The 51,795-nt window shown below is 54.8% G+C and carries 42 protein-coding genes and 4 pseudogenes; 26 read left to right on the top strand and 20 right to left on the bottom strand.

Annotation, left to right across the window (positions count from 1 at the left end; all coding sequences use genetic code 11):
* Positions 1-97: 97 nt before the first annotated feature.
* The 4 genes and pseudogenes from ACR0KS_RS19995 to ACR0KS_RS19980 all read left to right on the top strand — a co-directional run.
* Positions 98-376: pseudogene (locus ACR0KS_RS19995) on the top strand (c-type cytochrome); the annotation flags it as partial.
* Positions 377-386: 10 nt separating this feature from the next.
* On the top strand, positions 387-728 hold the full coding sequence (locus ACR0KS_RS19990; RefSeq protein WP_170568106.1) for a copper resistance CopC family protein: 342 nt from the start codon (positions 387-389) through the stop codon (positions 726-728).
* A gap of 2 nt (positions 729-730) precedes the next feature.
* A complete protein-coding gene (locus ACR0KS_RS19985; RefSeq protein ID WP_170568107.1) occupies positions 731-1,597 on the top strand; it encodes a CopD family protein in 867 nt (288 codons plus the stop codon).
* 77 nt (positions 1,598-1,674) lie between these two features.
* Positions 1,675-2,043 (top strand): c-type cytochrome, encoded by a 369-nt coding sequence (locus ACR0KS_RS19980; RefSeq protein WP_480693322.1) that lies wholly within the window; start codon positions 1,675-1,677, stop codon positions 2,041-2,043.
* Positions 2,044-2,359: 316 nt separating this feature from the next.
* Here the strand turns inward: ACR0KS_RS19980 and ACR0KS_RS19975 are convergent, their stop codons facing one another.
* From ACR0KS_RS19975 to ACR0KS_RS19945, 7 genes are all read right to left on the bottom strand, one after another.
* On the bottom strand, positions 2,360-3,856 hold the full coding sequence (locus ACR0KS_RS19975) for a mannitol dehydrogenase family protein (RefSeq protein ID WP_170568109.1): 1,497 nt from the start codon (positions 3,854-3,856) through the stop codon (positions 2,360-2,362).
* Complete coding sequence (locus ACR0KS_RS19970) at positions 3,856-4,629, bottom strand: L-iditol 2-dehydrogenase (protein WP_170568110.1); 774 nt, start codon at positions 4,627-4,629, stop codon at positions 3,856-3,858. The genes ACR0KS_RS19975 and ACR0KS_RS19970 overlap by 1 nt, the downstream gene beginning before the upstream one ends.
* Positions 4,626-5,630, bottom strand: coding sequence for an ABC transporter ATP-binding protein (locus ACR0KS_RS19965; protein WP_170418472.1), 1,005 nt, complete (start codon positions 5,628-5,630; stop codon positions 4,626-4,628). Before ACR0KS_RS19965 ends, ACR0KS_RS19970 begins: the two co-directional genes overlap by 4 nt.
* Positions 5,631-5,642: 12 nt before the next feature.
* On the bottom strand, positions 5,643-6,473 hold the full coding sequence (locus ACR0KS_RS19960; RefSeq protein WP_170388048.1) for a carbohydrate ABC transporter permease: 831 nt from the start codon (positions 6,471-6,473) through the stop codon (positions 5,643-5,645).
* Positions 6,474-6,486: 13 nt separating this feature from the next.
* Positions 6,487-7,353 (bottom strand): carbohydrate ABC transporter permease, encoded by an 867-nt coding sequence (locus tag ACR0KS_RS19955; RefSeq protein ID WP_170388045.1) that lies wholly within the window; start codon positions 7,351-7,353, stop codon positions 6,487-6,489.
* A gap of 106 nt (positions 7,354-7,459) precedes the next feature.
* Complete coding sequence (locus ACR0KS_RS19950) at positions 7,460-8,764, bottom strand: ABC transporter substrate-binding protein (RefSeq protein ID WP_170388043.1); 1,305 nt, start codon at positions 8,762-8,764, stop codon at positions 7,460-7,462.
* 95 nt (positions 8,765-8,859) lie between these two features.
* Positions 8,860-9,885 (bottom strand): LacI family DNA-binding transcriptional regulator, encoded by a 1,026-nt coding sequence (locus ACR0KS_RS19945; RefSeq protein WP_170568111.1) that lies wholly within the window; start codon positions 9,883-9,885, stop codon positions 8,860-8,862.
* Between the two features lie 122 nt (positions 9,886-10,007).
* On the opposite strand from ACR0KS_RS19945, the gene xylB reads away from it, so the two are divergent.
* Positions 10,008-11,453: a xylulokinase gene (gene xylB / locus ACR0KS_RS19940; RefSeq protein WP_170568112.1), complete on the top strand. Its 1,446-nt coding sequence runs from the start codon at positions 10,008-10,010 to the stop codon at positions 11,451-11,453.
* Positions 11,454-11,596: 143 nt separating this feature from the next.
* On the opposite strand, the pseudogene ACR0KS_RS19935 reads toward xylB, so the two are convergent.
* Positions 11,597-11,887, bottom strand: a pseudogene (locus ACR0KS_RS19935) (integrase core domain-containing protein); the annotation flags it as partial.
* Between the two features lie 141 nt (positions 11,888-12,028).
* Positions 12,029-12,769: an FAA hydrolase family protein gene (locus ACR0KS_RS19930; RefSeq protein WP_170568113.1), complete on the bottom strand. Its 741-nt coding sequence runs from the start codon at positions 12,767-12,769 to the stop codon at positions 12,029-12,031.
* 219 nt (positions 12,770-12,988) lie between these two features.
* Between ACR0KS_RS19930 and ACR0KS_RS19925 the strand changes: the two genes are divergently transcribed.
* From ACR0KS_RS19925 to ACR0KS_RS19885, 9 genes and pseudogenes are all read left to right on the top strand, one after another.
* Positions 12,989-14,035 (top strand): Gfo/Idh/MocA family protein, encoded by a 1,047-nt coding sequence (locus tag ACR0KS_RS19925; RefSeq protein ID WP_170568114.1) that lies wholly within the window; start codon positions 12,989-12,991, stop codon positions 14,033-14,035.
* Positions 14,036-14,037: 2 nt separating this feature from the next.
* On the top strand, positions 14,038-15,015 hold the full coding sequence (locus tag ACR0KS_RS19920; protein WP_170568115.1) for a hypothetical protein: 978 nt from the start codon (positions 14,038-14,040) through the stop codon (positions 15,013-15,015).
* Between the two features lie 30 nt (positions 15,016-15,045).
* Positions 15,046-15,672: an SIS domain-containing protein gene (locus ACR0KS_RS19915; protein ID WP_170568116.1), complete on the top strand. Its 627-nt coding sequence runs from the start codon at positions 15,046-15,048 to the stop codon at positions 15,670-15,672.
* A gap of 2 nt (positions 15,673-15,674) precedes the next feature.
* The gene (locus tag ACR0KS_RS19910; RefSeq protein WP_170568117.1) at positions 15,675-16,463 is read left to right on the top strand and encodes an inositol monophosphatase family protein; all 789 of its coding nucleotides are present in this window, start codon (positions 15,675-15,677) and stop codon (positions 16,461-16,463) included.
* Positions 16,464-16,488: 25 nt separating this feature from the next.
* Positions 16,489-17,166, top strand: a complete 678-nt coding sequence (locus tag ACR0KS_RS19905; protein ID WP_170568143.1) for a cytidylyltransferase domain-containing protein — start codon at positions 16,489-16,491, stop codon at positions 17,164-17,166.
* Positions 17,167-17,176: 10 nt separating this feature from the next.
* Positions 17,177-18,097 carry a phosphoglycerate dehydrogenase gene (locus ACR0KS_RS19900; protein ID WP_170568118.1) on the top strand — a complete coding sequence of 307 codons (921 nt, stop codon included), beginning with the start codon at positions 17,177-17,179 and terminating at the stop codon, positions 18,095-18,097.
* Positions 18,098-18,217: 120 nt separating this feature from the next.
* Positions 18,218-19,117: an SMP-30/gluconolactonase/LRE family protein gene (locus ACR0KS_RS19895; protein ID WP_170568119.1), complete on the top strand. Its 900-nt coding sequence runs from the start codon at positions 18,218-18,220 to the stop codon at positions 19,115-19,117.
* A gap of 84 nt (positions 19,118-19,201) precedes the next feature.
* Positions 19,202-19,958: pseudogene (locus tag ACR0KS_RS19890) on the top strand (IS5 family transposase).
* Between the two features lie 455 nt (positions 19,959-20,413).
* Positions 20,414-21,469, top strand: coding sequence for a class I SAM-dependent methyltransferase (locus tag ACR0KS_RS19885; protein WP_170568120.1), 1,056 nt, complete (start codon positions 20,414-20,416; stop codon positions 21,467-21,469).
* Positions 21,470-21,508: 39 nt separating this feature from the next.
* Here ACR0KS_RS19885 and ACR0KS_RS19880 read toward each other — a convergent pair whose 3' ends face one another.
* From ACR0KS_RS19880 to ACR0KS_RS19865, 4 genes are all read right to left on the bottom strand, one after another.
* Positions 21,509-25,186 (bottom strand): glycosyltransferase, encoded by a 3,678-nt coding sequence (locus ACR0KS_RS19880; RefSeq protein WP_170568121.1) that lies wholly within the window; start codon positions 25,184-25,186, stop codon positions 21,509-21,511.
* Positions 25,187-25,638: 452 nt separating this feature from the next.
* Positions 25,639-25,986 (bottom strand): hypothetical protein, encoded by a 348-nt coding sequence (locus ACR0KS_RS19875; protein WP_480693321.1) that lies wholly within the window; start codon positions 25,984-25,986, stop codon positions 25,639-25,641.
* Positions 25,987-26,495: 509 nt separating this feature from the next.
* Positions 26,496-30,047, bottom strand: coding sequence for a glycosyltransferase (locus tag ACR0KS_RS19870; protein WP_170568122.1), 3,552 nt, complete (start codon positions 30,045-30,047; stop codon positions 26,496-26,498).
* A 96-nt stretch (positions 30,048-30,143) separates the two neighbouring features.
* Positions 30,144-31,295 carry a UDP-galactopyranose/dTDP-fucopyranose mutase family protein gene (locus ACR0KS_RS19865; RefSeq protein ID WP_480693323.1) on the bottom strand — a complete coding sequence of 384 codons (1,152 nt, stop codon included), beginning with the start codon at positions 31,293-31,295 and terminating at the stop codon, positions 30,144-30,146.
* Between the two features lie 518 nt (positions 31,296-31,813).
* On the opposite strand from ACR0KS_RS19865, the gene ACR0KS_RS19860 reads away from it, so the two are divergent.
* Positions 31,814-32,668 (top strand): 6-hydroxymethylpterin diphosphokinase MptE-like protein, encoded by an 855-nt coding sequence (locus tag ACR0KS_RS19860; protein ID WP_170568123.1) that lies wholly within the window; start codon positions 31,814-31,816, stop codon positions 32,666-32,668.
* Positions 32,669-32,671: 3 nt separating this feature from the next.
* Here ACR0KS_RS19860 and ACR0KS_RS19855 read toward each other — a convergent pair.
* The 3 genes and pseudogenes from ACR0KS_RS19855 to ACR0KS_RS19845 all read right to left on the bottom strand — a co-directional run.
* Positions 32,672-33,050, bottom strand: a pseudogene (locus ACR0KS_RS19855) (integrase core domain-containing protein); the annotation flags it as partial.
* 1,083 nt (positions 33,051-34,133) lie between these two features.
* Positions 34,134-35,858: a phosphoenolpyruvate hydrolase family protein gene (locus ACR0KS_RS19850; RefSeq protein ID WP_170568125.1), complete on the bottom strand. Its 1,725-nt coding sequence runs from the start codon at positions 35,856-35,858 to the stop codon at positions 34,134-34,136.
* Positions 35,855-36,496 carry a phosphoenolpyruvate hydrolase family protein gene (locus ACR0KS_RS19845; protein ID WP_170568126.1) on the bottom strand — a complete coding sequence of 214 codons (642 nt, stop codon included), beginning with the start codon at positions 36,494-36,496 and terminating at the stop codon, positions 35,855-35,857. The genes ACR0KS_RS19850 and ACR0KS_RS19845 overlap by 4 nt, the downstream gene beginning before the upstream one ends.
* A gap of 188 nt (positions 36,497-36,684) precedes the next feature.
* Between ACR0KS_RS19845 and ACR0KS_RS19840 the strand changes: the two genes are divergently transcribed.
* From ACR0KS_RS19840 to ACR0KS_RS19795, 10 genes are all read left to right on the top strand, one after another.
* Positions 36,685-37,551: a branched-chain amino acid ABC transporter permease gene (locus tag ACR0KS_RS19840; protein ID WP_170568127.1), complete on the top strand. Its 867-nt coding sequence runs from the start codon at positions 36,685-36,687 to the stop codon at positions 37,549-37,551.
* Complete coding sequence (locus tag ACR0KS_RS19835; RefSeq protein WP_170568128.1) at positions 37,548-38,516, top strand: branched-chain amino acid ABC transporter permease; 969 nt, start codon at positions 37,548-37,550, stop codon at positions 38,514-38,516. Before ACR0KS_RS19840 ends, ACR0KS_RS19835 begins: the two co-directional genes overlap by 4 nt.
* A gap of 27 nt (positions 38,517-38,543) precedes the next feature.
* On the top strand, positions 38,544-39,782 hold the full coding sequence (locus ACR0KS_RS19830; protein WP_170568129.1) for an ABC transporter substrate-binding protein: 1,239 nt from the start codon (positions 38,544-38,546) through the stop codon (positions 39,780-39,782).
* Positions 39,773-40,546, top strand: coding sequence for an ABC transporter ATP-binding protein (locus ACR0KS_RS19825; RefSeq protein ID WP_170568130.1), 774 nt, complete (start codon positions 39,773-39,775; stop codon positions 40,544-40,546). Before ACR0KS_RS19830 ends, ACR0KS_RS19825 begins: the two co-directional genes overlap by 10 nt.
* Positions 40,536-41,255, top strand: a complete 720-nt coding sequence (locus ACR0KS_RS19820) for a branched-chain amino acid ABC transporter ATP-binding protein (RefSeq protein WP_170568131.1) — start codon at positions 40,536-40,538, stop codon at positions 41,253-41,255. The genes ACR0KS_RS19825 and ACR0KS_RS19820 overlap by 11 nt, the downstream gene beginning before the upstream one ends.
* A gap of 14 nt (positions 41,256-41,269) precedes the next feature.
* Complete coding sequence (locus ACR0KS_RS19815) at positions 41,270-42,478, top strand: Tm-1-like ATP-binding domain-containing protein (RefSeq protein WP_170568132.1); 1,209 nt, start codon at positions 41,270-41,272, stop codon at positions 42,476-42,478.
* Between the two features lies 1 nt (position 42,479).
* Entirely contained in the window at positions 42,480-43,343 is an 864-nt protein-coding gene (locus ACR0KS_RS19810) for a phosphoenolpyruvate hydrolase family protein (RefSeq protein ID WP_170568133.1), read from the top strand.
* Positions 43,340-43,783, top strand: a complete 444-nt coding sequence (locus ACR0KS_RS19805) for an SRPBCC family protein (protein WP_170568134.1) — start codon at positions 43,340-43,342, stop codon at positions 43,781-43,783. The genes ACR0KS_RS19810 and ACR0KS_RS19805 overlap by 4 nt, the downstream gene beginning before the upstream one ends.
* Positions 43,784-43,905: 122 nt before the next feature.
* Positions 43,906-44,247 (top strand): copper resistance CopC family protein, encoded by a 342-nt coding sequence (locus ACR0KS_RS19800; RefSeq protein ID WP_170568135.1) that lies wholly within the window; start codon positions 43,906-43,908, stop codon positions 44,245-44,247.
* A gap of 2 nt (positions 44,248-44,249) precedes the next feature.
* Positions 44,250-45,116, top strand: a complete 867-nt coding sequence (locus tag ACR0KS_RS19795; RefSeq protein ID WP_170568136.1) for a CopD family protein — start codon at positions 44,250-44,252, stop codon at positions 45,114-45,116.
* 163 nt (positions 45,117-45,279) lie between these two features.
* On the opposite strand, the gene ACR0KS_RS19790 is transcribed toward ACR0KS_RS19795, so the two are convergent.
* Positions 45,280-46,113: a methyltransferase domain-containing protein gene (locus ACR0KS_RS19790; protein ID WP_170568137.1), complete on the bottom strand. Its 834-nt coding sequence runs from the start codon at positions 46,111-46,113 to the stop codon at positions 45,280-45,282.
* A gap of 359 nt (positions 46,114-46,472) precedes the next feature.
* Here ACR0KS_RS19790 and ACR0KS_RS19785 point away from each other — a divergent pair, with 359 nt between their 5' ends.
* Positions 46,473-47,771 carry an adenylate/guanylate cyclase domain-containing protein gene (locus ACR0KS_RS19785; protein ID WP_170568138.1) on the top strand — a complete coding sequence of 433 codons (1,299 nt, stop codon included), beginning with the start codon at positions 46,473-46,475 and terminating at the stop codon, positions 47,769-47,771.
* Positions 47,772-47,878: 107 nt separating this feature from the next.
* On the opposite strand, the gene ACR0KS_RS19780 is transcribed toward ACR0KS_RS19785, so the two are convergent.
* From ACR0KS_RS19780 to gntH, 3 genes are all read right to left on the bottom strand, one after another.
* Entirely contained in the window at positions 47,879-49,123 is a 1,245-nt protein-coding gene (locus ACR0KS_RS19780) for an adenylate/guanylate cyclase domain-containing protein (protein ID WP_170568139.1), read from the bottom strand.
* A 368-nt stretch (positions 49,124-49,491) separates the two neighbouring features.
* On the bottom strand, positions 49,492-50,109 hold the full coding sequence (locus tag ACR0KS_RS19775; RefSeq protein WP_480693320.1) for a DUF3299 domain-containing protein: 618 nt from the start codon (positions 50,107-50,109) through the stop codon (positions 49,492-49,494).
* A 40-nt stretch (positions 50,110-50,149) separates the two neighbouring features.
* On the bottom strand, positions 50,150-51,496 hold the full coding sequence (gene gntH, locus ACR0KS_RS19770) for a guanitoxin biosynthesis MBL fold metallo-hydrolase GntH (protein WP_170568141.1): 1,347 nt from the start codon (positions 51,494-51,496) through the stop codon (positions 50,150-50,152).
* Positions 51,497-51,795: the final 299 nt, after the last annotated feature.

The following is a 51,795-nucleotide window of genomic DNA, read 5'->3' as shown; positions in this document are numbered from 1 at the left end:
AGATCTGGGACGTCATCCAGCCGCCCCAAGTGACCAAGTGCGGATACCAGCGTCGTAATATCGGCCACAATGTCAGAATTGCGTTTGAGTAGACGGTAATGCCGCAATCGGCCAGCGTATCTTTGAGGTCTCCTGCGCCTCCTGCCACGGCGTCAATGCGGTCGGTGTAGAAGGCGCAGGACCACCTCTGATCCACAAAATATACGAACCCAGCCACCATGCCGATGAAGCCTTTCAGCGGGCGGTTTCACAAGGTGTAAGAAGCCACCATTGGCAGTTTGGAGACATGCCGCCAGTAGAAGGTCTGACGCGAGGTGACGTTGCTATGGTGATCGCGTACATTCGTGAAATTCAACGTGCCAACGGGATAAATTGAGGACAGGACCATGAAAAAGATCATAACGCTCGCACTCATGGTTGCTCTTCCCAGCGGCGTGCTGGCGCATTCCAAAGTCGAAGAAACGACCCCTGCCGACGGAGCCACAATGACCACTGTGCCCGCTGAAATTGGTCTCAACTTCTCTAAGGACATCCGGCTGACACGGATAGAGATGGCCCATGAAGAACACTCGGCAGTAAGCCTAGATTTGGGCGAGCAGACAAGTTTTGGTCAGGAGTTCACGATCCCACTGCCGAGCAATGGAACGGGCACCTATATCATTGAATGGCGAGGCTTAGGTGAAGACGGCCATGCGATGCAGGGCGAGTTTTCCTTTACCGTGGAATGAGCATGCCAGACATTTGGGGTATTGCCACGATCCTCGCAAAGCTAGGGCTCTACATCGGCTTTGCGGGCTCCACCGGGCTTATGATTGTTAGCTGCATCTATTCCCGCTTTGTCTCACCGATACACCGAGCGATGAAGCGCCAAGCTAGGGCCTTAGCGTGCCTTGCTCTCGCCGCAACGGTGGTTGGCTTCATGCTTCGTGGAGCCGCCTTAACAGGCGGATTTGACGGCATGGTCGATCCAGAGATGCTTGGTCTACTTTGGCAGACATCCGTAGGCGACGTACTTGTTTACCGCGTTATTAGCGCAGTGATGATCCTTGTAGGACTGTCTATTCCTCACTTTGGTCTATGGATCGCATTGTTGGGTGGCACGGTGGCTTTGTGGTCCTTTGCACAGATCGGGCACGTGCCTGAACTAGAAAGTGTTGGCGTCAAACTCTTGCTCCTGTTGCACCTGCTATGTGTAGCCTTCTGGGTGGGCATCTTTAGCCCGCTTCGGAGTATGGCTCTCATGCCTGAACACCTGACAGATGCTGCTGAACTAGGTCATAGGTTTGGGCAAACTGCCGCATTGGTTGTACCGGCCTTGATCGGTGTTGGCCTATGGATGGCTTGGTTACTTGTCGGCAGTCTACAAGGGCTCTTGTTCACTGGCTACGGGCAGGCACTGTTGTTCAAAGTGTTCCTTGTGGGGCTGCTGTTGGTCCTCGCCGCCGCGAATAAGCTCCGATTTGTTCCCGCCATGCAAAGTGGAGAGGCGAAGGCAGCACAACACCTCGCTCGGTCTATCGAGGTCGAGGCAATAGTCGTATTAGTGGTTTTGGCGACAACGGCGACACTCACCAGCGTACTAACACTTCCGAGTTAAGGTAGGTAGAGATGAACAAACACCTTTCCGCACTTGCTATATGCTGCATTGGTACCAGCATCGCTGCAGACCATGAGTTGTTAGATAGAGACCTCGCGAATGGGCAGGAACTCTATGCAGAGCACTGTGCCTCATGCCATGGAGGTAATCTGGAAGGCCAACCCAACTGGCAGACACCCGACGACGACGGAGTGTTGCCTGCTCCACCACATGACGTGACAGGGCACACATGGCACCATGATAACCAGCTACTGTTCGAGTACACCAAGCTAGGTGGGGCGGGCGCATTGGCAGCACGTGGCATTAAAGACTTCAACAGTGGCATGCCCGGTTTTGAGGGCATCCTGACTGACGAAGGTATATGGGACGTGCTGGCCTACATACGCTCCACTTGGCCTGACGATGTTCAACAGATGCAGGCCAGCCGCAACCTGCCGCACCAGTAGAAGGCAGTAGTCCGGTGTAGGTTTGGGCATGCACAGTTCGACGTAGCAGGTTGCGCACTTCAAAGTGTGACACTAGGGTGAGACACACTACAAACCAACACACCACAATAGTGTTTACTATCAGCGCATTAGGCGTTCGGCGGCGTTTCCCCTAGGCTCCACCAAAATCCCTACAAATTGCATTAGCCGCGAATTCAGTCCGGTTGGCGTTTGCCTGTCCGTTCTGAACACCGCGAGCAACCGTACCCCTTCTATTGCCATAAGGGGTTTTGCTGGCGGTGTAGAGATGGCCGCCGCTGGACCTGACCGCAGATGGCTATTCCGCGTCGCCCAGATAAGTCCTGAGTGCGCGGCGGCTGCCGTCACTCCAGATACGGGTGAGCCAATTTGAGAACGCATCTGAAAAACGGGCGACCGTCGCCGCATCGCCGTACAGCTTGCGATTTTCGATCCAAACGCGCGGATTTTCCTTTGCAGCAAGCGCTCGCGATTGCAACTGCCCCCAAATCGGGTCGTTCGCCTCGATTTCCGTCCCATCTTCGCGCGTTCCTGCACACATCCGGCACCAGAACGCCTCGGCCAGGGCGAGCCCACCCAACGATGAGCCCGCCTCTATCGCATCGCGCAACGTTGGCAATAGAAATCCAGGGTGACGGGACGAGCCGTCAAAGGCCACGCGGCGCGTTGTGTCGTGGATGGCCTGGTTCGCGAAACGCCGCTCGATCAGGTCCAGGTATCCCAATGGGCTCAGGCCGGGGACAGGTTTTACATGCTCGACAATGTCATCGACCTGAACCTTTCTGAAAAAGGCGGAAATGTCCTTGTCCTGCATACATTCAGCTATGGTCGGGACGTGTAGAACCTCACCCACATTGGCAAGGATCTGATGGCCGCCGTTCAGGATGCGCAGTTTCATCGCTTCGTATGAATGAACGTCAGCTGTCATTGTAACCCCAACGTCCTCAAGTTGAGGACGGCCAGCGCAGAAATTGTCCTCGATCACCCATTGGCGAAAGTTCTCGTGTGTCACAGGCGCGCGGTCATCCAGACCCAAGGCGCGGCATTGGGAAATAACCTGCTCGGTCGTTGCCGGAACGATGCAGTCAACCATCGAGTTCGGAAACGCCCCGTTCTCGTCAATCCAGTCGGCCAGAACGGGGTCGGACAAGCGAGCGAGATCGACGACGCATCCTCGAAGAATCGTGCCGTTGCCTTGAAGGTTGTCACAGCTCAGGGCTGTGAACGGCCGCAACCCGGCGATCATACGCTGTTTCAACGCTGCGACGATTGCTCCGAATACCGTGACAGGGCTGTCCGGATGCCGCGCGTCGTGGCGGATGTCATCGTGCGACGTGTCAAAATCGCCCGTATTGGCGTCAAGGTAGTACCCGCCTTCGGTCACCGTAAGCGAGACGATACGTATGGCAGGGTCCGCCATTTTCCGGATCAACGGGGCGTTCCCCTCCTCGATCGGCAGATAATCCACCATCGGCCCGATCACCTCGGCGGACACGCCTGAAGGGTCCAATTCGATCAGCGTTGTCAGACAGTCCTGCTCCATCAGCTTGCGGCGCATGTCCGCGTCATAGGCGCGAACCCCGGCTCCGATAATTGCCCAGTCCAGCGCGGCTCCTGTCTGCATCAACTGATGAATGTACCACGCCTGATGTGCACGATGAAAATTTCCCAACCCGATGTGAACAATGCCGGGCGTCAGGTCGTCCCTTTGGTAACGTGGCCGACCTATGTCGGAGCGCAGATCAGCGAGTGCGCCGCGCCCAAGCCGTACCGGTGGAGTGGTCAGAGGGTTCATCAGCTCATCCAGTTTCCGCCATCGACATTGTATGTCTGGGCCACGATGTATTCGGCGTCGTCCGAGGCCAGAAAAACCGCCATGCCTGTCAGATCCTCGGCCGACCCCATGCGTCCGAATGGTACCGCAGCCGCGACTTCCCGCTTTTTTTGACCCGGCTCCTTTCCTTCGTATTTGGCAAAGAACGTGTCTACACCGTCCCAATGTTCGCCATCGACAACACCGGGTGCGATGGCATTCACGTTGATCCCCTGCGAGATCAGGTTCAGACCCGCTGATTGGGTCAGAGAGATAACGGCCGCTTTGCTGGCGCAGTAGACCGCGACCAGTGGCTCACCGCGCCGCCCGGCCTGAGACGCCATGTTTATGATGCGGCCCTTCACTTTGTTCTGAATCATGTGCCGCGCCACGGCCTGCAACGTGAACAGTGTTCCGGCAACATTGATGTCGAAGACGCGCTGATAATCGGCGCGGTCGATTTCGGTGATCGGCGCTGCGGTAAAGATCGCGGCGTTGTTGATCAGGATGTCGATGGGTCCGAACTGCGCAGCGGTTTCGGCAACGGCGGCGTCGATGCTGTTTTGATCGCAAACGTCCATCTCGACTGCGACCGCAGCAGAGCCAATTTCATCCGCTGCAAGCCGCGCCCGGCCTATGTCGATATCGGCAATGGAAACGCGCGCGCCTTCCGTTACATACGCCTTGGCGAATGCCAGACCGATCCCCCGCGCGGCACCTGTAATGAGTGCAGTTTTCCCTTCCAGCCGTCTCATTCAATCCTGAGCCCCTGCGCATCAAAACGATGAATGACATCCGCACGCGGAGTCAGGTGGATGCGATCCCCGTGGCGGAATCCGACCTCGCCATCGGCACGGACAGTGATTGTTTCGGCCAATCCGGTCTCATGCACATGGAAGAACGTGTCCGAGCCGAGATGCTCGGATACGCTAACAACGCCCGACCACTCTCCGCTGCTGTCAGACACAGCGATATGTTCGGGGCGAATTCCGATCGTGTGCGCGTCATGTTTCGCGGCCTCTTCGCCAGAGATGAAGTTCATCTTGGGCGAGCCGATGAACCCGGCCACAAACAAGTTTCGCGGTGTTCGGTACAGCTCGAGCGGGCTGCCAACCTGTTCGATAATCCCGGCTTGAAGGACAACAATCTTGTCGGCCATCGTCATCGCTTCTACCTGATCGTGGGTGACGTAGATCATGGTGGTTTCAAGCCGCTCATGAAGCTCACTGATTTCAAGCCTCATGCCGACCCGCAACGCGGCGTCGAGGTTGGAGAGAGGCTCGTCAAAAAGAAAAGCTGCGGGTTCGCGAACGATGGCACGCCCGATGGCCACGCGCTGGCGCTGACCGCCCGACAATTGTCCAGGACGGCGGTCGAGGTAGTCGGTCAGGTTCAAAACCTGTGCGGCCCCCTCTACGCGACGGTCAATTTCAGCCTGATCCAGCTTGGCCATGCGCAATGGGAAGGCAATGTTTTTGCGAACGGACATGTGCGGATAAAGCGCGTAGGACTGGAAAACCATCGCCAATCCGCGTTTGGCGGGCGGCACATCCGTGGCATCTGCCCCATCGATATCAATGGATCCCGACGTTATATCCTCCAGACCCGCAATCAGGCGCAAAAGGGTGGACTTTCCGCACCCCGATGGGCCGACGAAAACGGTGAACTCGCCATCCTCGATGGTCAGATCCAGCGGTGGGATAACCTGCACGTCGCCGAAGCTCTTGGTCACGGACTTGAGTTGTATGCGTCCCATAAATCGTCTTCCTTATTTCACAGCGCCGAAGGTCAGGCCGCGGACAAGTTGTTTCTGGCTGAACCAGCCAAGGATCAGGATTGGTGCGATCGCCATCGTCGAAGCCGCGCTGAGTTTGGCAAAGAACAAACCCTCGGGGCTGGAATAGCTGGCGATAAACGCCGTGAGCGGGGCCGCATCGACAGCGGTTAGGTTGAGCGTCCAGAACGCCTCGTTCCAGGCAAGGATGAAGTTCAAAAGCACGGTCGACGCAATGCCGGGAATGGCCATCGGAGTCAGAACGTAGAGGATTTCCTCTTTCAGCGAAGCGCCGTCCATTCGCGCGGCTTCCAGAATTTCTCCGGGAATTTCGCGGAAATAGGTGTAGAGCATCCAGACGATGATCGGCAGGTTGATCAGCATCAGCACAACCACCAACCCCCCGCGCGTATCCAGCAAACCCAGCCGGATAAACAGCAGATAAATCGGGTACAGCACACCGACGGCTGGCAGCATCTTGGTGGACAGCATCCACAGCAGAATATCTTTGGTGCGCTTTGAGGGCACAAAGGCCATCGCCCACGCCGCAGGCACTGCGATGATAACCCCCAACAGGGTCGAGCCCCCTGCGAGGATGACTGAATTCCACAGGAACCGCATATAGTCCGAGCGTTCCTGCACAACGGCATAGTTCTCGAGCGTCCAGTCAAAATTCAGGAACAGCGGTGGGCTGGCGATGGCCTGTGCCTCTGTCTTGAAGCTGGTCAGGATCGTCCAGAGGATCGGGAAAAAGATCAGCAGACCGACAGCCCAGGCAAGGGCGGTGTTCAGCGATTTGCGGCGGGGTGTGACGGCGCGGGCCATGACTGTTACCTCCTCACGCGTCCAGATTTTTGCCGACGATGCGCATCAGGAAGAACGCAACAATATTGGCAAGGATGATGGCATAGACCCCTCCAGCTGATCCAAGACCCACGTTCTGGCTTTCCAGCACACGCTGGAAAATCAGGTAGGTCAGGGTACGGGTGCCGAAAGCACCGCCAGTGGTCACGAAGATTTCCGCAAAGATCGACAACAAAAAGATGGTCTGGATCAGGATCACGATAGTTATCGCGCGGCCGAGATGCGGCAGGATGATATGGTAAAACCGCTTTAGTGGCGGCGCTCCATCCATTTCAGCGGCCTCCAGTTGTTCACTGTCCAACGACTGGATCGCAGTCAGCAGGATCAGGGTCGCGAAGGGTAGCCACTGCCACGAAACGATCATGATGATCGAAGTCATCGACGCCTGGGACAGCCAGGAAATCGGCTCGGCCCCGAAAAAGCGCCACAGATGTGCCAGCAACCCATTCACCGGATCCATGAACATGTTTTTCCAAACCAACGCGGACACTGTCGGCATGACAAAGAACGGAGCGATTACAAGGATGCGGACAACGCCTTGGCCCCACATTGGCTGGTCCAGCAACATCGCCAGAAGAACACCCAGAATGACCGTTATCACCAAGACACCGCCAACGATCACAAGCGTCGCCTGCACGGCCGGCCAGAACGAACTGGAAGAAACGAAGCGGATGTAGTTATCCAACCCGACCCAGCCCAGATCACCGCCACGAAGAGGAAGGTATTTCTTGAAGGAAAAATACAGTGTCATCGTCAGCGGAACGAGCATCCAGCCAAGCAGCAAAACCACGGCAGGTGCCATCATCAGGCGAGCGACGGATCGGGAATGTTGAGTTGCCATGGCGCAAACCCTCTCTGTTCAGGCGTAGCACAAGCCTGCGAGAAAAACGCGAGTTGTGAAAGTGAGAGCGGGGGGCAACATGTGCCCACCCGCCGGGGAGAAGACCTCAGTACCCTGCGGCTTCCATTTCTTCAGCAGTGAATGCCTGAGCTTTTTCAAGCGCTTCGTCCACTGATTGCTGTCCGGCGTAAACTGCCGAAAACTCCTGACTTACCTGCGTGGCGATGCCCGCAAATTCCGGGATCGCAACGAATTGGATACCGGTATAGGGCGTCGGCTGGGCGCAGCAGTTCTGCGGGTCAGCCGCCAGGATCGACTTGAGCGTCATCTGTGCGAAGGGAATATCCTTGTATTCCGGATTTTCGTACAACGAAGTCCGCGCGCCCGGAGGCACATTGGCCCACCCTTCATTCTCGGCAACCAGTTCGATGTATTCCTTCGAGGTTGCCCACTCGATGAACTGCTTGGCCGCGTCCTCTTGCTGTGTGCCTGCCGGAATTGCCAAGGCCCATGCCCACAACCAGTTCGCTCGTTTATCGACGCCTTCCGCGTTCGGAGCAAGCGCAAAGCCGACTTTGTCAGCCACGGTTGAATCGGTGGGATTTGTCACGAAGGACGCGGCGACAGTGGCATCAATCCACATTCCGCATTTGCCTTGCTGGAACAGTGACAGGTTTTCGTTGAAACCGTTTGTGGCATAGCCTGCCGGACCGGATTCACCCATCATGTCGACAAAGAAGGTCAGCGCCTCTTTCCACTCGGGCTGGTCGAACTGAGGTTTCCAGTCCTCGTCAAACCAACGCGCGCCAAACGAATTGCCGGTCACGGTGATAAAGGCACCGCCCTCACCCCAACCAGCCTTGCCGCGCAAACAGATTCCGTTGATGTCGTTGTCGCGGTCCGTCATGGCGGCCGCCGCCTCGCGGATGAACTGCCAGGTCGGGGCTTCGGGCATCTCCAAGCCCGCTTTCTCCATCAGGTCCATGCGATACATGATCATCGAGCTTTCGCCGTAGAATGGCGCCGCATAGAGCGTACCTTCATGGCTCAGACCACCGGCCATAGCCGGTAGAAGGTCGCCGACGTCGTATTCCTCGGACAGACCATCCAGTGGCACCAGCCAACCATTCGAGCCCCAGATCGGGGTTTCGTACATCCCGATGGTCATGATGTCGAACTGGCCGCCCTTGGTTGTTATGTCCGTGGTGACGCGCTGGCGCAGAACGTTTTCTTCCAGCGTCACCCACTCTACGTCGATGCCCGTCGCTTCGGTGAACTTGTCCGTATAGCCCTGCATCCGGATCATGTCGCCGTTGTTCACTGTTGCGATTGTGATGGATTGCGCGTGGGCTGCTGCCGTTGCGACGAATGTCAGTGCAGTCGCCGCACGAAGTGCGTTCTTCAGATACATCCCTGTCCTCCCTGAGCTTGGATGTCGTGCAGAGAGGGTAGTTTGTAAATTATCGCGGCGTCAATAAAAACTTTACGCGCGTTAATTTTTGAGCGTCACGCGGATTCCCTCAACACCAACCTGGCCGGAAACAGGGTCTCTGTCCGCACATCAAATTTCCCACCACTTTCAATGAGTTCAAACAACGTCTCGACACTGCGCGCGGCAACGTTGTCATAGTCATGAGCCGCTGTAGTCAACGAGGGGCACGTGAATTTTGCAAAGGGATGATCATCATTAGAGGCCACCCGCAAAGCGCAATCCTCTCTGCGACCGACCCGAATCCCCTGCTCGTAACAGGCTGCCAGAAAGCCGATGGCAAGCCGGTCATTGCTGCACAGGACCGAATCTGTTCTCAGCTCGCCCTCCTCCAGAACCTTGAGCGCTCCGCGACGGCCGATATCCTCGAAGGCCCAGCCTTTGCCTTCGACCTTGATAACATGAGGCTCAAACCCCAGACGCTTCATCACCTCGTTATACGCCTTGCGCCGCTTGTTCGCGTTCGGGTTGGCCGGGGTGCGCATTTCAAAGAAGGACGGAGGTTCGCCCGTGCGGGTCATGTATTCCACGGTTTGGGAAACAAAGCTGAAGTTGTCCGAGCCAATGAAGGCCGCACCCAGCCCCTCCAGGTTACTGTCGAAAAGAACCGTCGGGACGTCGGTGCAGAATTTTTCGATCGCCGACTTGTCGGACGCCCGCCCCAGCGGTGCAAGCAGCACGCCCGCAGGTTTCAGAGAGCGCAGGCTATCGAGTATCTCATTCTCAAGCTTTTGTTCGCCGTGAGAACTGAACAAGGTTGGCCGATACCCTGCCGCAATGCAGCTTTGCTCGAGGTAGCGGGCGATTTCGGCAAAGAACGGGTCGGCCAGATAGGGCACCACGATACCGACGTTCTTTGTCAGCTTTCGGTTCTGATTGATGGCATAGATATTCGGGCGATAGTCAAACCGCTCAAGGGCTTCTTCTATCTTAGCGCGCGTGCTGGCACGCACACTGTCGGGGTCGTGAAAGTACTTTGAAACCGTCGGTCGTGAGATTCCACTTACTGCGGCAAACTCCTCCATGTTCTTTATCTTGGTCATCTGTCGGCCTGCACGTATTGATCCATTGCGATCTTGTCGCAACTTTACATATTCTTTGCGCGCGCCAAAAAATCAATACCGCGTCTATTGCCGCCCAATCCAAGCCGGACTACAGATTCAACATGTTCATCGGGATTGATATCGGAACCTCGGCGGTCAAGGTCGTCTGCACGAGTGCGACGGACATTCTGGCTGCGGCTTATGTTGACATCCAAACATCTTCTCCTCAGCCCGGATGGTCGGAGCAAACGCCCGATATCTGGTGGCGCGCGACAATCACAGCGCTCAAACATTTGAGCCGTGAAATCAGTCTGGCCGATGCGCAGGCCGTGGGGCTGTCGGGTCAAATGCACGGGGCCGTGCTTTTGGATGCGGAACTGCGCCCGGTCAGACCCGCGATACTTTGGAATGACAACCGAGCCGCCCCACAATGCGAGCAACTGCGCGCGGCCGTTCCGCAGATCGGTCAAATAGCCGGTGTTCTTCCCCTTCCGGGCTTCACGGCACCCAAAGTCATGTGGCTTGAACAATCCGAACCTGAAAGTTACGGGCGGATCGCGCATATACTGTTGCCAAAGGACTATGTCGGCCTGCGCCTTCACGGTGAGATCGTGACAGATGTGTCAGATGCAGCCGGTACGCTTTGGTTGGATCAATCCCAGCGGGAATGGAGTGCTCGGATCGCCGAGGCCACCTGCACCCAGCCGGATTGGTTGCCTCCGGTCAAACATGGTCATTGCGTTGTTGGGCAGATCACACCACAGGGCGCGCAGGAAGCCGGGCTTCCGCAGGGCATCCCCGTTGTTGCAGGTGGGGGCGATGCAGCAACGGGCGCGGTCTCTCTGGGTGCCACCGAGGCGGGGCGCGGCTTCATATCGCTTGGTACATCGGGTCAGCTTTTTGTTGCAGATCAACGGTATCGCCCCAATCCCGAAAGATACGTTCACGCATTTGCTCACACGGTGCCGGATCGCTGGTATCAAATGGCTGCGATGCTGAATGGCGCAAGGCCAATCGCGTGGATAGGCGGTCAGCTTGGTCTTTCAGCAACCGAAGTCGTAGCGCTTGCTGAAACCGCAAACCGCACGCGAGCGCCCATTTTCCTGCCCTACCTCACGGGCGAACGCAGCCCCCATGGAAACCCCCAAATCCGAGCCTGCTTTCTTGGCTTGGAGGACGCCACAGGGCGGGCCGAGATTTGCTATTCGGTTGTTGAGGCCATCGCCCTTAGTTTTGCCGACGCAATCGAAAGCTTTGGCGACACATTGGGCGAACTGTCGGCGATCGGCGGCGGCAGCCAGTCGGACCTTTTGCTTAGGCTGATCGCCTCAGCGACAGGCACACCGATCCTGAGACCCCAAGGCGCAGACAGCGGCCCGGCATTCGGCGCCGCACGCCTTGCCGCTTGTGGGGTTGGCGCGCTGAGCATCAGAGACCTGGCCCAACAACCACCAACTTTGCGCAAGTTTGAACCCGAATTCTTCGCAGCCCTGTCTGACCGCTTGTCTGCATTTCGGACAATCTACAAGTCTATCGAAAATGTTCAGCTGCCCATTGGCCTGAACTAAAGCCGCCGCTGAACATTCCTGAGCGCGTGAAGCAATGCGCTTGCCAACGGCTTCCAAAAATCGCACCCAGAAAATTCAATCACCAGAAATTCAGCTTATGTTCAGGCAGGGACCGCCGGAATACATCCGCTCAAACATTGTAAGATCATAATTTGTGCTTCGCGCAGGCTATAGAGGATTTCACCGTTGAGCACCTCATCCCTGAACCGGCCTTTAAAGCTTTCACAGTATCCATTCTCCAAAGGGCTTGCTGATCCGTTCTCTCAAGGGCTTCCTGGTTCGATGTAGGTTGTCTTAGCTTCGATAGCGAAAATCCAATCCCTGACGGCTTGGGCAACAAATATCGGCCCGTTGTATGAAAGTATGAATCGGGGTGCACCCCGAAGTATGAAAAGATCCGTCAGGACATCGATCACGTCGACCGAGTTCAGCTTGTGCATAGTCTTCTAGATTGCCCACCGGCAGTTGAGCAAACCACTGGGCATGTCCACGAATTCGATGAAGACAAATCCGGTCTCGATCTAGCAACATGCCTTTTTGGGTGTTTGTCGCCAGACCAGAACGCAGGTCGCGCCTCAGATCAGGTTTAAGCTTACATCCCAGCCCAGGGCCTTAACACGCAGAGAATCGCCAGTTGCAACTTGGAAAGCTGGGCTGAGACCACCCGTTGCAACCCATTGTCCTGGCAGAAGCGGCGCGCCAAAACTGGCCGCAACCTTAAGAAACTCGAAAGCAGCCCCCAGCGGACCATTGGGCAGATTGGTGGAACTGCCGGATATGGTTTCTGTTCCATTATGCCATGTGCGGGATGAAAATTTCTGTTGCAAGGCAGTTTGATCAAATGGAGTGATTCCTGTGATCCAAAGCGCACCTGCTCCGGCCCGATCCACGATCTGTCCGTTCAGATTTGGTTTCAGCGCTTCGGGAAGAACCGATGCCGGAATTTCGAACCCGATTGCCATGCGGGAAAACTCCATATTACCAGCAGTATTATTACCCCGCACAAGCTCGAGCATGATCTCCGGCTCAGCCAACGGCGCATTGAGATGCTCAACTGGAACGGACGGGACACCTAAGAACAACTCTTCCGGATGCAGAGGGCCAATGAAACTGTCTTTGTTACGGAAAACTTTCCGTGACCATGGATTGGCCCCGCCAACTTTCCATGCTGCGATATTTTTCATTTGCGCAAAGCTAATGGCATACGCGTCGGACATGCTTTTGGGGATATCTGACTCTTCCAGCAGCGCAGGGCGCCCCGCTGTTCGGGCTTGCGAGAGCGCTGCGCGAATGTGTTCTGAGCGTTTTTGATCCATAAATTTTCTGCAATTCCATGTGTCGGGTAATTCATAGCCTCTAACTGGCGCAGTGCAATCGAAGTTTATCTCAATTGGCGCGTACTCACACCTACGAAGGACTTCCAACTTGCGCAGGGTTTGTAGCCTGATATGGTCGGCACGATTTGGCGTTCAGACTGTAATGCACGGTTTCATAACGTTGTTGGGCACTGCGCCCCGATGAAGAGAGTTTGGTGTATGACCTTGCGTGTGGCCATAATCGGTTATGGCAAAATGGGACGGATTCGCCACGAGGCAATGGAACGTCACGGCGGGTTTGAAGTGGTAGTGGCTTGCGACACATCGTTGGATCACGATGCAAGTGTTCCCATGGTTTCCGACCCGTTGGCTGTTTATGACTTCAACCCGGACATCATTGTTTGCAGCGTGCCGAACATGATGATCCCGGACGTGGTTTGTACGGCGCTGGAACGCGGAAAACACGTGTTCTCGGAAAAACCTCCCGGTCGCAATTCGGATGATGTGCGCCGCATGATAGGCGCTGAACATGCTGCAAAAGATCGGGTTTTGAAGTTCGGCTTCAATCACAGAGTCCATGACGCTATTGAAGAGGCAAAGAAGCTGATCGATGCCGGCACAATGGGTGAGCTCTATTTCATGCGCGGCGTTTACGGCAAGGCCGGCGGGCCGAACTATGCGGAGAACTGGCGCAATGACCCGGCACAGTCCGGTGGCGGTATTCTGATTGATCAGGGCATTCACATGCTGGATCTGTTTCAGATGTTTGCCGGTCGCTTTGAGGACGTGCAAAGCTATGTCCAGCGCAATTTTTGGACAGATGTTCCGGTCGAAGACAACGCTTTCGCGCTGATGAAGAATGCTGATGGCATTATTGCCTCGGCCCACTCTTCCGCCACGCAGTGGCAACACACGTTTCGGCTCGAGCTTTTTATGCGCAATGGGTTTGTTTCCGTGGATGGCATCCTGTCGGCTTCGGGCAGCTATGGGACAGAAGTGCTGACAGTTGCGTTAAACAGGCTGGATGCAGGAGGCAATCCGATCCCGAACCCGGAAAGTCAGGAACTGCGTTTTACGGAAGACAAGTCCTGGGACAAGGAAATCACCGAGTTTTACGACGCAGTTGTAAAGCAAGAACCGTTGCGCTGCGGAACATCTCAGCAAGCGTTGGATGTGATGGAACTGGTCGAGAGAATTTACTCCGCCGATCCAGAGTGGCAAAGAATACTGCAAGAGCAATCCACGCTTTCTGACCCGGCAATCTGACAATGCAAACACCTGTTTTTCTTGATCATCTTCCTGATGTCAGCACCATCACCGGGGAAAAACCCGTCCAATACCGTCTTGCTCGAAATAAGGCACTGTTACAATTGATGCTGGATGGCGATACGACGTGGACAGCGCGTCAGAATTGTCCGGCGTGTGGCGGAGATTTTGCCAGAAGCAAGAACTTTTCCCAGACGTTGCTGGAATTTAAGCGCTGCACTGATTGCAACACAATTTTTGCGCAGCGCGTTCCCGGCCAACAAACGCTGGACCGTCTGCGCCTTGATATCTTCGGTCAGAAAGAAACCAGGGATACAGGCAGTAACCGCGAGTTCGAATTCGTTTCACTTATGAATTGGATCAGCCTTACCGAAGCACGGCTTCAGCGCCCGCTTGATACAGTTGTCGATATTCGGTTCGCCTCGCAGGCGACCGCCTGGCCCAAATCGACGCGGCGGCTAAGCCACAATCGCAGTTGGGATTTCCTACCACTCACCCCCGAAAACGCTGAATTTGACGATATTGGTGAGCGTCTGAGGAACATAGCGCCCCGTGCGGTCTTGATGCCGACAGAGTTGGACCGTGTCGCCGAACCCGAGGCCCTGATGCGGACGATCAGGCAATCGGTGCCAGCAGGAACGGTAATTTTCATTGCCAGTTCCTGTGCGGACGGTTTGGAGTATGAAATTCTGGGAGCAGATTCCCCCAGCTTCATTCCGCTTGATCGGCTGACCGTATTTTCAATCAAGGGCTTTCAGGCTTTATGCGCACGGATCGGGCTCTCAGTTCTTGAAGTGTCAACACCCGGTCGGCTGGATGCCGTCATTCTGGATCGCTACTTCAAGACCACCGAGAATTCTGATATCCCCTTCTGGTCTGGCTTTTTTCGAGAGGCAGACCAGAACCGCTTGCGTGACTTACAAATCCTGCTTCAGCGCAGCCTGAGGTCTGGGGTCCTGCGCTTTGTGCTTGAAGCTTAAGAGTTACGCATCTTCGAAGGATGAATGGATATGAAAGACTTTTTCCCAAACACGCGTTTCCCGAGTTGTGAAAGCTTTGCTGGACAGTACTTCGAAACCCTCTCGAAGGCTGCAGCACTAAGCAACTTAAGCGCACTGGATCAGGTTTGCGCGTTGCTCGTCGAAACGATCCGGGCGGGCAACTTCATCTACATCTGCGGCAATGGCGGCTCTGCCGGTATTGCCAACCACTCGTTGTGTGACTTTTTGAAGTGCGTACGCACAGACACAGAGCTTAAACCGCGTTTCATGTCGCTTTCCGCACATACCGAAATGAACTCGGCACTAGCCAACGATATTTCATATGCCGAGATTTTTGCCTACCAATTGCAATCCATGGCCCGTCCCGGTGATCTGCTATGGACCGTAAGCTCGTCGGGGGACAGCGAAAATGTCGTGAGGGCGCTTGAAGCCTCAAAGGGCATTGGCATGAAATCCATCTCGTTTACCGGGTTTTCCGGCGGGCGATCAAGGGACATGGCGGACATGAACGTACATGTCGAAGCCACGAACTATGGCGTCATCGAGGACATCCACATGTCGTTCATTCATATTCTGACTCAGTATCTGCGAATGTCGAACATGGACGAAGCACTTATTGCCGAACGAAAGTTCTGACCATGCTTGGTCAGCCAACACCAGACGGCTTACATGCGGCGTTGTGCGCCGCGCTGCCCTGTTGGGTGAAAGAGGTATTCAACGAGCGGCCGGAAATCTGGAGCAAAGGCTCTGATGGTTTGGACTTGGTCACCAGTTTGGACCTAAACATGCAAAAGCTGCTTGAGGCCAAGCTGCCGGAATTGCTTCCCGGTTCTTCAGTGGTGGGAGAGGAAGACTACCACCCTCACCAGGGCTCAGGTTCATTCTGGCTGGTTGATCCGTTGGACGGAACCGTGAACTTTGTTGCTGGAGTGCCCGTTTACAGTGTTGCTGTGGTTTTGATCATCGACGGCGAACCGGCGCTGTCCGCTGTGTATGATGTCGTACAAAACGATCTTTATTCGGCGCAGAGGGGCGGTGGCGCTTGCCTGAACGGAGCGACTTTACATCCCACGCTCGGACAATCAAAATTGGCAGTCGTGTCCTCGGGGTTGCTCAAGGATTTTGCAACGGTCGCCCCTGACGCGCTTGTAAAGTTGCTGACCGAGTTCAAACTGCGCAATTTTGGCAGTCAGGCACTACATTTGTGTTACGCCGCAGCCGGGCGCGTCTGCCTTGTTGCCAGCCGGGAAGCAAAAGGCTGGGATGACATGGCAGGCGCCCTGATCGCCCAGGAGGCTGGGCTGCACTATGCCAGCTATGACCCCGGTGCTGCGCCGGTCCCTCTGGACGACGATCGAAAAAGCCTATGTGCGCCTTGGGAAATATTTGAAAAGCATAAATCCTTGTTTGAACGCAGTTGCGTCTGAGTTGGCTATCGATGGGAAGGAATACATGAAAACAATAGCAATGATACCGGCGCGCATGGGCAGCCAGCGACTGAAGAAGAAAAACCTTGCCCTGCTGGCAGGACAACCGCTAATTACCCACGCGATCGAGAAATGCAAGACCTCTGGCTGCTTTGACGAAATCTACGTTAATTCGGAAAACGCAGAGTTCGGACCCATCGCCGATCAGTACGGTATCAACTTTTACCAGCGCCCCGAGGATTTGGGCAATTCAGTCGCAACATCAGAGCAGTTTGTTTACGACTTCCTTAAAAATGTAGATTGCGACTTTCTTATTCAAGTACATTCGATCGCACCCTTGCTGACAGCCGAGGAAATAAAAAACTTTGCCGGAGCGTTTATCGCATCGGACGCGGATGTGATGCTGTCCTGTATCCAGGACCGGATTGAAGTGGCGTTTAAAGATCAGCCCGTGAACTTCACTTTCCAAGAGAAAACTAACTCGCAAGATCTGAACCCCGTCCAGCGCGTGACCTGGTCTATCACCGGCTGGCGCGCAAAGTCCTATATCGAGGCGGTTGAAGCGGGCACTATCGGCACTTACAATGGCAAGATCGCCTTTTACCCGGTGAGTGCGATCTCGGGTCACGTGATCAAAACGCAGGAAGACCTTGATATCGCCGAAGCTCTTTTGGGCGTTCTGGCAAAACGCAAAAACGCATAAGGGTTTCGTCATGCATGTGCTTGTTTCCAACATCATGATGATAAACGAAAAAGATCGTTTTGACACGCTATTGCGGGAAAAAGGGCTGACGCCAATCTGGCCTGAAGTAAACCAGTTCATGGCCGAACCGCAATGTCTGGAATACTCCCAAGACGTGGACGGGTGGCTCGCCGGCGATGATCAGATCACGCAAACCGTTCTGGAGGCTTATCTGCCGCGGCTCAAAGTGATCTCGAAATGGGGCACTGGTATCGACAGCATTGACCTTGAAGCGGCACGGCGCCTGAAAGTACCGGTTTGCAATTCGCCGGGCGCATTCCGGGATGCGGTCAGCGAATATGCCATTGGCCTGTTGCTTGCCGCGACACGTCGCCTGGCGCGCACCGACCGGATGATACGCGCGGGTGAATGGCCGAAGGGGCGCTTTCCCGGAATGACCGGAAAGACCATGGGTGTCGTAGGCTATGGGGCCATTGGCCAGGGAGTGGGCCAAAGGGCACGCGGATTGGGCATGAATGTGATTGCCCACGACCCGCATCTGGGCTCAGCGCCCGATGGCACGCAGATCGTTTCGTTCGATGCCCTGCTGGATCAAGCCGATGTGATTTGTTTGTGCTGCAATCAAACGCCTGAGAACTATCATCTGATCAACACGGACACGCTGGGAAGGGCCCGCGATCAGGTGATCCTGTGCAACGTGGCGCGCGGCGGGCTTGTGGATGAAGCGGCACTGATTGCCGCGCTGCAAAGTGGTAAAGTTGCGGCGGCAGCGCTGGATGTTTTTGAACAGGAACCTCTGACCACCGATCATCCTCTGCTGCAGTTCGAAAATGTCGCCGTCTCGAGCCACAACGCCAACAGCACTGTGCAGGCCATCGAATATGTCCATGAAAACACGTTGAATAACTTGTACCGGTACCTCGGGCTGTAGCCGTGCGAGGTGCGCTGCAAGTGACATTGCCTGCGAGAGGTGAGCTGGGTGGCAGAATACACCTAGCGGGTATCAGGCTGTCCGAGAATACCTCTGAGGTGCATTATTTCTGGATCTTCTATGACCTATCAAGCGAAAATTTTTGATGATCGCCCTTGTACTCTTGGCGAAGGCCCCCTCTGGCATCCGGAGCGCCAGCAGCTTTTCTGGTTCGATATCGTAGATTCGAAACTTCTGTCGCGCGTAGGGTCCCAATCCTTTGGCTGGCAATTCGACCGTAATGTCAGCGCTGCGGGTTGGATTGATTGGAACTATCTGCTGATTGCCAGCGAAACCGGGTTGAGCCGTTTCAATCTGGTGTCAGGGTCCGAGGAAATGCTCTGCGACATCGAAGCCGACAATCCGTTGACGCGCTCTAACGATGGTCGGGCCGATCCGTGGGGCGGCTTTTGGCTGGGCACCATGAGTAAGTCCGGAGACGCAGGCATGGGAACGCTCTACCGCTGGCGTCCGGACCACCATGGTGGAGGCGAATTGCAGGTTGTGAAGCACAATATGAGCACTCCGAATTCCATCTGCTTCGACTATAGCCGAAAGTGCGCGTATTTTTCGGACACCAAAACCCGTATCATCTGGCGCATCCAGGTAGACCCCGAATACGGTTGGCCAGTGGGCGAGGCGACGATGTTCGTCGATTTGCGCGCCACGGATGACCATCCCGAACGTAAACCGGATGGTGCCGTGGTGGATGCCGAAGGATGCCTGTGGAGCGCCCAATGGGGTTCAGCCCGAGTCGCGCGCTATAGCCCGAAAGGTGCATTCCTGTCTGCGATTGAGTTTCCCACAGGCCACACGTCTTGCCCCGCGTTTGGGGGGCAAGATTTTCGGCAGCTTTTTGTGACGACTGCTCGTCAGAAGCTGCCTGAAAATCGTCCGAAGTGGTTTGAACATGCCGGCAGCACGTTTCTTGTCCATTTGGATGTGCGTGGTTGTGCTGAACCGCGCGTTATTCTCAAATAGAAGTGCGCAAACCTAACCTAGGGTCAGGATGCATTGATTTTCGAAGCGCTGCGCGATTCACGACTCCAAAAACGGAGCGATGACATGAACGACCTATATTGGCTGACAGACGAGCAGATGGCCAAGCTTTCCCCTTTCTTCCCGAAGTCGCACGGCAGGCCGCGGGTCGATGATAGAAGGGTGCTGAGCGGGATTATCTTCATCAATCGCAATGGGTTGCGTTGGCGAGATGCGCCCAAGGAATACGGACCTCACGAAACGCTCTACAGCCGATGGAAGCGTTGGAGCGAGAAAGGCATCTTCGCACGAATGATGGCTGGTCTGGCCGCTGAGCACAGTGAAGAGAAAACAGTCATGATCGACGCCACATATCTAAAGGCCCATCGTACGGCGCCCAGCTTGGGCGTCAAAAAGGGGGGCGTGGCCGCCTGATTGGCAGAACCAAAGGCGGCATGAATACAAGGCTGCACGCTATCTGTGATAGTGAAGGTCGCCCGCTCAACCTGTTCGTCACTGCCGGGCAAGTCAGCGATTACATCGGTGCTCGGGCTCCGCTTAGCAGCATACCAAAAGTGGATTGGCTGCTCGGGGATCGCGGCTATGACTACGACTGGTTTCGAGATGCATTGAAAGACAAAGGGATACGCGCCTGCATCCCCGGTCGAAAGCAACTCAAGACGCCGGTCAAATACGACAAACGCTGGTACAAACGGCGCAACCGGATTGAGATCATTTTCGGCAGGCTCAAGGAATGGAGGCGCGTGGCGACACGCTACGCCGTTGCCCCAAGGTCTTCCTGTCAGCCATCGCACTCGCGGCAACCGTCATATACTGGTTATGAATCCTGAGCCTAGTGAAAACCTGTTCTGCGGGGTAGCCTGCTTCCAATTCCAACGCGAACGCACAGAGACGTCAGGCCGGTTCCTAAAGGTGGTAGCTGCTACTGCGCGAAAACCGATTAATCCACGAACTCTGCCAACCGTTTGTTGACTGGGCAGACAGATGCCCGTGTTAGGCTGGGTGGAGCACTTGGCGTTTTTTCCGGATACAACGCGGTCGCATCCATAACGTCTTCGTGCCCTGCATCCTGAAACATCTGCTTATCATCGGATAGGCTCTTCAGAGGTCTGGCACCTCGGTACCACCCACGCTACGTTATACCTCACGGTTAGTAGCCGCTGAACGGGGCATACTGCCGCGCTGCAAAACAAGGATTCGATTGGAAGATGATCGAGACGCGAACTGAATACACGACGTGTTGCGACACGTCTCATACCAAGTTGACAGTCGGGCACTATGACGTTTTTTGAAGGTGCGAGACGTCGGCTATCCAGGGCTGTGGACGCGCTTCTGGGACGCGAAGCGCACCCTGGTAGTCCCGGTCAGGCAGTATCCGGCGCACAAGTCACGGATCACGTGCCTCCATCCGCAATCGAGCAAGAAATCTTGACCGCCATCGCCCGGATCGAGGCGCGACTGGATGAGCGAAACTTCATCGAAATGGCAATCCGAGGGCGGATTGCCGAGATCACTTGGCGGCTTGCCGAAGCCCAGGACGGCGTTGCACGTCTCGACAAACGCTTTCCCGACATGCACGGCAAACTGACCGGGACTCGCGAAGGAATGTCCAAGGCCTTCGAAGAACTGGCCACGATCCGCCGGCGGCTTCTCGAAATCGAACGTCGGCTCCCACGCCAGCCCATTCGCGGACCCGGAACCGCGCATGATATGGATGGGCTCAATGACCTTTTCGCGGCGCTGGACTCAGCGAGATTTCTCAAGCGCGAAATGCCGAACGTACCGTTCTTTCCGTCAAAGGATCAATTGCTTGAATTCTGCGTGCAGGAGGCCGGATATCCGCCCGTTATCCTTGAGTTCGGTGTGTATTCCGGCGCAACGATAACGACGCTGGCAAACGCCTCGCCGCCCACGACCAGGCTTTTTGGATTTGACAGTTTCGAAGGTCTACCCGAGGATTGGCGACCCGGATATGAGCGTGGAATGTTCGCGTTGGAAACGTTGCCAGAAGTTCCTGAGAACGTGACCTTGGTCAAGGGCTGGTTCACCGACTCGCTTCCTGGCTTCATTGAGACCCTGGATGCACCGCTCCAGCTGGTCCATGTAGACTGCGACCTTTATTCGAGTACGAAATTCGTACTCGAAGCACTGCGAAACCATCTGGACAACCACGCCATCTTAATATTCGATGAGTATCTGAATTATGACGGCTGGGAGGAACACGAATACAAGGCCTTCCAAGAATTCGTCAATGACGGTCCGTTTGACTTCGACTACATCGGCTGCGTTCCCAGCCATCAGCAGGTGGCTGTCCGGTTGAAGCCCCAGTACTGACTTCAATGCCGCGACGCTCGGGCCTAGGCTGCCGATGTATCAATTCGGCGTTGGCCCCGGAGAGATGCTTTTGCGAGCCGCCGCCCGCAACTTGGATCGTTTTCCCGAAACGCGATAATACCCCGATTGCATGGCGTAGAGGATCGATAGCACAGCCTTGTCCAGTCGCGACAGCTTCGCGCCACGGATACCGCCCGATTTGCGCAACAGCCTCGCAAGCGCAAAAAGCTGCAAGCCGTCGTCGGCGAGCGCCTCAGCTTCCCGCCGGGCACGCTGGTTCACCGGAAGCGCTGCGAATCGAGAGGCCGCCGTCAGCAACTGCGCCCGGGCCTCGCGCAGCTCCGGCAAAGACGCTTGCTCGCTCGCGATCGGGGGCTTGTTGGCAGCCCGATCCTTGAGGTCGCGGGCTACTCGCTTATCACCCGCTGCGGCATTGCGCACGAAATCGATCGACCCAATATTGAGATTGAGAAAGAGCGAAGTCGCGGGCCCGTCATTGAAGTAACGCTCGTCGCCAGGCCGGATCAGGTCTGGGATCGCATCAAGAAAGCCCTCCTTCATCTGGTCCGGCAGTCGATCCCAGGCGAAGTTCAGAAGGTGGATCTTGTAGGGCACAAGATACGGCTGGAATTGCGCGTACTTCCCCGACGCCTCGCAAATCTCGTTCATGAGCCTAATCGCATCGATCATACCGTAGACTCTTGGGTTCGTGGACTGTGTCATAGATTTTGAGTGGATGCGGAAACGGTAGAAAGACTTGTTCAGGACGAAGACGTCGTCCGTGGACAGAAGCGTGCGCAGATTCTGCGGATTGTCGTCGAAATTCGCACAGTCGAGGTCGAATAGCAGGCCCTTCTCAACGAGGACATCGCGCCGGAACACTTTGGCCCAGGGGAACGGATAGAGAGCGAAGAGCGGCTTGTCTTGTTCTCTCATGCGGAAAAGACGGTCTTGGGGAAAGAAGTTCCGGAACCGGAAATACCGTGGGGCACCGATGGTAGGCCGCGAATACATCTCGGAATAGAAGTAGTAAAGGACGTCGGCTTTCGATTCCTCGATCGCATCCAGAATCTGGCGGTATGCGTCTGGATGAAGAAGATCGTCACAGTCGAAGAATTGCAGATATGTGCCGCGGGCATTCTCTACACCGAGATTTCGTGCGGCGCGTTGGTTGGGTTCGTCCTGCCAAATGACCTTGACTCGAGAATCGCGCGCAGCGAAATATTCTAAAATGTCCTGCGAGCCGTCGCTCGAGCCGTTGTTCACGCAAAGCAGCTCGAAATCAGACATGGTTTGGTTGAGAATCGAGCCAATGCAGTCCGCAAGATGCTCTTCGCCGTTAAAGACCGGCATGACGATCGACAACCGCGGGGTTTTGCCGGCCTTGAAGCGCTGGGGCTTTCGGTAGGCGGCAAGAGCCGTAGTCTCGTCCGCAAGGTGCTCCGCGGCTTTGCCGTTAAGAAGAGACAACATGTCTGGCGCGACCCGGTCCTGCGGTCGCGCACCGGTGCTTCCTGAAACATTGTAGAGATAATATTTCAAGGCGCGCGCGACGTGGTCATTGAAGCGCGCACGTTGTTCGTCGGTATATCCTCCCGCGAGCGCATCCTGGACCGCATTCTCAAGCCCGTCTCGGTCGCCGAGCTGATAGACGGCACCCGAACCATTGATTTGGTTCATGCCAAGCATCAGAACCGGTTTATCGTGAAACAGGGCTTCGTAGCTTCCCTGCGAGACATTGGCGATAACTAGATCCGCGATCTCGAGGCAGTCGCCGAGATTACAGTCCGACACCGTCACAATATCAGCATACGCTTCGGCGAGGTCCAGACCGCGGGTAATCGTGATCGGATGTGGTTTGTAGACAATCTGAACGTCCGGGTTATTGGCAAAGATTTCCGATAAATGGCTGACGATCTCGTCATTATCTTTGTAGAGAGGCGAATGAAATTTGCGCGCGGCATCGCCGTAAGGCACATTCCCCGAGAAGGCATCGTTGCTGCCGACAAAAAGCACGATCTTCTTTTTCGACGCACCGAGCTGCTGGAGCTGGCATCGGGTGCTGTCGCTGACGTCGATAGGCAGGTTGCGCGACGGGCGTTCGGCTCTCACGCGCTCGAGATAGGTCTGCGCCGTGGTGCGATCCTTGTCCGAGAGCGGCAAGGCATTGAACTTGTCGGCATGGCGCGTGACCCAGCTCTCGCCCATGTGACCGAGGCAATCGAAGGCCATCGTATCCGGCAGGACGCCGAGTTCCATCGTCATCATGGGAACGCCAAAGTCGGCGCATATATGCCTGAGGATTCGCGGAACCAGAAGATAGGTGCCCCAGCCGACGACAATATCGGGGCGGTAGAACGCAATCGTGCGCGCGAGGTAGAGATACGCTGCATTGGCGACTGCCCGCGCTGCCCGCTCGGTGCAGCGATATTCCTTTTGCAACGCCGCGATGGCCCCGGTTATCGCTTCCTCTGGAATGTCATCGCGCCGAAAGCCGAATGCCTGCACGAAGTTTTTGTCCCGGACGGTCATCGTCACATTGGCAAGCAGATCGGGCAGATCCTCGAACACCAGGCCGTCGTGCTCACGGTGTTTGACGTTGCCATCGATGATGGCGAGATCGAAGGTTTCGTCACCAAGAAAATCCGACAGTTTGCTGCGCTGCGGCACGTGACTTCCGGTGTCGAGCCAAGAAAAGAAGAGCATGCTTTTCTTGACGCTGCCCTCGCGGCGTTTCATCCAATGTGCTCGAGCCTCATTGCGGGTGCGATGGTTGTGTTCGCTGAAAAAAACGGAGACCTTTTCGAACGGGTCAAATTCGCTATTCTGCCTAAGCGCGTCGAAACGTACCGAGTTCTCTTCCATGAAGAAATAAGCATCCGCGTCGACCTTGTAGGACTGCGCGATCGATGCAAAGGGCTTCCACATGCCGCCTGCGAAATGCACGACGTAGGGCTTCTGTTCGGTCTTCTTGTGAAAAAAAGACTGCGACTCCGTCTCCTCCAACAAGTCCTTGCCACCGTTGCACAAATGAAGCACATCACCCTCGTCGAACAACCTGAACAACTCAGGCGACTTGGCGCGGATGACCCGCACCAGATCCTGGTCGTGCCATTTGTGGTCACGAAAAAGTTCAATCGCGCAGGATGAGAACAGGTCGCGCACCTGAGCAAAGACTCTGCTGATAAGCTGCGGCGTCGAAACGACAAAGCCGATATTGATCTCGTGCTTGCCGAAATCCATATCCGAAGTGTCGTGGAACCGTGCATAATGGAAGTTCTTCACCCATAGATTGGTACCGGGAAGGTTCTCATTTTCCTCCTGCCAGTACCAGACGGCCGACGTGTCTGCCTGACACTTGTCGAACAACTCGTTGACATCGCGCTGAAAATAGAGATCGTTGTCGCAGAGCGCCATCTGATCATAGGCGTCGCCAAATTTGTCCGCCCAGTCGCAAATTATCAGCTTGCTCATGCGCTTGTTTCGGTAGAGTTCGAACGCGGCGTCTTCGTCGAGCACTCCGTTGACATACTCTGGCTGAGCTCTCGCGATTTCCCTGCGATACTTCCAATCACCTAGTGAAATCAGCGGATTGATCAAATACCGAATGCCGCGGCTCTCGAGGAACTGTTGGCATCTCATGCTGAGATGGGTTGAGATAACCCAGAGGTCACCATCGAAGTTGCCGCGCGCCTGATCAAATAAGGATTCAATCATCAGGTTCGCTTGTGCGACATGAACAGTGTTGGCTGTAAAGACTATTGCCCGTCTTGTCATCGGTCTAGCGGCCTCTGTTTTTCAAGTTTTTGGCGACTCTTGTACTAGAGCGGAACCACCGACTGACATAGATTGATTTTCAAGCGAAGAATGTAGAAGATTCAATTGCTCAGCAATCTGCGGGTGCGTTCTGTACATTTGGAGTCCTATGCTGTGCTTCGTACCAATTGCCACGAATCAAGCTGCGCAAGCAAGGCCGAAGATAAGCTTCTGGTTTCGTGCTAAACAACTGCTACAAGAAAATCGGCTGGCTTCGGAGAATTTTGGCGCTGAAACAGAGCTATCGCGGTTCATAAAATCTGTGACGGATAGAAATGAGCAGAATGCCACACTTTTCTATGAGTGGAATGATGGCCTTGTAACGACTGGCAAAAACAACGCTGCCGAAACTCTCAAAAGGGGAGTTTCGGAAGGAAGCCATGAACGCATGTTTGCGTATTTTGCGCGAAACGACCCACAATTAAGGTGGCGTATTTTCGAAGCAAGGCATTTGCGCGTTTGAGGTATTCCGCAAGGGCTGTTTCTAAAATATCTTGGTGAGTTTGGTCGGTTTCTGCGGCGTGCATTCTCAGGTGGCGGTAGGTTTCACCGTCGAGAGCAAATGCCAGGTGTTTTTTACCCTCCCGCTTAGGCTTCTTTTCCTGAATTGATTGCCCTGCCCCGCATTGCAATATGCCAGTATCGGTTGGACGGTTTTCGGTGTTCAAAAGGCCACCAAGGGCCACGGGCTTCTCAGACATTCAGAATCCCTTTCACGTAACCCCATACGGCGGCAATCTCTGCCCCGGCCTTGTCATCGGTAGCTTCAGATACCCCTTGGCCAGTCGCGCCGGTTTCAGCATAGGCAACATGTTGAGCGACATTTACCGGGGCAACTCTACCTTGTTGCGCCAAAACGCGAGCCGCTTCTTCTGTGACCCCCGCCCGCGGCGTCTGAGATAGGGTAGAACCCTTGCAGCGTTCACGGTGGCTGTGGTCGCGCCTAGGGCCCGCAAACAGTTGGGGGAAGCCCGAACCATGATCAACACCAGGTCAGTCGCGCCAAGCGCCTCAATAAGTTCGGCAGGCTTCACCATCTCGCCCATGTTCGACACAACATCGAGCGTGCGCGATTATTAGGCTTGCGACGGTTCGCGTCCGACAACTCTTAACACTTAGCTTGGCGATTTTGTCAAAACTTACGACCGAAACACCGCGTTGTCTGGTATCTAGACCTCCGTTTTGGACGGCATAGAAGCCTCTACGGTTCTTATTTGCGACGGCCCCGCAAAGCGCGAGAGACACGCTTCAACGAACGGGCCAGTCCTCTCGCATAGCGTTTCGAAGACCTAAAGATACGTTTATGCTTTTTTAACTTGTCTGCCTTTGGGCGCATCCAGCCAGTATTCCGTGAACCGCCATCTGGCGGAGTATTGCGCAACCTAGAAGCAGCCTTCGGAATCTCGCCGCGCAAAGCAGAGCGTGTAAATTCAATTTTTTCCGGCGACATGTAAGAGAACATCGACGCGAGGTCGTCACGTTCAAAGTATTCATCGTCTCCTGAAAGGAAAAGATCTGATATATCAGCTAGATAAGCCTCCTTCAAATCCTCCGGCAATCGGGTCCAGGCAAAGTGCAGAAGGTGTATTTTGTAAGGAACGTAGTATTTTTGGAACTCGTCGTAGCGCCCGAATTTGGTATAAATTTCATTCATCAGCCGGACGGCGTCCAGCATCCCGATCACACGAGGATTGACCGATTGAGTCATTGAGTTTTGGTTTATTCGAAACTTGTAAAACGGCTTGTTCAGCACAAATATCTTCTGGCTCGAAAGCAAGGTGCGCAAGTTCTGTGGGTTATCATCGAAATTGGCGCAATCGAGATCGAAATAGAGGTTCTTTTCGCGAAAGAAATCGGCCTTGAACACCTTTGCCCAAGGAAAGGGATATTGCGCGAACAGGCGTTTATGCTGCTCTTCCATCGCAAAGAGCCCCTGCTGTGGCAAATAGTTCTGAAATTCGCGATGCCTGGGCCGGCCCGTCTTGGAAACGTTGTAAAGCTCGTCAAAAAAGAAATACAGCACATCAGCCTGCGTTTCCTGCATCGCTGACAGCAGTTCTTCATACGCGGTGGGGACCAACAGGTCATCGCAATCAAAGAAGTGTAGGTACGCGCCTTTGGCATGCTTCACCCCAAGGTTGCGAGCCGAGCGCTGGTTGGGTTCTTCCTGATAAAGCGGTTTTACACGCGCGTCCCGGCGGGCAAAATAGTCCAGTATTTCCTGCGACCCGTCGGTGGAGCCATTGTTCACGCAGAGAATTTCAAAGTCGCCAAAACTCTGTGACAATATCGATCCGATACAATCGGCCAGATATTGCTCGCCGTTAAAGACCGGCATGATGATCGAAAGAGCGGGCGTTCCCTCGACCATTTGCGCAACCTTGTTATGCGCGTTCAGGGCAATCTGTTCGGCTTCCAGATGCGCTGGCCCGGATGCGTTTAGCAACGCCTCAATGTCTTCCGCGACTTGCGACTGCGGGCGGCCGAATTCTGCACCCGAAACGGAATAAACATAATACTTCAAAAGCCGCGCGACATGCTCTTCGAATGACGTCTTTTGCGCCGATGTTAAGCCGGTCTGAAGCGCGTTCAGAACATCGTCTCTGAGAGTATCCGTGCCGCTCAGTTCATAAACCGCGCCGGACCCGTTCAACTGGTTGCGCCCAAGCATCAGGACAGGAGTGTCCCGTAACAGTGCTTCGTAATTGCCTTGTGAAACCTTGACCAACGCAAGATCGGCAATCTGCAGGCAGTCATCAAGGTTAACGTCCTTCAGGACCGTCACATTGGGGTACTCATCTGTCAGGTCCAAGCCACGCGTGATCGAAATGGGATGGGGCTTGTAGATAAGGTGGATGTCCGGATCGCCCGCAAATGCCTCGGACAAGTTGCGGACCACATCATCATTATCTCTGAAAAAGGGAGAATGATATTTCCGGGCGTTTTTATTGTAGGGCACATGGCCGGAAAACGCACAATTGCTGCCGATAAAGGCGACAACCTTTTTCCCTGAACTTTTTAGTCTCCAAAGCTGGTTCGAAACGGCTGGCGAAACATCGACCTTGGCGTTGCGCGATGGCCGATCACGTCGAGTCTTCTCGAGATAGTTTTTGGCGGCCAACCTGTCGGCATCCGCCAAGGGCAAAGCGTGGAAGGCATCAACGTTCTGGGCGACCCAGCTTTCCCCCATGTGACCAAGGCAGTCAAAGGCCAGCGTTTCAGGAAGAACGCCAAGTTCCATGGTTAGAAACGGGATTCCGTGTTGCTCGCAAATCTTCCTGAGAATTCGCGAGCAAAGCAGATATGCGCCCCAGCCGACAACCACATCAGGTCTGTAAAAAGCCAATGCTTTGCTTAGATAAATATATGCCGCATTCGCCACTGCACGGGCATTTCTTTGTGAACATCCATATTCTTTGACCAAAGCGGTGACTGCGCCGGAAATTGCCTGTTCGGGGATGTCGCGTCGTCGATATCCAAACTGACTGCCAAAATGATTGTCGAAAACTGTACGTGTCACATGAGCAAGCAGGTCGGGCAAATCCTCCGCGATGAGCCCGTCATTGTCATTGGCGTGGATGTTTCCATCGATTACCGCCAAGTCAAAGGCGTTTTTGTCGAGAAACTCCTTCAATAAGCCGCGTAACGGGCGATGACTGCCAGTATCGAGCCAGGAAAAGAACAGCATACGCTTCTTTTCGCTGTCGTGCGTCAGCTTCATCCATTCCGCACGTGCAGCGGTTTTGGATTTTGCGTTGTGCTCGGTGTAAAACGGCGACGAGGCGTCAAACGGGTCGTAGTCAGTTAGACGGCGGATTTCGTCAAACTGTTCCGTTTGCTCTTCCATAAAGAAGTATGCGTCTTGGTTGACCAGATAGGACGGTGCGATTGACGGATAGGCCCGCCACGCACCGCCCGCGAAGTGCACAACATAGGGTTTTTCTTGTGTCTTCTTGTGAAAAAACTCTTGCGGGGTACGCTCGTCCAGCAGATTTTCCCCGCCATTGCACAGATGCAGTACGTCTCCTTCCTCAAACAAGCGGAACAGTTTCGGGTCCTGGGCCCGGATCAACCGCACCAGATCCTGATCGTGCCAGAGGCAGTCCCGGAAAAGCTCGATGTTGCAACTTGTGAAAAGCGCTTCGACCCGCCGGAAAACCGAACGCAGTGTCCGGGGGGAAGAGATTACAAATCCGATGTTTATTTCATGCTGGCCAAAATCTAATCCGTCGCTTGCATGAAGCCGGGAATAGTGGGCATTTTTCATCCACAGGTTAGTGCCTGGTAAATTTCTGTTTTCTTCCTGCCAATACCACAAGACATCAGGATCAGAATGCGTGGTTCTTTGAAACAGTTCGTTTACGTCTCGTTGAAAATATAGATCGTTATCACACAGCGCCACAGCGTCATAGTTTCCGCCGAACTTCTCCACCCAGTCATTGATTATCAGCTTGCTCATTCTCTTGTTGCGGTACAGAAGAAAGGCATCCTCTTCTTCAAGTTTCCCTCGTAGGAATTCAGGTTGCGAGCGCGCTATGTCACGACGGTATTTCCAATTCTTGAAACTGTTAAGCGGGTTGATTAGATACCGGATTCCACGGCTCTCAAGATATTCTTGACACCCTGCACTCAGATGAGTGGAAATAACCCACAAATCCCCTTTAAAGTTCCCTTTTTCGGGATCGAACAAAGAATCTATCATCAAATTGGCTTGCGCCACATGCATGGTATTTGCAGTAAAAACGATTGCGTTTCTAGTCATCTCGAAAAACCTCGGTATAAAATATTATTTAGATCGCAAGCACGCGCTGATCGAACCGCCGCTATAAAGTATCAAGTTTCCATAACGCTCTAAGTTCTAAACAGGTTGGACAAAAAACGCGGGCGCTTCTTCGCCATTTGACACTTTGGCCTCGAATTCACGGGCGGCATCTAAGGCCTCGCGGATTGTCACATCCATATCGAGATAGCGATAAGTGCCCAACCGGCCCACAAATGTTACGTTGCGCGTACCATTGGCTAGACCAACATACGCGCTCAGCAATTCTTTCTCTCTGACCTGCCGAATTGGATAATACGGAATGTCCCCGGCTTCTGCCGATCGCGAAAACTCACGGTAGCAGACAGAGCTTTTATGTTCTTCCCAGGGTGCGAAATGCTTGTGCTCGGTGATCCGAGTATAAGGAACGGTTTCCTCGCCGTAGTTCATCACTGCGCATCCCTGATAATCCCCGTCGTAGTCAAACCGTTCAAAATCGAGCGTCCGGTACCCCAGCCGCCCCAGTTCAAAATCAAAATACCCGTCGAGCGGGCCGGAATAGAACACGTGATCATAACCTTCCCCCAACGCGCGAGTGAAGCTTGTGTTCAGGTGAACCGTGATTTCGGGGTGATCCAATATCGCCCGGATCATCGCGCTATAGCCGTTTCTGGGCATGCCCTGGAATTTGTGAAAGAAGTAATTGTCGTCGTAATTGAAACGCACCGGCAGACGTTTCAGGATGGAAGCCGGCAGCTCTGAGGGGTGGATGCCCCACTGCTTGATCGTGTAACCTTTGAAAAAGGCTTCATAAAGATCCTTGCCCACAAATCGCAGCGCCTGCTCTTCAAAGGTCTTTGGATCATCAATGCTGTTATCCGCCTGTTCTTCCTGAATAAATTCCCTAGCCTCGTCCGGCCGCATTGACCTGCCAAAGAACTGGTTGATGGTATGCAAGTTGATTGGAAGCGAAAAAACGCCTTGCTTGCCACTTGGATCGCAAGAGGTTGTCTTGACCCGGTTTTTGAAGGGCAGGAATTCTTCAAACTGGTTTACGTAGCCCCACACTTCGTCATCATCTGTGTGGAAAATGTGTGGGCCGTACACATGGAGCATTATACCGGTGTCAGGATCGCGGGCAGTATGACAATTTCCGCCGATGTGATCACGGCTGTCGACTATGGTGATATCATGCCCGGCTTCGGCCAAATGGCGCCCGATTACGGCACCTGACAGTCCAGCTCCCACCATCAGATATTTTCTCATCATGGTCTGCCTAACCTTTTGGTCTGATGAGCATATGTCATACTGGAACGTCCTCCTTTGCGCAACCACACCTTTGCCAACTGCGCGTTGCTGCAAGGCTGTGAAGGCAACGCAGTCAAACAGCATGGACCAGAGGCGGAAAACTGCGCAAAATCCATCATAATCGACAAGCGCCGGTCTGCGCGGCGCAACCATTTGACCAGCTGAAAAGTCAGAAATGAGTTGACACCTAAGACGATCCATGACCCAAGGCCTGTCACTTGCCTGCGCCCCGACGGGGCTGCCACAAAAGCAGAGCCTTGTTCTGCTGAAACGACTTGGGTTATACCGCGAATGTATTTCCAGCCCGACTCACTGGGTCGTGCTGTCGCGTGGACTTCCCGGTCTTGGTTGCTTACGGTACCTCGATGGGCGAGCTATTTAAACTTGCTCACTTTGTCGCGCAGTCACTAGATCCACAGGCCGCGCAAAAAGTTATCCAGTTTGGAGGTCGCTAATTTACCATGATTCCACTTTGGAAAATAAAAAGGGAGTTGAAGCGTGCGTTTGTGCCCGGGTATCGCGCCAGAATTTACTCACATGTCAGCAAGCGGGATAAAGACTACCTAAAGAGAATAACCGGAAAATACGCGGGAAAAAGATGTTTTGTGATTGGCAATGGCCCAAGCCTTACTGCCTCGGATCTTGAAAAGATAAAGGATGAGATTTCTTTTGCTTCCAATAAAATTTTTTTGATCTACGATCAAACATCCTGGCGCCCCAGTTTCTATTGCGTTGAAGATAAATTGGTTTTCACCCAGTGTCTTGATGAAATACATAAACTGTCTGGATGCGAAAAACTATTTCCCGTTAATATGTTTTCTGACAATAAAAGATTCGACGGCGCGGTTTGTTTTCCTACGATCCCACCCAAATATTGGGATAGCCCGCTGAACGATCCCGAATTCCCTGAGTTCAATCCAGACCTGACCACTGGTATCGCCTGGGGGTCAACGATTGTTTACACCGAGATTCAATTGGCTATTGCTTTGGGCTTCACAGAAGTCTGCCTGCTGGGTTTGGACCACCAATACACCGACGGTAAAGCCTCTAAGGGCGAAAAGGGTGTTATGATCAGCGACGGAGAGCAGAACCATTTTCACCCGCTGTATCGTCCTCCGGGGGAAAAATGGCACTCGCCAAATTTGCATGTTCTGGAGGTTTCCTATGCAAAGGCCCGCTTGGAAGCAGAGAAATTAGGTGTACGCATTGTCAATTGCTCCAGACGCACGAGTCTAAATGTCTTTGAGCGGGAGGATCTGGAGAGTGTTCTAACCCGTAGCTCGGGTGGTTGGACCGATTTGACTGGTTCAGTTTGATTGTTAATGCATGACTGCTCTCTGGTCCATCGGGGCAATGGATTCAGGTGCCGGCGGACGGTAACCTAATGCGCTGTGTGGTCTCTTGGCGTTGCAGCGCTTTCTCCAACTTTCTATGATGACTTGCTCTTCTTTCAATGAGTAGAAGGCTTCCCGGTTTAAAAGTTTATCTCTGAACCGAGCGTTGAAACTCTCAACTTTGCCACTCTCCTAAGGACTGCCCCGGCTAGATGAAGGCTGTCTTGGCCCTTATAGCTCCGATCCAAGTTCGAACCGCTTTGGCGACGAACTCCGGTCCATTATCGCTTCGCATATATGCCTGCGGCCCTCTCGGGATGAAGAGATCGGTCAGAGCTTCGATCACCTCGGTCGAGTTCAACTTGGGCTTCAACACTCGTGCCATCTCTCGAACTGTCCTAGCCCCCTAAAGTAGAGCGTATCAAGAGATACGTTATTGATAGCAAACTGCTTGCAATGGCGAGCGATCTGTACAAGCAAGGCTTCGGGTACTTTCAGTATTCTATGGAATTGACTGATCATTTTCGCCCCTATTTCACAACGGCGTATAGCCCGCACAAACATTATGGGGCTGGCCAATTGGCCAACATTCTTGCCCTGGGTCGACAAGACAATGCAGAAGAACTTAGTTCCAAAATTAGACTGCTTCTGCGCGATGAAGTGTGTGGAGGAATATCTAGACACAGGGGACACTTGAATTCGCCAAACGAGCTCAAGTTGGACGATACTCAATCAAACCTTAGAAAATCGGTTTGTCGGATTGCATTGATAGCTCGGACCTTAACAATCGACAGCTTCAATATGTCGAAACCCTTTTACTAGCAACACTTTGCCAGAGTTATCGAACAGCTATTGAAGAGGCCAAACAAGAAGCGGTTTACAAAACGCAAACCGTTGAAAAGCTGAGCGCCAAGAATTCTGATTTCAGAAACCATACTGGTGTCAAACGCTCCACGCTGTCCACGTGGCTAGATCGCGCCGAATATAAAACACTCAACGCTCTGTCCAAGACCACCCTTTTTGGAGCCAGCTTCCAAAAACGAGTTACTCGTTCGGCATCCAAACGATATCGGAAAGAATACGACCAATAGCCGTTTCAAACGTGTTTCTCATCAACCAATTTTGCTGTCTCAATATGCTTTGCGCAAAAGGGTAGCTAAAATTTACCGGGGCGGACGCCATACACCCAGGGTTTCGCAAAACTAGTATACAAGGCGTCCGGCTTGTTTGTCGGTGTGGAATACGTATCAGAAAACTAGAACAGCGGTCGAAGTCATCGCAGTCACAAGGCCCTCTTGACAGATCAGTCGTTCGGCTTGGGTGAAAAATTCCATAACAGACAGGCCCGGCGAAAGAAGGCATGCGATCAACAGAACAACTTCGCCAGATTTGCCCCCGCAACGAAGGCCTGAAGGGTGAAATCCCGCAATCCAAAGCGGAATTGTGATCACGACTGAAGGCCGAACTTCTTGATTTTGTTATAAAGCGTTCGGGTTGTCATCCCCAGTTCCTTAGCGGTCTGCGCGCGCCGATATCCGTTGCGGGCAAGCGCCTCTGCGATCCAGTCGCGCTCAGAGACAGCGACCCGAGCCGAAATTTCATCCTCTTGCACCTTTGGAACGACCGCCGGTTTTCGGCGCAAGAAGTCGACAGTCTTGAGATCAATCGTAGCCCCATTAGACTTGCGAACGGCACGCTGAACGGCGTGGTGCAGCTCTCTCACATTGCCGGGCCAATCGTGTTCCAACATCAGCCGCAAGGCGGCGTTTGAGAATTTCGGAGCGTCGCCGCTTACCTTTTTCCCCAAATACATAGCCAACTCGGGGATATCATCCACCCTTTCGCGCAACGGCGGCAGTGTGATTTCGTGACCGGATATTCGGTAGTACAAGTCCTGACGAAACGCTTTCATCTCGACCTGGCCGAACAGGTCCTGAGTTGTGGTCGAAATGATCCGGGCATCGGCTCGTTTAAGCGTGTGATCACCGATCCGCTGCACCGTCTTTTCATCCGTGAACTTTAAGATTCGCCCCTGATGCTCGGGCTGCAATGCCGCGATTTCATCGAAGATTATTGAGCTGCCAGAGGCTTGCTCCAACGCGCCACGTTGGGCACCTGCCCCGCCATATGCGCCGGACGCCCTGCCCAGCAGATGCACGCCGCCTTCCTCGCCGCCCAAGGCTGGGCAGTCTACAACCACAGGCTGCCGCCGGGCCGACGGGCCTGCCTCGTGCAGCCTGAGCGCCGCACGGCTTTTGCCGGTTCCGGTTTCGCCAACCAGCAGAACGGGGATGTCTTCATAAGCCAGATCATCCAATTCTTCGCGGATCATCTGCATGGCGACGGAGGAGCCAACCAAGTCGTTCTCAATATTTGAAAGGCCAGATTGAATGCGCGACAGACTCGGAATAGCGGTAAAGCCTTTCGTGACCTCGCTGAGAGTTTGCTCGACAGGCAAGCGATCCAGCGTTGAGCCTGCAACAAACCCCTGCACACCACAAATGCGGGTAATCGCCAACGCTTCCTCTGGCGAGGTAATGGGGCCGCCATGACACAGTTTGTCAACCGACGCAGGCACACCCTCCAGCACACGTTCGATCTGTGCTGCGGCAGTTTCCAGCGTCAGGTGCGTGCTGACGCCAGTTCCACCGCTTGTGAAGCCCACGTTGACGCAGATGGCCGTTGCGCCTGCATCGACCATCCTTCGTGCCTGAGCATTTGTGAGAACATAAACGAAGGTGCCCAGACCGGCCCGAGTTGCCTCTTGAACCAATTCTATCTCGCGGTCGAACCCCAGCCCCTCGCGCTCCATCAAAGCGCCAAGCCGCCCGTCTATCAGCGTTGTTGAAGGAAAGTTGCATATGCCCGAAAAGCCAAGACGTTTGGTTCTTTGTACCAGGTCGCCAATGTCCAGATCGGGATCACTAACCGAAAACCCCGCATAAATCGGCGCAGAGCAACGCCCCAGCATTTCGCGTTCGGCAAATTCGATAACCCAGTCATTGGCGGACCGAACAGGCAGAAAGCTCGTCAAGGACGAGGCGCCTTGCACCCGAAAACGCCCTGCATTCAATGCCAGCAGGTAATCGGCCCCAGCTTTGTCTGCGGCCTTTGCCGTCAGACCCGATCCAACGACGGCAGCAAACAGGAAGTTTCGGTCACGAATGGTCATGATGCGCCCTCGCACCAAATCAGACCATCTACCTCAAGGCTGCTGAGTGGGACCATGCGTTCGTGCCATACCGATGTATAGGCCAGCACGCGGACGTGTTTCGCCTCATCCCGGATCGTTTCGATTAGCCGTTGCAGTGAGCCCAGAACCAACGAGCCGCTGTCCGGGCTTTCCACGTCCAATAATCCGGGGTGCAGAACGAGATGATCCAACCCAGCCTTCACAGCGGCGCGAGCCTGCGTCAACGAGATGAAAAATGCAAGCGTCTGAAACCCGGCGTCCTTGGCGCGGGCCAGAAACGCATACTCAAATTCCGGTGACGCCGGAATAGTGGACATGGACTGACGCAAGCTGCCGTCCAACAGGATAGAGGACGGCCAGTTCGCCACACCGCGATACCCCATCTCAAAGAGTTGCGAGAACATGGTCGCCTCGGACCCGAACGGATCGCTGGCCAATATCGCGGCCCAATCGCCTTGTCGCGGCTTTTCGCGCAGCACACGGTTGTGGTCGAGCCGGGGCATCACAAAGGCCAAGTCGGATTGGGAAACCGTCAACCCAGCCAGAGCCGGACAGTAAATACGGTCACTCAAGTCAGGGTTGGCCGAGAGCGAACCAGTCAGTGTCAGCTTTTTCATGATTATGTATAGGAAAATTTTTCCACAGTTGAGAAGTAATTTCTCATTTTTTCCTATTTCCCAAGCAAAGCACCAAACGAAACAAGATCAACACACTGATTATAAACAAAAATATTTCCAACCTCGATTCGCACTAGTGCTGTGTCGCCCCCGAAAACTCGGACATGATTTCCTCAACGGGAGGAATCATGACTTTATTTCTAATCGTCACCCTGAACGGGCTGACGCTTGCAGCACTCTACTTTTTGGCCGCCAGCGGGTTCAGCCTGATATTTGGCCTGATGCGGACGGTGAATATGGCCCATGGTGCGCTGCTGCTTTTGGGTGGTTATGTCGGCTATAGCATTGTCGAAACAACCGGTTCGTGGGGGCTGGGTGTTGTGGGTGGCGGCTTGGCCGCTGCCTTGGCCGGAGCGATAGTGCAGGCCGGGATTCTTGGCTGGATGCAGGGTGATGAGCTTCGCCAAACCCTCGCTTCGATTGCGATTTCGATTATCATGGCGGATCTCATGCTTTGGCACTGGGGCGGGCTGACCTATCAGGTGCAACTGCCCGAAGCTCTGGCCGGTGGGCAACGCTTGCCTGCCCTGGGCGTCGGATATGCCAATATACGCCTCGCGCTGATGGGGTTTGCGCTGGCTACGGGCGTCGCTCTTTGGTTCCTGATCCAGCGTACTCGGTTCGGAGCCGTGATCCGCGCTGGCGTAGACGATCAGGACATGTTGCGTGCACTTGGCTATCCGATCAACCGCATCTTTGTCTTGGTTTTTGCCTTGGGCGGCATGCTCGCCGGCATGGCAGGTGTGGTCGCGGCAAGTGCGTTGTCTATCGCGCCGGGAACAGACCTTCAGTTTCTGCTGTCTTCGCTGGTCGTCGTGATCGTTGGTGGCATGGGCTCGATCGGAGGGGCCGCATTGGGCGCCCTGCTGGTTGGCCTGGCCGAGCAATACGGGCTGGCCTACGCGCCCACCTACGGCGTCGTTTTCACATTTGCGATCATGGTTCTCGTCCTGGCGGTTCGTCCGCAAGGCTTGATGGGGAAAGCGGAACAATGAAACAGTCTCTTATCCTCATTCCCCTTCTGGCCCTGCCGTTTGCCTTGAACGATTTCTGGCTGACACAAGTCGCAACGCGGTCCCTGATCCTTGGAACAATGGCGCTGAGCCTCAGCTTTCTGGCCACCTACCTGGGCGTCGTGTCTTTCGCGCAGGCGACAATGGCCGGGATTGCGGGCTACACCATCGCCTATTTCGGGCCCAACACCGTCGGGATCGGAATACCGCTGTCTTTCTGGATCTCGATCCCGCTGGCGCTGATCCTTGCGACGGCATCCGGTGCGCTGGTTGGCCTGATCGCGCGCCGATCCCGTGGGATCTACGCCATTATGATCACATTGGCGATTGGCGTGGCCTTCTTCTATTTCACCCGTCAGAATTACACCCTTTTCAACGGCTGGACCGGGTTCTCTGGCGTTCGCGCACCTGAAATTGGCGGCATAAGCCTGCGAAGCCCTGTTCCACTCTACCTGCTTTCGCTTGGTGTGGCCGCGCTGGCGTTGGCTTTGGTCAGTGGCTTTGTCCGCTCGCCTCTGGGCCTGACCATTCAAGCGGTACGGGATGCGCCCGGGCGTGTTTTTGCGCTGGGAATTTCTGTCACCACACCAATCATAGCTGCCTTTGCCTTTTCGGGTCTGCTGGCAGGGACCGGTGGCATCCTGAACGTCTGGTATCAAGAGCGTATCTCGTCCTTCTCGGTCGGCCTTGGACCCATCATCGACATCCTGATCATTTCGGTAATCGGCGGTCTACGCCACCCCGGTGGAGCCTTCGTCGGAGCCGTGGTCTTTGTCCTTCTGGACACTTTCGCCGTCGATCTGATCGACCGCGAGCGGTTTAACACGCTGATCGGCGCTGTCCTGCTGCTGATCGTCATCGTCGCTCCGGGCGGATTGCAACAACTAGCCGGCGACTGGCTTGCCCGCCTGCGCACCCCGGAAACTAAAGAAAAATCAACTGTCTGAGCAAACTCATAGGGAGGAACCTAAGAAATGAACAAGCTCAAAATGGCTGCATCCGCACTTGCCTTGTGCGCAGTGGCGGTCCCGGCATCTGCCGAAGACGTCAAGGTCGGTGTGATCTCGATCCTGGAAGGCGCGTTTGCCGCGCTGGGTCAGGACGGAATTCGCGGCGCGGAACTGGCGGTGCTTGAAACTGGAGGAGAGGTTGACGGCAACAAGATCGAAGTCATCACTATGTCGTCCGACGCCAGCCCCGACAGTGCCGTGAACGCGGCGCGAAAGCTGATCGAACAGGACGGCGTCGATATCATCGTCGGCCCGCTGTCAGGCTCTGAAGGTCTGGCGCTGCGTGACCTTTCCAAATCCTATCCCGGCGTGACCTTCCTGAACGGTTCCTCGGCCGCGCAGGACACAACGCTGCGCGGCGGTTCCGAGAACTTCTACCGTTTTGGCGGTGATGGCGCGCAGTGGATGGTCGGTGTGGGCGACTACGCCTATAACGACATGGGCTACAAATCCGTAGCCGTAATCGCCGAGGACTATTCCTTCCCCTATACGCAGGTTCTGGGCTTCATGACCGAGTTCTGTGAGGCAGGCGGCACGGTGCCCGAGAAGTTCTGGACCCCGATCGGCAACAAGGACTATTCCTCGGTTGTTTACTCGATCCCGGATGATGTTGATGCGTTGTTCGTCGCGCTGGGTGGCGCGGATGCCGTGAACTTCCTGACCCAGTATAGCCAGGCTGGAGGCGAAAAGCCGATCATTGGTGGCTCGATCACCATCGACCAGTCGATCCTGGACAGCAAAGGCCCGTTCAAGAAACTTTTGGTGGGCGCACCTGCTGGCACTCCGACCGTTGGCGACTATGACGGCGACGAGTGGAAGGCCTTCACCGCCAGCTACACCGAAGCCTTCCCGGATGGCTTCTCGGCCCCCTCGATCTTTGCGCATCACTACTACATGAGCGCGAAGGCCGCGATGCTGGCGCTGGACGAGGTGGACGGCGATCTGTCGGACAACCAAGCGGCCTTCCGCGCTGCGCTGAATGACCTGACCTTCACCACGCCCACCGGTGGCACTATGCGCCTGGACAAGAACCGCAATGGCGTGATCGACAACTTTGTGACCGAAGTTTACGAACGTGATGACGGCTCGCTGGGTAATCGCGTCGTTAAGGTTGTGCGCGATGTGGATCAGCTGCTGGGGCAGGACGAAGACGTCTTCCTGGCGTCGGGTCCGGTTAGCCGGGACAACCCCTCGTGCCCGTAAGCCTTTCAGATAACACCGCCAATGCCCTGGAGGTCCGGGGCATTGGTAAACGCTTTGGCGGGTTTTGGGCGGTTCAGGATATCGACCTGACCGTCCGCCCCGGCGAGCGTCGCGCGATCCTTGGACCGAACGGAGCGGGCAAGACCAGCCTGTTCAACGTGCTGACCGGGGATACCAGCGCCACAACCGGCTCGATCACCTTGTTTGGCGATACCGTGACGCGCGAGCCGATCAACAAGAGAATTCAACGTGGGCTGCGCCGCACGTATCAGCACGCCCACCTGTTCAACGGCCTGACCGTGCGCGACACGCTTTTTCTTGCCGTTGCGGGTGTGCGCGGCGGCTGGCTGCAGGTTTTGCCCCTAAGGGCCAGCGATGATCGGCTGGCCGAGGCCGAACGACTGGCCGAGGTTGCAGGCGTCACCGACGTACTGGACCGCGAAACCTCGGAACTCAGCCACGGTCAGCGGCGGCAGCTTGAGATCGGGATCGCGCTGGCCGAGAACCCAAAAATTCTGTTGCTCGACGAGCCGGCGGCAGGGTTGTCACCTGCCGAACGCCCGAAACTCAGCGCGTTGCTTATGTCTTTGCCCAAGGACGTGACAGTCGTGTTGATCGAGCACGATATGGATATTGCCTTGCAGACCTCGGAAAGTGTCTCGGTCCTCTATAACGGGCGGATGCTGGCCGAAGGCTCGCCCGACGAGATCATGCGCAACGAAGACGTACACCGCGTATATATCGGAGGTGCTCATGGCCACTGATGATCTGCTTGAGATCCGCGGAGTGGACTTGCGCTATGGCTCGAGCCACGTTCTGCACGGGGTCGATCTGAGCCTCGACGCGCGCCCATTGGGTATTCTTGGCCGCAACGGGATGGGAAAAACCAGTCTCTGCAACGCGATCATGGGGCTGCATCCACATTCCGCCGGGGAAATTCGGTTTGATGGCGTGGATATGACCGGCCTGCCCCCTGAGAGACGTGCGCAAATGGGGATCGGCTATGTGCCGCAGGGGCGGCGAGTCTTCCGGTCTCTGACGGTAGAGGAACATCTGAAGATTGTCGAACGCAAGGGTGGAGCCTGGTCGATTGACCGCGTGTACGAGACGTTCCCGCGCCTCAAGGAACGCCGCCGCAATCTGGGCAACAGACTGTCCGGTGGCGAGCAGCAGATGCTGGCGATTGGGCGCGCCTTGTTGCTGAATCCACGCCTGATGGTGTTGGACGAACCCACCGAAGGACTGGCCCCGGCGATTGTCTCTGACGTGATTGACCTGATCGAATTGATTGCACGCGAAGGTATCGCGGTGCTGCTGGTCGAGCAAAACATGCACGCAGCGCTAGCGGCCGTACAGGATGTGGCCATCATGGTTGGTGGAGAAGTCGTCGAGCGGATGACAGCAGAAGCTCTGGAAAACGATCCGGTGATGCAAAAAAGCCATCTTGGGCTTGAACCCGGTCAGTCGGGCTAAGGGAGGGAGAAAGGATGCCAAAAAGAGCTTACGTGATCGGCACCGCCGACACCAAAGGGCCGGAATTGCGATATGTGCGCGATCTGATCGACGCGGCAGGGGTGGAAACCGTTCTCGTCAATGTCGGCACAAAGGGCGGCGAGACCGGCGTGGATGTAACGGCCGCCAGCGTCGCCGCCAGCCACCCCGACGGCCCGGCCGCAGTGTTCGTCAACGATCGCGGACAAGCCGTAACCGAGATGTCGCGCGCTCTGTCTGCCTTCGTGCTGGGCCGCGACGATCTGGGCGGCATCATTGGATTGGGCGGTTCGGGTGGTTCTGGGATAATTGCCCCTGCTATGCAGGCTTTGCCGATCGGGGTGCCCAAGGTGTTGGTATCGACCTTAGCCTCGGGTGATGTCTCGGCCTATGTTGGCGCGTCGGATGTGAACATGTTCCACCCGGTGACGGACGTGTCCGGTCTGAACCGGGTTTCACGTCGATTGCTGGGCAATGCGGCCCACGCACTTGCGGGCATGATGACAAACGATGTTCCCGAAAACTCCGACGACCGCCCCGCATTGGTCCTGTCGATGTTCGGCGTGACGACCCCTGCGGTACAAGCCATAACTGATGGGCTAGCCAGCGACTATGATTGCCTGGTGTTCCACGCCACCGGCAGCGGAGGCCGGTCGATGGAACAATTGGTCGATCAGGGCGATGTGGCCGGTGTGCTCGACATCACCACGACCGAGATTTGCGACCTGATCGTGGGTGGAATGCTCAGCGCTGGCGAAGAACGGCTGGACAGTATCGCGCGTACAAAACTGCCTTATGTGGGATCGTGCGGGGCGCTCGACATGGCGAATTTCTGGGCGCCGGAATCCGTTCCCGCCCAGTTCAAAGGGCGCAATTTCTATCACCACAATGCACAGGTCACCTTGATGCGGTCCACGTCCGAGGAATGCGCACAGATCGGCACATGGATCGGCAACAAGCTGAACGCCTGCGACGGTCCGGTCCGTTTTCTGTTGCCGCTTCGCGGTGTCTCGGCGCTGGATATCGAAGGCGGCGCCTTTCATGACCCGGCCGCGAATGACGCACTTTTTCAGGCGCTGCGCGACACGGTGATCCAGACTCCGGACCGACAACTTGTCGAACTGGACATGCACATCAACGATCCCGCCTTTGCCGAGGCTGCGATCAGCAATTTCAATGAAATCTACATCGGGAAGGATACCTGAAATGGCCGTCACGGGACGCACGGAAATCCTCAACCGCCTGAAGGCGAAAATTGCGGCTGACAAGGTCATCGTGGGCGGAGGCGCAGGCACCGGACTATCCGCGAAATGCGAAGAGGCGGGTGGCATTGACCTGATCGTCATCTACAACTCTGGCCGGTATCGCATGGCGGGCCGGGGATCATTGGCCGGTTACATGTCTTACGGCAACGCCAATGAAATCGTCGTCGACATGGGGCGCGAGGTTCTGCCTGTTGTAAAGAATGTGCCCGTTCTGGCTGGGGTAAACGCCACCGACCCGTTCTGTATCATGGACAAATTTCTGGACGACCTAAGCGCGATGGGTTTCGCCGGAGTTCAGAATTTTCCTACCGTCGGGATCATCGATGGACGCTTCCGCCGCGAGCTTGAGGCGACTGGCATGTCCTACGACATGGAGGTCGAAATGATCGCCAAAGCCCGCGAACGCGACTTGCTGACCACGCCTTACGTGTTCAGTGCCGATAACGCCGCAGAAATGGCCAAGGCGGGTGCGGACGTGATCGTGGCACATTTTGGCCTGACAACCGGCGGATCGATCGGAGCCGGTGACAGCGCACCGGATATCGCCGAGTGCGCGCGGCTCTACGACGAATGGGCCGCCGCCGCGCGCGCCTATCGCGACGACCTGATCTTTATCTGTCACGGCGGTCCACTGGCCGAGCCTGAGGACGCGCAGAAATTCCTTGATCTCTGCCCTGATTGCCATGGCTTCTATGGTGCGTCCTCGATGGAACGCCTACCCACCGAACGGGCGATAACGGCCCAGACTGCCGAATTTGGCAAACTGCGTCGCGGCGCGCGCGTAACAGAAGGAATGCCCCAATGATCCGAGCTTATTCCTCAACCATCATCGCTGTGCCGGTCGATCAGGTCTGGGAGCGCGTGCGTGATTTCAACAGTCTCCCCAACTGGCACCCGGCGGCCACCGACAGCCGGATCGAGGAAGGTCGGGCCAACGGCGAGATCGGCTGCGTTCGCAATTTCGCACTGACTGACGGATCGGGACGTATCCGGGAAACTCTGTTGTCGCTCTCACATACAGACCGCGAACTGACATATGACATGCTGCCGAATGGTCCACTGCCGTTCGTAGACTACGTCGCCAGAATGAAATTCTCGCCCATCACAGATCGCGGTGAAACCTTCGCCGAATGGTGGGCTGAATTCGAGGCTGGCGACGGGCAAACCGACCACTGGCACCGCTTTGTCGAGAACGATGTCTTTCTGGGAGGGTTCCGCGCCCTCGAAAACAGCTTTCAGGCTTAAAGCCGCACCGCTTCAAACAAACATGTCATCCGTGGCATGTTTGACGTGAGGTGACGTCGCAATTGCGATCGCGTACATTCGTGGTATCCAGCATGCCAACAGAGTAGACCGAGGGCAGCACCATGAAGAAGATCGCAATACTTGCACTCATTGCTGTGCTTCCCAGCGGCGTACTGGCACATTCCAAGATCGAAGAAACAACCCCAGCCGATGGGACTACAGTGCCCACTGTGCCTGCTGAGATCGCCCTCAACTTCTCCAAGGACATCCGGCTGACACGGATAGAAATGGCCCATGATGAGGCCTCGGCCATACGCTTGCATCTGGCTGGCCAGACAAGTTTTGGTCAGGCGTTCACGATCCCATTGCCGGCCAGCGGAACGGGTACATATGTCATCGAATGGCGTGGCTTAGGTGAAGACGGCCACGCGATGCAGGGCGAGTTCTCCTTTACCGTGGAATGAGCATGCCAGACATCTGGGGAATTGCTGCAATCCTTGCAAAGCTAATGCTCTACATCGGATTTGCGGGGTCTACCGGGATTGTCATCGTAAATAGCCTCTATTCGGGTTTGATCACTCCAATAAGCCTTGCGATGAAACGCCAAGCCATGGTGTTGGCATGGCTTTCTCTCGTGGCAACGATAGTTGGTTTCCTGCTTCGTGGCGCTGCCCTGACAGGCGGCTTGGATGGGATGTTCGACCCGGCGATGCTTGGTCTACTTTGGCAGACGTCCGTAGGCGACGTACTAGTTTACCGAGTTGTCGGCGCAGCATTGATCCTTATAGGATTGTCCATTCCTCGCTTTGGTCACTGGGTCGCACTGGTGGGTGGTGCGTTGGCTCTGTGGTCCTTTGCGCAGATCGGGCACATGCCCGAACTAGAGAGTGTTGGTGTCCAACTCTTGCTCGTGATGCACCTGCTATGTGTGGCCTTCTGGCTGGGTATTTTTAGCCCGTTGCGGAGGTTGGCTCTGATGCCTGAGCACGTGACCATTGCTGCTGAACTGGGGCATAGGTTTGGGCAAGCTGCTGCAATGGTCGTACCAGCTTTGATCGTTACAGGTCTCTGGATGGCTTGGTTGCTTGTCGGCAATCTCGAAGGGCTCTTGTTCACCGGCTACGGGCGGGCACTGTTGTTCAAAGTGTTCCTTGTAGGGCTGCTGTTGATCCTCGCCGCTGCCAATAAATTCCGGTTTGTTCCGGCCATGCAAGCCGGAGACGCAAAAGCAGCGCAACATCTCGCCCGATCCATCGAAATTGAAGCGCTAGTCGTTTTCGTGGTTCTGGCGACAACGGCGACACTCACGACCGTACTAACGCTTCCGCATTGAAGTAGGCCGAGATGAACAAAAAACCTTTGTGCACGGGCTATATGCAGCATTAGTACGAACGTCACTGCAGATCATGAATTGCGGAACTGAGACCTGACGACCTGACGGGGCCACTACACAGAACACTGCGTCTCATGCCACGGGGTCAGTCTGAAAGGACTGTCTAGGCGACGGTTGCCACTGTCACAACAGCGGGAATTGGCACGTCCCATTCAGGTCCGGCGCCGTGTTTCTCGAGCACCTTTGACACTACCGCTGCTCGGATGGCCGCTGCACACTCCGGGGGTTGCGGGCGCAAAAGGGCACCACCGCGGGCTGTCCCCTCAAGAAAGAAATCATAGGGCGCGCCGGGATCACCAACGCGCCACTTGGATGCAACAATGGATTGATGGCAATCGGTAAATCCGACCCTCTCCAACACTGGAAAGGCGATTGCCGGATCCGCATAGTCATTGGCTCCGGGGCCAGGTGGCAAGGATATTTCTGGAGACCCATATTGGCCAATGGCGCCAAAGACATACCCAAGAGCCGTGTCAACGTCCGGCCCGCACCAGACTGAAAACGCCACCCGCCCACCGGGCCGGAGAACGCGGCGGGCCTCGGCCAAAACTCGCGGCGGGTCCGGAACATGCGGCATCCCGAACCCGATCGTCACGGCGTCAAATGTCTGATCCTCAAAGTCGAGAGACATGGCATCGCCCTCGACGAACTGGGCATCAGGCACGGCAGATCGGGCCATATCGAGCATAGCCGGCGAGAAATCCAACCCCGTCACACGCGCACCTGCCTTGTACAAACCCGCCGCAACATTGCCCTGACCACAACATAGGTCGAGGGCAGCGACGCCCGGTCCAGCCCGAACCGCCGCAACCAAGGTCGGGACAACCATGTCTGCGGCCTTGGCAAACACTGTCGCATAGGACTGTGCTACTTCAGGTTTCGCCCACTCGCGCCTTTCGAGTGCAGCGAAAGTATCCGGCTTCTGGATGTCTGACATCCCTTCCCCTTTCCCTCTGCGCCCCCTCAATGGACAGTTGGATAAGGATCAATGTCAACGAACAAGCCAAGCAGACATTCGGCAAACCCCGCTTAACTACTAGGAAGCAGGTGTATCCAAAGCTGAGGAGGATTAATCCTCAGTGTCAAAAAATGACAAGCAATTGGCTCGACGTCGCAATGGTTTAGACTTATTCAGAATACATACAGAAATAATCTTGCTGTTCAGTCTTGGGGTGGTCCGGGCAGTAAGGGGGAGGTTCAGCAGGATCAGAGTGAATGCCTGCTGCTATTTCCCAAATTCATGTGTGGTAGCTTCCCCCGACTTGACTTGTGCCCAAAGAGTAAGGGATCTCGGTAATGAATGCTGAACAGTTCTTTAACCAAAAAACAATTTTGGATCTAAGTTTCTTCAACTTCAGAAACGCAATAACAGCAGCATACTTCGCCAATCGAGAGCTCGAAATACAAAGGGTCAATGACAACTTTCGGAATTTCTTTCCCATTCTGGGCAACGTCACGAATGCTTCGATGCCGGACGTATTGGAACAACTTGGGATACCCGGAACTCAAATTGATAAGTACATTGAGGATCTGAACGAAAAAGGATCAGTCCTGCTGCCAAAAGTCGAAATTGCAGTGAACGGCGAAAATCGTTTCTTTTCACTGCTCTCGGCGCATACATCCGATAGCGACTTTTCCTATCTAAACGGTGTACAGGGCCAGTTCGTCGACCGCACGGACGAGTGGAATTTGCGGCGCGAGCGTGAAGAACTTTTGAGCCAAAAAATCAAAGACCGAGAGCTTATAGAAGAAAAAAGCAGACAGCTTGAAAATCTGGCCAACAGGTTGGCAAAGTATCTCTCTCCGCAAATTTACAACAGCATATTCTCGGAAACTGAAGATACGTCTCTGACGCACAAAAGAAAAAACCTCACAATATTCTTCTCGGATATCGTTCACTTTACTGATTTAAGCGACACCCTTGAACCTGAGCGACTGGCAATCGTCATCAACTCGTACCTTTCGGAGATGACAAATGTTGCGCTTGAGTATGGGGGGACCATAGACAAATTTATCGGCGACGCGGTGTTGGTGTTTTTCGGTGACCCCGAAACACAGGGGGATGTGGAAGACGCCCTACGATGCGTGGAAATGGCATTGAAGATGCAAGAGCGCATTTCCTCCCTACAGGGATATTGGAAGAAAAACGGAGTCCCGAGCGATCTGCAAGTCCGCATGGGGATAGCGACCGGATACTGTACTGTCGGAAACTTCGGATCCGAGCAGCGGTTGGATTACACAGTGCTGGGCAGCCCGGTAAACCTTGCGGCACGTTTACAGGAAATGGCAGAACCCGACACCATACTTGTTGATCAGAATACGCTTTCGCTGATTGAGGACCATGTAGACAGCAAGTTGAAAGGCGAAATTACACCAAAAGGTTTCGCCAGATCGGTCAGATATTTTGAGGTTGGCGGCCTGACCGAAGAAGCGCGTTTCAGTGAAACCCGGAAATTGTCTCACATCGGCGAACACGTCGAAGTCAATGTTCTGGACAGCTCTGACATCCGCGCAGCGATCGAAGAACTGGCCGAAATTCAAAAACGCTTTGAACAACAACTTAATCGCCCTTCGAGCGAGGGAAGTGATCGCTGAACCGATTCTGCTGCGGTGGTGGAAATTCGGTCGCTCTATACCAGCAGCACGACCCGAGACGGCTCGTCATGGGCAGATTGCCAGTTGAAACGATTGAACAAGCGACTTCAACCGGCCCGTGGTGCAAACTCGGGGAGAGTGTAAACCTGCGTTGATTGCGACATGCCTGCCAATTGATGCCGTCCCAAAGGCTCAAGCCGCGTCGTAACGTCGGCTGCAAATTCCGAGGACATTACCAAAGGTGTTTTCAGAGGCTTGCACAAACCTTCAAGCCGGTTGACCTGGTTAACCGCCGGGCCAATCGTGGTGAAATCCAGCCGGCGTTCCGTACCAACGTTTCCATACATTACGGAACCTCTATGCAAGGCAATTCCAAACTCGATTTTGCCTCCGTGCTTTTGCCAGACGATGTTCTTTTCCTTCGCGCGGGCGAGGCACTCCAACACAGAAGACAATGCGGCGCGGCACATGTCGACCGCTGGCCTCGACTTTTTGTCAACCGGGAAGATCGCCATAACCGCATCGCCGATAAACTTGAGGATTTCACCGCCGTGGTCTTCGACGGCCCCTGCCGTGCAGTCAAAATAGTCGTTAATCAACGCAAGGTATTGGTCCATTGGCATGTCTTCGGCCAATCGGCTGGAGTTTCTAAGATCACAGTAAAACAAAATGCAATCGATCGCCCCTCCGTCGCCGCGCTCGATGACGCCATCCAGCACACGGTTTCCTGAATAGCTTCCGAGGTAGGCGTCCATCAAACCCTGCGCAAGAATTCGCGATTGCGCGTTCTTTATGACCAAGGCCAAGGCAGGCATAAGCGCCCGAATGTAGTTGATTTCGGAATCACTGAATCCGCCAATACGACGTGTGGTAATCGACATCATGACGCCCTCCATTCCCGGTGGAAAATCCGACCAACGACTGGTGTCATCGCGATGATAGCTCTCAAATTGAACGAGGTAGTCAGTCACGCCGTCTGATCTAAGCTCTTCAAGGATCGGAAAGCTGGGCTTGGTCAGCCCGTCTTCCAGTTTGTAGCGTCGGAATGACTCGCCGCTATGCGCCAGATCAAAAAAAGGAGAATTGCGGAACCCAGGCGTCGCAAGCTGATCTCTTGGCGTCAGTTCCGCCTTTGCTTGGTCGTCACGAACCGTCCAAATTACATTCAGCGCACCGAAATTTGGATGCAGGACCATGCCTCCGATGTTGATCCTGACGACGGGTATACCCGCAGAAACCAAAAGATTGCCAAAACCTTGAACGACGTCCTCGGCCTTGGTATCGCGAAGGCCACTTTTCATCAGCCAAGTGGCAACACTATCCAAAAGTGGTGACCTGCTGAATTCAATCATACCGAGACACTTTCGTTTTCAAAAAGCGATCTGAAGCAACTCGGGCCTGGAACCTAGGCAGATTGTTTTCAATAGGCACAGGAAACCTTGCGCCGAGCGTTACACCTCCTTTTAGCACAACACTGTTATTCGGTCCTAGCTAGGCTGGCACGGTTGGGCTTGCCAAGAGTCGTTCTCTCTCGATCCAACTCAGCATTTCATGACAATTCGGTCGTCGATTGAATTGGGACACATGTTGCAACCAAGTATAAATATCACCCTCTTCGTGTAACAAAACGGGGAAGATCGGGCGGGGCTTGGGTGATGATGAGGCGCGCGAGTTGAACTGACTGAATGTCTGCCTTGCGGACAAAACAGCCCACTGTTTCTCACAACGGGTCAACAGACACTGCTTCCATCTGATACCCAATATCGAGGGACGAAACGCCATCGGAAAATCCTACAGATCGTATTCCGTCACCTCTGGTCAGTCGCCCGGAGATCACGACAGCTTCAAACAATCCATCTATCGAAAAACCTTCCGGGTAGTTGACCACTATCATTTGGTTTCTGGGTGGAGGCGGCGTATGCACGCAAGCGCCCGCAAATGGCACCAAAACAAACTCGGTGATCCTTCTGCCATCGAAGTCCAGCGGCAACACGAACCCCGGAATTTCTATCGATTGGTTCAAAAGGCCTTCATTGAGTTCGGTGCGGCTAGCTTTCAATTTTTCACCAAACGCCGCTAAATCGGCGACTTTGGCCGGACCGTCTATTCCGACACTTTCCAAAGCTGAGATCGCAAGATTTTCTCCTTGCAGCGCCCTGGGAGAGAGTGCTTTGCCTGCCGTCCGTGCGGTCTGGGTATGCACAAGAACGCCGACCAATCTGGCTTCGTCCGCAGTCAACCCGTAGTACGGGTTGTCCTTGGACGACAATTCGGCGCCGAGGTCGCTCCAATCTACAGGTCGGGCGGACTCTGCGTAGCCAGCCGAGGACAGGAACATGAAAACCAGCAGTATTGCTGCAATACGCATGTGCCGAGCGTCAGTTGGCAAATGGATTGGGTATCGTGATGTCTTCGGTCATCGGCCACTCACGGACTAGCTCAGGTTTTTTTCCGGGTGGATACCAGAGTTCCGGATCGATCTCGTTGGCTTCGATCGTCTCATTAATCACATCATAGACTTGATGTTTTGGAGCAGGGAACGTGATCTCGTCATCTGTATATAGAGGCCGCGGAACCTGATTGGATTCACCTGTGACCCCCTCGCGCCACCATACTTTTCCGTCACCGTGCAAGTTGAAAACGACGAGGTCCGGCGCACCGAAAGCAAACGCACCTTTGTAGTGGTAGCGCACTTCAGCGACCGTTTCATTGTTAAAGACATCGTCATAGCTATAGTGCGAGGCGACGCAGACCTTAGGCTGTGTTTGCTCGCAAATATAACTCAGGCCATAAGCCGGCGTGTGCGATGTGTCGATTGTGTATGCTGCCATTGCAGCCGGCATTCCAAGTGCGCGTGAGGTCACAGAAACAGTGGCTGTTTGCACTTCGCTGATCAGCATATCCACACCCTCGCAATACTTTATGGTCAGGCTGTTCGGGCGATTGTCACCGGTGTAGCAAAGGCTTTTGCCATTCCAATCCAATCTGTAGCTCGTCGCGCCATCTTTGGTGTGTGAAGTTGGCCAATGGGTAATTTTGACGCCGTTGGCTTCGTAGACTGTTCCACCCTCATCCATGTAGTCGAATTCCACTACGTTGGGGCTATAGCCTTCGCCGACTGGCCATGCATTAAAGCTATCCTGGTGCCAGGCTGTCATAGCCATCATGCTATCGACGAAATGCTGCGTTCCATATTGAGGTTCAGATCCGCTCGGGCCGTATATATTCAATGGAGTGTAGCCGCCTTGAATAGGCCGGAACATCGTGAAGTATGGCAGGTCGCTCACATGATCCATATGGAGATGGGAAATGAAGACGTGATTGATCGTATTGAAGGGCACGGAGAAGCTGTTGTAGTTCCGCAGTGAACCAATCCCCATGTCAAAAACGAAACGATCACCATTTCCGAGTTCAACATATATGCTCATCCCGGATTGATCCTGTGATGGGTAATATGTCGAACCCATAAAGCTCACGCGGACTTCGTTGTCCTGCAGTTCCTCAGTTCCCGGATAGTAGAGCATGGCGGCATTGAAGTGGGATGCCGCTTCAACGTGCGGCACCATCGTTTCGCCTTCAATCCATCGTCCTTCAGGGTTTCCCGCTTGACCGAAGAACTCGATTGCTTTCTGCATCTCGGGAGTTAGCTGATCCTGCGCAAGCGCATCGATTGGTTGAGAAAAAATCAAAAACCCTGCGGCGCAAACTCCCTTGAAACAGTTCATGATGAGTGTCCCTCCAATCCCTTGCGAATTTTTGCGAGGTTAGGGGCCTTGGAGATTATCCGGGGCTTGATCGAACGTGTAACGATCAAACATGAACGAGATGGCGTGCAGATCAAACTGGAGGGTGCCTTGGCAGCAATGATTGGGTTGCCCCAGAATGAACAAAGCCGCCCTGAGGCGGCTTGTTCGAGACTCTGTTCGACCCAAGTGGTTTCGGGGAGAGGATTTGAACCTCTGACCTTCAGGTTATGAGCCTGACGCGGTGAAGACGTTAAGCGATTGATCCGGTGGATCAATTG

This window comes from Ruegeria sp. BC7, from assembly GCF_056539165.1.
This window is presented reverse-complemented; position numbering and strand designations above follow the sequence as displayed.

Coding starts and splice junctions, on each gene's coding strand:
- ACR0KS_RS19990 (WP_170568106.1), top strand. CDS start 387: ATGAAAAAGATCATAACGCTCGCACTCATGGTTGCTCTTCCCAGCGGC.
- ACR0KS_RS19985 (WP_170568107.1), top strand. CDS start 731: ATGCCAGACATTTGGGGTATTGCCACGATCCTCGCAAAGCTAGGGCTC.
- ACR0KS_RS19975 (WP_170568109.1), bottom strand. CDS start 3,856: ATGAACCCTCTGACCACTCCACCGGTACGGCTTGGGCGCGGCGCACTC.
- ACR0KS_RS19970 (WP_170568110.1), bottom strand. CDS start 4,629: ATGAGACGGCTGGAAGGGAAAACTGCACTCATTACAGGTGCCGCGCGG.
- ACR0KS_RS19965 (WP_170418472.1), bottom strand. CDS start 5,630: ATGGGACGCATACAACTCAAGTCCGTGACCAAGAGCTTCGGCGACGTG.
- ACR0KS_RS19960 (WP_170388048.1), bottom strand. CDS start 6,473: ATGGCCCGCGCCGTCACACCCCGCCGCAAATCGCTGAACACCGCCCTT.
- ACR0KS_RS19955 (WP_170388045.1), bottom strand. CDS start 7,353: ATGGCAACTCAACATTCCCGATCCGTCGCTCGCCTGATGATGGCACCT.
- ACR0KS_RS19950 (WP_170388043.1), bottom strand. CDS start 8,764: ATGTATCTGAAGAACGCACTTCGTGCGGCGACTGCACTGACATTCGTC.
- ACR0KS_RS19945 (WP_170568111.1), bottom strand. CDS start 9,885: ATGACCAAGATAAAGAACATGGAGGAGTTTGCCGCAGTAAGTGGAATC.
- xylB (WP_170568112.1), top strand. CDS start 10,008: ATGTTCATCGGGATTGATATCGGAACCTCGGCGGTCAAGGTCGTCTGC.
- ACR0KS_RS19930 (WP_170568113.1), bottom strand. CDS start 12,769: ATGGATCAAAAACGCTCAGAACACATTCGCGCAGCGCTCTCGCAAGCC.
- ACR0KS_RS19925 (WP_170568114.1), top strand. CDS start 12,989: ATGACCTTGCGTGTGGCCATAATCGGTTATGGCAAAATGGGACGGATT.
- ACR0KS_RS19920 (WP_170568115.1), top strand. CDS start 14,038: ATGCAAACACCTGTTTTTCTTGATCATCTTCCTGATGTCAGCACCATC.
- ACR0KS_RS19915 (WP_170568116.1), top strand. CDS start 15,046: ATGAAAGACTTTTTCCCAAACACGCGTTTCCCGAGTTGTGAAAGCTTT.
- ACR0KS_RS19910 (WP_170568117.1), top strand. CDS start 15,675: ATGCTTGGTCAGCCAACACCAGACGGCTTACATGCGGCGTTGTGCGCC.
- ACR0KS_RS19905 (WP_170568143.1), top strand. CDS start 16,489: ATGAAAACAATAGCAATGATACCGGCGCGCATGGGCAGCCAGCGACTG.
- ACR0KS_RS19900 (WP_170568118.1), top strand. CDS start 17,177: ATGCATGTGCTTGTTTCCAACATCATGATGATAAACGAAAAAGATCGT.
- ACR0KS_RS19895 (WP_170568119.1), top strand. CDS start 18,218: ATGACCTATCAAGCGAAAATTTTTGATGATCGCCCTTGTACTCTTGGC.
- ACR0KS_RS19885 (WP_170568120.1), top strand. CDS start 20,414: ATGACGTTTTTTGAAGGTGCGAGACGTCGGCTATCCAGGGCTGTGGAC.
- ACR0KS_RS19880 (WP_170568121.1), bottom strand. CDS start 25,186: ATGATTGAATCCTTATTTGATCAGGCGCGCGGCAACTTCGATGGTGAC.
- ACR0KS_RS19875 (WP_480693321.1), bottom strand. CDS start 25,986: ATGTCTGAGAAGCCCGTGGCCCTTGGTGGCCTTTTGAACACCGAAAAC.
- ACR0KS_RS19870 (WP_170568122.1), bottom strand. CDS start 30,047: ATGACTAGAAACGCAATCGTTTTTACTGCAAATACCATGCATGTGGCG.
- ACR0KS_RS19865 (WP_480693323.1), bottom strand. CDS start 31,295: ATGGTGGGAGCTGGACTGTCAGGTGCCGTAATCGGGCGCCATTTGGCC.
- ACR0KS_RS19860 (WP_170568123.1), top strand. CDS start 31,814: ATGATTCCACTTTGGAAAATAAAAAGGGAGTTGAAGCGTGCGTTTGTG.
- ACR0KS_RS19850 (WP_170568125.1), bottom strand. CDS start 35,858: ATGACCATTCGTGACCGAAACTTCCTGTTTGCTGCCGTCGTTGGATCG.
- ACR0KS_RS19845 (WP_170568126.1), bottom strand. CDS start 36,496: ATGAAAAAGCTGACACTGACTGGTTCGCTCTCGGCCAACCCTGACTTG.
- ACR0KS_RS19840 (WP_170568127.1), top strand. CDS start 36,685: ATGACTTTATTTCTAATCGTCACCCTGAACGGGCTGACGCTTGCAGCA.
- ACR0KS_RS19835 (WP_170568128.1), top strand. CDS start 37,548: ATGAAACAGTCTCTTATCCTCATTCCCCTTCTGGCCCTGCCGTTTGCC.
- ACR0KS_RS19830 (WP_170568129.1), top strand. CDS start 38,544: ATGAACAAGCTCAAAATGGCTGCATCCGCACTTGCCTTGTGCGCAGTG.
- ACR0KS_RS19820 (WP_170568131.1), top strand. CDS start 40,536: ATGGCCACTGATGATCTGCTTGAGATCCGCGGAGTGGACTTGCGCTAT.
- ACR0KS_RS19815 (WP_170568132.1), top strand. CDS start 41,270: ATGCCAAAAAGAGCTTACGTGATCGGCACCGCCGACACCAAAGGGCCG.
- ACR0KS_RS19810 (WP_170568133.1), top strand. CDS start 42,480: ATGGCCGTCACGGGACGCACGGAAATCCTCAACCGCCTGAAGGCGAAA.
- ACR0KS_RS19805 (WP_170568134.1), top strand. CDS start 43,340: ATGATCCGAGCTTATTCCTCAACCATCATCGCTGTGCCGGTCGATCAG.
- ACR0KS_RS19800 (WP_170568135.1), top strand. CDS start 43,906: ATGAAGAAGATCGCAATACTTGCACTCATTGCTGTGCTTCCCAGCGGC.
- ACR0KS_RS19795 (WP_170568136.1), top strand. CDS start 44,250: ATGCCAGACATCTGGGGAATTGCTGCAATCCTTGCAAAGCTAATGCTC.
- ACR0KS_RS19790 (WP_170568137.1), bottom strand. CDS start 46,113: ATGTCAGACATCCAGAAGCCGGATACTTTCGCTGCACTCGAAAGGCGC.
- ACR0KS_RS19785 (WP_170568138.1), top strand. CDS start 46,473: ATGAATGCTGAACAGTTCTTTAACCAAAAAACAATTTTGGATCTAAGT.
- ACR0KS_RS19780 (WP_170568139.1), bottom strand. CDS start 49,123: ATGATTGAATTCAGCAGGTCACCACTTTTGGATAGTGTTGCCACTTGG.
- ACR0KS_RS19775 (WP_480693320.1), bottom strand. CDS start 50,109: ATGTTCCTGTCCTCGGCTGGCTACGCAGAGTCCGCCCGACCTGTAGAT.
- gntH (WP_170568141.1), bottom strand. CDS start 51,496: ATGAACTGTTTCAAGGGAGTTTGCGCCGCAGGGTTTTTGATTTTTTCT.